Source organism: [Actinomadura] parvosata subsp. kistnae (assembly GCF_900323885.1).
GTDB lineage: Bacteria > Actinomycetota > Actinomycetes > Streptosporangiales > Streptosporangiaceae > Nonomuraea > Nonomuraea composti.
The window spans coordinates 1-48450 of record NZ_OOHJ01000034.1 but is presented as its reverse complement, the minus strand read 5'-3'; the positions used below and the strand labels follow the sequence as shown (position 1 = coordinate 48450).

Sequence of the window (48450 nt, the reverse complement as noted above, 5' to 3'; positions counted from 1 at the left end):
TGTCGAGGGCGCGGATGTGCGCTTCGACGACGAAGTCCGGTGTCCAGCAGGAGTCGCTGCCGTACAGCAGCCGTCCGGAGCCGAACGCGGCGGCCAGGGCGGGAGCCTGGAGGGGGAAGGGGGTGCCCGCCAGGTCGTACCAGAGGCCGCTCAGTTGCTCCCGGACGCCGTCCGACCAGCCGCCGGGAGGTTCGGGGAGCAGGAAACGGAACAGGTCCAGCCGGTCGGTGAGCGGGGGCAGGACGCCTCCGCAGTGGGTGAAGATCCAGGAGATGCGCCGGTGGCGGGTGAGCGCTCCGGACAGCACCAGGTCGGAGGCGGCCCGCGCGGAGTCGAAGAGGAATTCGAGCATGGGGCGCGGCCTGCCGAGCGCCACCGCGTCGGCGTGCGGCGGTGAGGTCGGGTGGACGAACACCAGGGCGCTTCGCCGGTCCAGCTCCTCCCACAGCGGCTCGAAGCGCGGGTCTCCCGGATAGACGCCGCGGTGGTTGGACTGGATCGCGACCCCGTTGGCCTGGAGGACGTCCAGGGCGTGGGCGGCCTCGGCAAGGGCCCCCTCGATGTCGGGAAGGGGCAGCGCGGCCAGGTGGCCGTACCGTCCCCGGTGCCGGGCGCGCGTCTCGGCGGCGAACTCGTTGACCCGCCGGCTCAGCGAGCGGGCGGCCGAGTCGTCCCCGAAGTGCGTGCCCGGGGACGAAATCGACAGCAGCGCCGTGCCGATCCCGTTCCGGTCCATGAGGGCCACCTGCCGGTCGGCGTCCCATTCGGGCCATGCGGGCATGCCGTCAGGGCGTTCGTGGCCGGCGGCGCACGCTTCGTTCACGTAGAAGTCCGTGACGAAGTGCGCATGGACGTCGATCAGCGGGACAGGGTCGCCGGTACGGCCGGAATGCATCTTGTCCTCTCGAGCGGTACGGGTTGGTCATCACAGGACGATGAGGAGGCCGTCGGAGCCCACGGTGAGTTCGCCCTTGTAGTGGTCGGCCATGCCCTCGGTGAACAGGCGGCGCGCTATGAAGCCGTCCGCGTAGGGCGTGAGGTGGGTCAGGACGAGGTGCTTGACGCCCGCCTGCTGCGCCTGTTTGGCCAGGGCGATGGTGTCGGCGTGGTACGGGATGGTGCGTTCGGCCACCTGGGCGTCGTGGGTGCGGCCGAGCTTGCGCATGATCGGGATGGCCCGGCGGATGAGGTGGGTGGCGTAGGCCTCGTGGACGACGAGGTCGGCGTTCTGCATGGCGGGCAGGTTGACGGGGCTGACCTCGGTGTCGCCGCTGACGAAGACCTTCTTGCCGCGGTAGGTGATCACGTAGCCGAGGGCGGGGGCGACGGGTTCGTGGGCGACGAGACGGGCGTCGATGGTGACGCCGCCCTCGTCGTACACGCGGACGGAGCGGGCGCCGGCGGGAAAGTCGATCTCGTGGGGGACGGCGTCGGCCGCCGGGCCGGTGGCGTTCAGGTGGGGCATGTTGTCCTTGCGGTATCCGTGGTCGAGCGCGTACGCCGCGTTCAGGCCGCCGACCACCTTGTCGAGGCCGACCGGGCCCCAGACGTCGAGCGGCTCCGTACGCCCCCAGATCCAGATCGCGTTGACGAGGGAGGCGAGTCCGTTGAAGTGATCGGAGTGGAAGTGGGTGAGGAAGATCCGATCCAGTGCGCCGATGGGGACGTCGGACTCGGCGAGCGACTTGGTGGTGCCCTCGCCGGCGTCGAACAGGAACATCTTGCCGCCCGCGGCGACGAGGGTGCAGGCCTGGGCGCGGGCGGCGCTGATCTCCGGCGAGCCGGTGCCGCACAGCAGGACGCGGATGTGCTCGGTGTCCTTGACGTAGGCGTAGTCGGTGTCGTCCTCCAGGCGGTCGTTGATGACGGCCTCGACGATGCGGTCGCCGCCGAAGTAGACCGCGGCCGCCCCGGCGATCGGCACGATGAGCAGCATCGCCAGGACGATTCGCACTTTTGTCAGCTTCACGGGTTTCTCCTCTTGGGGGGTGCGTTGGCTGCCGTCACTGGGACGAGGAAGCGAGGAGGGTCAGCCAGCCGGGCGGCGCGGGCCCGGCGGATGGGAGGACGGTGAGGACGGTCCGGTCGGGCCGGACGACGACCGCGGAGCCGCCCGTCCGCTTCAGCCAGCCGCCGAGCACGTCCTCCCGTCCGGTCCGCGGCGCGCCGTCCGGGGGCACGATCTCGGTGCCGCCGGAACCGACGCGGACGATCGTCGCGCGCAGGGCGGCGGCCAGGCGCGCGGTCTCCGGGCTTTCCGGGCGGGCGGTGACGACGGCGAAGCCTGGGCCGATGAGGTCGTCGAGCCGGTGCCGGGCTCCGTCCACGGTGACGAAGGGCTGGGGCACGAGCGTGCCCGCCGACCGGGACCCCGCTATGAGCGGGCCCGGTCGGAGCCGGGGGGAGACACCGCGCAACACCAACGGCGTCAGGGCGGGCAGCCGGAGCATCGCGGCCAGGGCGGCGCGGCGCAGGGGCGCCGTACGGCCCTGGCCGCCGGTCATCGCCCACCCTGTCGACACCGCCATCCGGATGATCCGGGTGACGTGCGGTTTCCTTTCACTCTCATAGGTGTCCAGGAGCTCGTCGCCGCGGAGCGGGTCGGCGCCCGCCGCGGCGAGCTTCCAGCTGAGGTTGGCGGCGTCGCGCAGCCCGGCGCACATGCCCTGCCCGATGAACGGCGGGGTGAGGTGGGCGGCGTCTCCGAGCAGGAAGAGCCGCCCGCGTCTCCACCGGTCGGCGACGCGGGCCCTGAACGTGTAGGGCGCGGCCCGGATCAGCGCGATCTCCGAGACGGGGACGTCCACGGTCCAGGGAGCGAGGAGCCGGGCGAGCGTCTGGGGCGCGGTGAGTCCCTCGGCGGTCTCGCCGGGGTGCATCCGGAACTCCCAGCGGTAGCGGTCCGGACCGATCCGCATGAAGGTGGCGGCCCGGCGGGGGTCGCAGATCTGGTCGACGCCGTCCCACGCGTCGAGTGGCCGCGCGCAGCGCCCGTCCACCACGAGCCAGTGCTCGGTGAACCGCAGGTCGCGCATCCGCGTGCCGATGGCCTCCCGGACCAGGCTGTTGGCCCCGTCGCAGCCGAGCACGGTCCGCGCCGCGACGGTCTCGACGGTCCCGGTGGCCAGGTCGCGCAGCACCACCCTGGCCGGCCGGGCGGCGTCCCCGGGGTCGATGCGCTCGGCCTCGACGCCGGTGCGCAGCCGGATCCCGGGGTGCTCGCCGAGTTCGGCGCGCAGCAACCGTTCCAGGTCGGGCTGGTCGAACAGGTTGGCCTGCGGCCAGCCGTACGCGCCGGCGAGCTTGTCGCGCCGGAACTCCGCGATGATCCGATGGCGTCCGTCGAGCAGGCGCATGCCGAGCGCCGGCCTGCTGACCGCGGTGAACTTCTCGGCCACGCCGGCCTTCTGCAGGATCCGCAGCGCCTCGTCGTCCAGGTGGACGGCCCGGGGCAGCGGGTAGACGTCGGGGTGGCGCTCGACGACGAGGCTGCGTACGCCGTGCCGGGCCAGCAGGATCGCGGCCGTCAGCCCGGTCGGTCCGGCCCCGAGGATCAGCACGGGTTGCGGGGCCTCGGCGGTCACGCGGTGACCTCGTACGTGAAGGCGTACCTGTCGAGGTCGGCGGCCAGCGCGCCCAGGTCTCCTGCGCCGCTCAGCCGGACCGAGGCATGCGGCCGCCCGTCGCGCGTACCGACCTCGACGTGCCCGGCGAGGCCCGCCGCGTCGAGCGCGGCGCTGACCAGGCGGCGTACGGTGTCCTCGACGAGCGCGGGCTTGAAGACCTTGCCGATGAGCGTCGTCGGCAGGCTCTCCACGAGGTGCACCGCCTTCGGGGCCGCGGCGGGCTCGGGGGCGTGGTCGCGGGCCCAGGTCAGCAGCTCCGCCTCGTCCGTACGGGCTTCCGAGGTGAGGACGAGGTAGGCGACGGGCACCTCTCCCGCGTGCGGATCGGGCGCGCCGACGACGGCTGCGGCGGCGACGTCGGGATGGCCGAGCAGGGCCTCCTCGATGGGCCGCGGATCGAGGTTGTGGCCGCCGCGGATGATCAGGTCCTTGGCGCGGCCGGTGAGGTAGACGTAGCCGTCGGCGTCGACCTTCCCGAGGTCGCCGGTCATGAGCCACCCGTCGAAGATCTTCCCGGCCGGGTCGGGCGCGGGCCCGCCGGGCCCTGGCCGCAGGTAGCCGGGGAAGACGCTGGGCCCCTTGATCGCCAGGACGCCGGCCTGTCCTGGCGGGCAGTCCGCCAGAGGGCGGTCGGAGGCGTCGACGGTGACGGCCTTGACCTGCTGGTAGGGCAGCCGGAGCCCCACCGAGCCCGTACGCGGCGCGAACGCGGGCGTGGCGGCGCTCGCGCAGGTGGCCTCCGTCAGTCCGTAGCCCTCCAGCATCGGCACCTTGGTGGCCTCTTCGAACGCGCGCCGCACCTTCCGGGGCAGCGGGGCCGCGCCGACGGCTCCGGCGCGCAGGCTGGACAGATCGGCGTCGCCGGGCACCTCGGGAAGCCCGGCGTACAGGGTCGGCACGCCGGAGAAGCTCGTCACCTTGTAGTGCTCGATGATGCGCCAGAAGTCGGCCATGAGCGTCTTGTCCCGGTAGCCGAGCGGTCCGAGGCTGACGACCGGCGTCCCGTGCAGGAACGGACCGAGCCCGGTGACGTGGACGGCGTTGACATGGAACAGGGGCAGGCCGGACAGCACGACGGAACCGTCGAGATAGGCGCCGGAACAGCCCAGCGCCCAGGCCATGTACACCTCCATGGCGTGGGTGTGCGGGGCCACCTTGGGCAGCCCGGTGGTCCCGCCGGTGTGGAAGTAGGCGGCCAGGTCCCCCGGCCGGGGCCGGCGACCGGTGCGCAGCCCGCCGGACGGCTGCCGCGCGGCCACCGCGTCGAAGTCCACCGCGTCGAAGGCCGTCCCCTCGCCGTCCGGAGGAGAACCGACGGCCGCCAGGACGATCGGCCCGGGCAGCCGGGCGGCCACGCGCCGCGCCTTGGCCCACGACTCCGGCGCCACGCCAGGGCCGGGGGCCAGCAGTAGGCGCGCGCCGGTGAGGCCCAGGATCTCGGCCAGGTGGTCATCGGCGAGCATCGGGTTGACGGGATTGGCGATCCCCACGGCCTGGGCGCCGAGCAGGGCCGCGTAGGCGGCGCCGGAGTTGGGCACCATCGACGCGACGACGCCGCCTTCGGGAACGCCGAGCTCGAGGAACGCGTTCGCGGTCCGGTGCACGTGTTCCAGCAGCGTGCCGTACGTCCAGCAGGCCGCCTGCCGCCAGGGCAGGCCGCCCTCTCCGAGCAGGTACAGGGCGGGGCGGCCGGGATGCGCGTCCGCGGTGCGGCGCAGGAGCTCGTACGTGCTGGCGGGCAAATCCCGTTCGTCCAGAGGGACGGCCTCGACGGCGGGCAGGTCCTCAGGGCCCAGGACGAGCGGACGGTCGCCCTGGGTGTGCGGGGCAGCGGTCATCGCAATCTCCTCAGAGACGGGGACGGGACGAACGGGGTCAGGGGCGCATCGCCCTGGCGAGGCCGAGCAGCCGCGTCAGGTCGATCTCGTTGTCCGCGCGCAGGGCCGCGATCGCGTCGCGCAACAGGGCCGGGGACGGGCTGCTGCCGAGGAAGTCGGCGGTGGCGGGCGGCCCCCACTGGGCGAGCCCGGAGGCCGACATCTCGGCCCAGCCCGGCTCGACGGAGGCGTCGAAGCGGTCCCCGTCGGTGAAGTGCTCCAGCAGCAGCCGGTCGGGGTCACGCCAGTAGTCGAAGATCTGGCTTCCCTGGATGTGCCGGCCGATCCCCCACGAGCGCCGGTAGCCGCGCTCCTTCAGGTATTCGCCTCCGGCGGCCAGGGCGTCGAGGTCGGCGACCTGGTAGGCGGAGTGCACGTAGCCGGTGCTCGGGCCGAGGTGCATCGCGAGGGTGTGGTGGTCGGCCGGTTCGCTGCCCCGGTCGCAGCGGATGAACGCCATGGTCGGGCCCCGGTCGCGCTGGCCGTCCAGGTAGAGGAAGTCGCTGACGATCAGACCGAGGTGCTTGAGGAACCAGTCGAGGTCGCGCAGGAAGACCGTGGTGGACAGCACCACGTGGCCCAGCCGCTCGACCCGCGCGGGCTCCCGCGGGGGACGCTGGGTGGCGTTGACGCGGCCGGCGCGCGCGCCGCTGTTCCACGTCAGCGGCGGCTGCAGGGCGAGGCCGGCGTGCTCGGGTGCGCCGTACACGACCCGGACCTCGAGGCCCGAGGGCGTGCGCGCGCTGACGTACCGGCCGCCGCCGTCCAGCTCGGCGACCTCGCCACCGGTCGCCTCGGCCAGCCGCCGCAGGTCCCCGGCGGCGGCGGCCTGGAAGACCGGCCCGGTGAACCGGGACGCGGTGTCCCTGCGGACGACGAGACAGTCGGTGCCGGGCAGCGCCCCGCGCAGCCGCAGCAGGTCGGGCGTCCGCTCGACGGTGGTGAACCCGAAGTCCCGGGCGAAGGTCTCCGTCCGGTCCAGGTCCGGCTTGCCGAACTCCAGCCAGGCGAGGTCGACGACCTTGATGACGGGATCGGCGGCCCGTCCCGGATGCTCGCCCTTCAGCGCGCCCCGCTCGCTGTGCAGGCCCTGGTGCGGATCGGTGTGCATGGTCACTCTCCCTTCAGACGGACCCGACGGGGGTACGCTGCTCGCCGAGGTCGAGCGCGCCGTCGTCGGTCCGGATGCGCAGGGTCATGACGTCGCCGTCCTGGAGGTAGGCGGGATTGGCGCCCTGCCGCCGGAAGAACAGCTTCCACTTGACGTGCGCGGGCAGCAGGGAGCCGATCTTCTCCGCCAGCGGGCCGGGCGAGCGCAGCGCGGTGCCGCCCGGGGTGCCGGTGAGCAGCACGTCACCGGGCTCCAGCGGCTGGAAGCGCGACAGCAGCGTCAGCGCTCTCGCCGGCGTGACGATCATGTCGGCCGCCGTACTGTCCTGCCGGACCCGGCCGTTGACCGCGCAGGTCAGCCGGAGGTCGGCCAGCCGGGCGAGGTCCGCGGCGCCGGTGAGGAGCAGCCGGGGCCCGAGCGGGGTGAAGGTCGGGTACGACTTGCTCTCGTAGAACTGGGTCTTGGGCAGTTGCAGATCCCGCGCGCTGACGTCGTTGGCGATGACGAGGCCGGCGACGAACTCGGCGAGGTTGTGCTCGCTCACCTTGGTCCCGACCGGAATCGGGGCGCCGATCACGAGCCCGAGCTCGACCTCGTGGTCCAGCAGCCGTACGCCGTCCGGGCGCAGGACGGTCGCGTACGGACCGGTGATCGAGCCGGAGGCCTTGCGGAAGAACGCGGGCGGCACCCGGCCGGGGTCGAAGCCCGAGTCGGCGGCGTGCGACCGGTAGTTGACCATCTGCGCCACCACCCGGCAGGGGGCCGTCACCGGGGACAGCAGCTCGGCCTCCCCCACCGGCTCGGCGGGGCCGCCGCCGCGCGCCGCGGACGCGATCGCGGCGCGGTCGGCGAGCAGCTCGGCGGTGGTCGTGGCGGTGGTCCGGATGGGGACCAGTCCGGCGGGCGTCTCGATCCGCCAACCGGCTCTGGTTCTCACGATGGGCACGGTCATGGGCGTTCCTTGCGAAAACGGGCCGGTTCGTACGGCCGGTGCTTGGGACGGAAGCATCCGGCCTGACCTCATATGACGTCAACACTCATCAGGACTGATGAAATCATCACAAGTGATACGATGAGGCAGTGAGCAGTTCAGAAGAGGCCGCGCGGCCGATCAACCGCCTGGACCGGCGCAAAGCCCGCACCCGGGCCGCGTTGATCGCCGCCGCCCAGCGACTGCTGGCCGAGCAGCGCGGCACCGAGGCGAGCATCCAGCAGATCACCGACTCCGCGGACGTCGGTTTCGGCTCGTTCTACAACCACTTCACGAGCAAGGCCGAGTTGTTCGACGCCGCCATCTCCCAGGCCCTTTCCGACCACGCCGACGTGCTGCGGCAGGCCACCGCCCACCTGGACGACCCCGCCGAGATCTTCGCCGCCTCCGTCCGGCTGACTGCCCGCCTCGGCGACACCCATCCCCAGCTCGCCAGGATCCTCCTGCACACCGGCCTGCCCTACCTCACCGCCGGCCAGGGCATGCCCTGCACGCGCTGCGCGACCTGCAGGCCGCCCACGCCGCGGGCCGGCTGGACATCGGTGACCCCGAGCTCGCCGTGGCCTGCGTCGGCGGCGCCCTCCTGGGCGCCCTCCAGCTCCTTCACGCCCGCCCCGGCCTCGACACCGGCGCAGCGATCGAACAGGTCACGGTCAACCTGCTCCGCATGTTCGGCCTGGACGCCTCCGAAGCCCACCGCCTCGCCACCCGCCCCTCCCCGACCTCCCCTGACGCCCGCCAGGCGGCCTACGATCCGTCCTGTGTCCCCTTCACCGATCTCAGCACCGCAGTCCCTGCACGGGTTCACCGACCGGGTGTGGACCCCTGAGGAGTGGGTGCGGATCCGACAAGGACATGTCTCTCGTGACATGGATGACAAGTGGGACCTGTTCGTTGAGGGCGGCACACTGTTCGCGCATCGCACTTGGACCGGCTTCGGGGTGTACTCGGCGACGTTCGTCGAGGTCGAGGGCGGTCTGCGCGTATCAGAGGTCTGGGTGGAATCCGACCCGGAGCGTTACCGACGCCCGTCGGATGCCCATGACCTCGCCCTACTCGAAATCCTGATCCGGGGAACGCTGCTGGGCGAGGAACCAGATCCTGAACTGATGGAACGGTGGCGTGTCGCACTGCCCAAGACCCCGCAGCACGCCGGCGGCGCGGTGCGTGGCCTCCTGGGTAGAGCGGCCAGCGCTCCGGCTGACTGATGATCTTGGTGGTGCCGCGTGCCCGATGGTGTCGCGCCACGGGCAGGAAGAGGTCGTCGACGATCGACCGGATGCGTTCGGCCCGCAGAGGCTCGGGGTTCATGAGCAGGTCATGGCGTAGCAGGTCGAACGGCATGTCGAGCACCGCGGTGGGGATGTGCTCAAGGTCGATCTCGCCGCGGTCGTGAGCACGCTGATAGATGATTTGGACACGCGGTAGCCGCTGCTCCTCCATGAGCTTCTCGTGAGCCTGCATGGCCGTAAGACCGGTATCGGCGAGAAGTCCCGAGAAGGCGGCGGCCGCGGCGACGGCGATGAAGCCGGCCATGGCCTCACTCAGGGCGGTCAGCTGAGCGAGCAGGTCGCCGCGCAGGGCTCCGGTGTCGGGGACCGCGACCGGGTTGGCGTTCCGGTGGATGGGCACTTTGGTTGTGGTGGTCGTTGACAGGCATCAGCTGGATCGCGCGCCCGCATTAGCCGTCCGATTTTGGCCGCTTCGACGCCGCTGAGGTCCCTTCACGGGCGCAGGAGTTTGCGGGCGGCCTCGCGCAGGCTTGGTCGTCCGCGGGCGTCGTCGAGGAGGCGGGCGGCGGCCGTGAGGAGGTGTTCGGCGCGGGTTGAGACCGCCTCGCCCTGGCGGGGGAGCACGTCTCGGAGGAGGACCGTGTGCGCCTCGTCCCAGTCGCGGGCGTGTGCCAGTGCCCACAGCAGGCTTGCCTGGGAGACGGACGCTCCCCGGCCCAGCCCGGCGGCGGCGTCGGCGGCGGCTGCGACGGCGAAGTGTTCGGCGGCTGGTCCCCACCGGCCGGTGTCGGCGTAGATCATGGCGTGGTGCCAGGAGATCTCGCCCTCGGTCAGCCACCACGCCCACGCTGGGTCGGCAGCGCTGGGGCCGTCCAGGAAGCGGCTGCGGGTCTGGCCGATCAGGTCCGCCGCGCGGAGGTGTTCGCCCATCTGCGCGGCGGCCCGCGCGGACCGCAGGGTGAACAGGGTGCGCACGCTGCCTTGTGCGCCGCCCTCGTTCAGGGCGGTGTCGCAGATCTGCGCGGCCTCGGCCGGCTGGTGGAGATGGATGTCTTGCATGGCGAGCTGGCCGAGCACGAAGAACTCCATGGAGCGGTCGCCCGCCATGCGGGCGGTCAGGAGCGCTTCCAGGCTCATCCGGCGCGACAGATCCTGGCGTTCGGCGTCGAAGGCCACCCAGCCGGCGATCTGCTGGGCTTCGGCCGCCGCCGCGAGCACGTCCCGTTCGGCGGGGAAGCGGGTGAAGGCGGTGCGGTGGGCGTGCGCGGCGGCCCGGACGACGGTGTCGACCATGTCACGGGCGCCGAAGCGGATATCGAGCGCGACGATGTGAGCGCTGGCGGCGCGCACCTGCGCGGCCACATGGCAGGCCGCCCCGGAGGCGGGCAGGTGCTCTGCCGGCGGCGGGTCGGCCGCGTCGATGTTCACGCCGAGGATGCGGGCCAGCAGGAGGCGGTAGCGCTCACGCGGCCGGTAGATGCCATGCTCCCAGTCGCGGATCATCCGCACCAGGCTCTCGGTGCTGGCTGAGGCGTCCTGCCCGCAGGCGTGGCGCAGTTCCCGGGCCAGCCGGGGCCGGTCCCAGTCGCATTCGCGGCGCGCATCGCGCAGGCGCCGGGCCCAGTCGGGCAGGGACGCCGGTTCGGGGGCCATGCCTGGGATTGTCACCGCCTTGCCCAGGCGCCAACCAGGTTCGTCTCCGGTGGTCTCCGGGTTCCTCCGTGTTCCTCATCCTGACGCTGCGCTACGGAGCGCTCACTGTGAAGAGTGCGGGCCGCCACCGGTTGAGCGGCCCGGGAAACCTCGCCTCACCCCTGCTTCGGGGGTGTGGAAGGGAGCGCGACATGTCCACCGCAACCGGCGCCCTGGCCGATCAGGTCGCCTGTGCCGACACTCTGGATCCGGCCCTGCTGGAACGGGTCCGTCACGAGGTGCTGACCATCCCCGGCGACTGGGTACGCGGCTACAGCCGCTTCCAGTCCGGTGGGTGGGGCACGCTGTCCCTGCTCAACGACACCGGCGACGCCCGCGACGTCACCATCGGCGACGCCGAACCCGTGGCCACGGACCTGCTGGCCCGGATGCCGACCACCCAAGCGCTGCTGGCCGGACTGGGGCTGCGCTACATGTGGGCGCGGCTGGCCCTGCTGGAGGCCGGCTCCTACCTGTGGGAGCACCGCGACTACCAGGAGGCCGAGCTCGCCGAGACCGAGCGGCACCGCGTGCACATCCCGATCGTCACCGCCGGTTCGGCGGTCCTGATCCTGGACGGCAACGCCGTCCACCTGCAAGCAGGCCGGATCTGGCGGCTGACGCCGACGTTCGTGCACGGCGCGTGCAACGCCTACGGGCCCGCGCGCATCCACCTCATCCTGGACTGCTACGCCGATCCCGCGCTGCAGGCGCTGCGCGGCGGCGAGCACCTGCCCGAGGCGTGCGTGCGCGAGCTGCCCGCGGCCGGTGAGGAGCTGCTGGCCGAGCACGCGGCCACCGCCCGCCGCCTGGCCCGGCTCGGCTACACCGAGGCAGCCGAGGAGCACCTGCTGCGCCTATTCTTCCGACACCGGCTACCCGAAGGAACCGCCTACGACATGGTGATCGCCCTGCACCAAGAGCGCCGCGACGCCGCCGCGGTGGAGTCCTGGCGCGAGCACAAGACGATCGTGCTCGGGCCGCACAGCCTGGCCGACGAAGCGCGGCCGGAGGTGACCCGGTGAACGCCACCGACACCGCGCTGGAAGCGCTGGCCGCCGCCAACCGGCCCGAACAGTTCACCATCATGGAGCAGACCATGCGGCTGCTCACCGCCAGCCCGGCCGTCACGCACCTGGCGGTGCGCGGCTCCTTCGCCGCCGGCACCTCCGACCGGCTCAGCGACGTGGACCTGGTCGTCGGCGTGCGCGAACCGGAATACGCGATGTTCACCGCAGCCCACGACGCCCTCATCGCCGCGCGGCTCGGCCAGCTGCTGCCCGCCTGGCCCGACACCATCGTCCCGGACCTGGGCGGGCTCGGGTTCGTCCACCTGCTCGTGCACCGTCACATGCTCTACCAGCTCGACCTGTATCTCGCCCCGGCGGGCCGGGTCGAGCGCATCGTGGCCGCCACCCGGGGACGGCTCATGTACACCGCCCCTGACCACACCGGAGCACCCGAAGGCCATCCGCAGGTGGAGACGTTCATCGCCGCCGCCCGCCAGAGTCCGCCCACCTGCACCGAGCTGCTGGTCGAGGTGCTGGTGCTGACCTGGCTGATCCGTAAGCGCATCGTGCGCGGCCAGCAGTTCATGGCCTACAAGGAGGCCCACCAGCTCACCACCGCGACCCGCGCGCTGGCCCGCACCGCGCTGTCCCCGCACACCGCCTACCTGGGCTGGTACCACCTGGAAACCGACCTGGGCGCCACCCCCATCGGCCGTGCCTGCCTGGCCGATCTGGCCGAGCTGGCCGCCGAGCCCGCGCTGCCGACTCTGCAGTCCCTGGAGCGCATGCTCGCCACCGTGCTCACCCTGGCGCGACGGGCCGCTCCTGAGGCGGTCGAACAGCTCGCGACGGCGATCGACGCCTATCGCCACTACCTCGACCTGCGATAGGAGACACACGGAGGAACCAGGAGAGTCAGTGCCCGGCGGCGCGCGGCCGGCGCCGGGCACGCTACTGTGGTTGCTGTGACCCAGGGCCTACGGCGAGCTATCAGCGCCGGGCGGGAGTAACAAGCAGGACCAGCGTGTCCTCTCCCGCGCCGGCGCGTCGTGCTGTCCCTACGCTCCTGCTCGCCGTTTTCGAGGTCACCCGCTCATGTCACCGTCATCCGATTCGCCGTCCCCGCCGCCGCTCGGCCGCACCGCGATCCGTCCCGCCTGGGACACCCTGCCCGGACCCGTCCGTCAGGCGATCGCCGAGCAGTTGCCCGCGCCGGTCACCGCCGTCGTCAACCAGGGCGGCGGGTTCACCCCCGGCATCGCCGCCCAGCTCCGCCTGGCCGACGGCACCGCCGTGTTCGTCAAGGCCGTTCCCACCACGCACCCGCTGGTCGGTACCTACCGGCACGAAGGACACATCGCCGCCCGCCTGCCGCTGGCCACCCCGGCACCGCGCCTGCGCTGGACCGGTACGACCGGCGGATGGGTGGTACTGGTCTTCGACAACGTCGAGGGCCGCCACCCCGACCTGGCGCCCGGCTCCGCCGACATCAGCGGGGTCGTGAACGCTGTCGCCGCGATGAGCCAGACCCTGACCCCGTGCCCGATCCTGGACGTGGAGCCCTCCTCCACCGCCCGGGGCGACTGGCTGCACGGCTGGGACCTCCTGGTCCACGACATGCCCCATGATCTCGGCGGATGGGAGCGCCGGCATCTGAACGAGCTGGTCAAGGCGGAGACCGTCTGGAAGGCGCACGCCGACGGCCCGGCGCTGGTGCACGGCGACATCCGGCCCGACAACCTGCTCGTCACCACCGGCACCAGGACCGGCACCGACGCCGGGGCCCCCGTTGACGGCATCGCCGTGGTGGACTGGGCTCGTGCCTCTCGGGGAGCGTTCTGGCAGGACGTGGCCGATCTCGTCCCGCACCTGATCATGGCCGGGCACACCCCAGCCGCCGCAGAAGCCTGCCTGGCGGCGGTGCCCGCGTGGCAGCAGACCGACGCGGGCGTGCTCACCAGCTACGCGATCGCCTACGCCGGCTACTGGGCCTGGGCGAGCCGCCAACCGGCCCCGCCGGGCGTGCCGCACCTGCGCACCTACCAGCGTCACGCCGCCACGGCCGCGATCGCCTGGATCCGCCATCGCGCCGACGGGATCTCACCCATCCCTTAGCACTCTCCCGTTCGAAGTTCATTTCTTCTGAAGGTGCTTCAGTTTGAACTGTCGTGTCCGTTGCAGATGAAGCTGTCGGTGTCCGCGTGTTGTTGTCGGTGCTCGTATCGGTGCTCGTGTCGGTGTTCAGCTTGAGTTGTCGAATTCCGCCTTCGGCTACCGGTTCCCGCCGCCCTTATGGCGGCTTCACGATGGGTGGTCGATCATGGGGCGATGGCGGGAAGTAGGTTGCTCAGGCTCACCCCAGTCTTCGGAGCCGCTGTCGTCGGCATCTACCTAATCGGCTACGGGCAGATGCGGTTCGTCACTGTTCCGACCGTGTTCCTCCCGGGCGAGGACGACACCGAGTTCCTGAACATCGTCACGGAGGTCGTGGCAGGACCTATCGCGTTCGCCTGCGTGTTCTTCACGCTATCGGCGCTCGCCTTCTGGCGCCTGGCCGCGGCTCGGCCCACTGCCCGCGTGCTGCTCGTGGCGGGCCTGCTGACGCCGCCCTACCTGCTCGGCCTGTATCTCGTGGGCGACGCCAATCCGGCGCACCGCCTGATGTGGCTCGAACCCGATGCCTACACAGGCCGTGAGGTCGGCCCCGAGGAGTTCGTCCTCGGCTGGAGCCCTCCCACACTCACCGCGGTCCTGGCAGCGGCGGCGATCGCACAGATCTGGGGCGTGCTGCGGCTGGCCCGCGGTCTGGGGGTCACTCCCTCGCCGCACGTGGCCCGCCTGCTGTTCCTGCAGCCGGTCTGGTATGCCGCCTACCTCGCGGTGTGCTCGTTCGATATCTGGTTCACCTCGGTCACGGCACGTCCCGCGAGTCCGGACGAAGTGGCCTGGGGCGGCATGCCGGAGGGCCTGGTACGTGACGCGTGGAGCATGCTCCCTGCTGTCGCGATCACCATGGCGGTCATGAGCGCCGCGATTGTTGCCATGGGCGTGGCGGCGCGCCGCGGCAGCGCGCGATTGCGGGTGCTTACGGCTATGGTGACCCCGTTCAACATGCTGGGGCTGACGGTTCTCGCAGCTGCAGGCCCCCTGGGTCCAATCGGGCCGTACCCGGGGGTGGCGGCCGAGATCCGGCCCTTCTGGCACGTCCCCTTGCTCACCGCGCTCGCCGGCGGCGCCATGGTCTCCTACCTGTACGTGATGAGGCGTTCCGCGGCGAGCACGCAGAGCCTCTCGGCCCCGGCAGGCGGATCCAACTAATCCGGGCGTTCGAGTCCATCATTGGCAAAAGCCCTGAACAACGTCACTCGAAACCGTCCAGGCCAGGATGTCGTGCCACAGGTCAGCACGTGTCCCTTCCGCCAACTTCACCTGGAAGGGACATGTCGGGTATTCGTTGGTTCCTGATGTGGTTTCTCCTAGAGTTCAGATCAATCAATTGATCTTGTTGTCGTTCTCATCGTGATCTTCGCTGATGAGTTGGCGTGCCTGTTCGGCGTACCGGATGGCAGTGCTCTCCTCGATGCCGAAGACCACGGCAAGATGAAGCGCGTCCGGGCCTCGGCTGAGGGCCTCCTCCAGGACGCGGTCGGCGCGCAGATCGTCGAGACGGACGTGGTGCCGGACAAGCGGGTGTTGCTTGAGGTAGTAGGTGCTGACGGGCTCGACTCCACCGGCGGTGAGCCGGGAGAGCAGGACGTGCGGGTTGGCGGTGTGCGGCCAGCGCTGGCGTCGCTCGGCGAGGCAGTCGCGCAGGGCGTCGTGAGTCAACTCGTAGAGGGGACGGGCGAGGCCGTCGAGGATGATCCGCCGGTTGGGCAGGTCGACGTCGTCGAGGGCAAGCTGGCGGATCGCCTGAGGGCGTGCGGCGTGAATGGCGGCCAGGGTGACGATCAAGCGCAACACCGCCGTGACGGCGGCACTGGCGGCGGTCTTGAGCGTCACCTCATCCAGCGGCAGCCGCTCGAGGTAAGGGTGCGCTCCTGGGTGAAGCTGGGTGGTGGGGTTGGTGAAGATCCGCCGATGCTTGGTGACGAAGCGGAACAACGACTTCAGCGCGGTGACGGCGTTGCTGAGGCGGCGCCCGCGCAGCACCTCGACGGCGGCGTGGATGTCCTTGCGCGTGATCTCACGGGTTCTCGATGTTCATGAGCTCCTCCGCTGGGAGGACGCCGACGCCTCACAACACCTGAACAGCTTATGACGAAAACAACTTCAGATAATCCTCCACCCGGCATTCCGCCCGGCACCCGCTCATGCCAGCGATCTCAGGAAGGCTCGTTTTCGCCGGGAGACTCCGCCGACGCCGGCCCGGCTGAGGGGGTCCCTTGCACCACCTGGATCGCCTCCTCCGCCGACGCCTCCACCTGGAACGCGGTGCGCAGGCCAGTGATGGTCAAGATGCGCTCCAGATGACGCGGGAGGGCCGACAGGACCAGGTTGCTGCGCTGCTCCCGGCTCTGGCGCAGCAGCAGCACCAGCACGCCGACGCCCATCGAATCACAGAACGTTAGCCCGCTCAGATCCACCACCAGCCCGGCCGACTGCGTCGTCGCCCAGGCGTCTTTGATCTGCTGGTGCAGCAACCCGGCGGAGGCGTAATCGAGTTCCCCGGCCGCGCGCGCGACGATGAAGTCCTCATGCAGCCCGATCGACACGGTGAACCGCTCGGCAGCGCCGTCGTCATCGTCACTCATGGACCACATCCTTGAGGCTCACCCCGCAGCAAGCAACCCGAAACTGCCCTGGAGGCAGACCGGAACGCCATGATCAAGACAACTCAACGGGATATGACACAGGCACTTAGCTTGTTCTTTATCCTCCGGATCGTTGTGTTGAGCGGGGTTTGATCGTTTCGCGGACAGCAAGCCGGCCTTGAGTGATCATGTGCGGTGTCGAGTCGCTGCTGATCACTACAAGGCCGTGAGGGTGAGTCTGCTGAACGATGCCGCCGGTGTCGAGTCCTTGAAGGTGTTGTCCCTGTTCCGCAACGACGTCTACGCCTGCCTCAGGGCGCGGGCCGATGCGTTGTTCGAGCTGGCTGATGCGCTGTTGTGCGAGCCGGGGCCGGTGCGCTCGCCGGTGGATCTGAGCTTGTCGCCGGAGTACCGGCGCGGGCATGGCGCCTTGTACGGCGCGCTCAACCACGGCCGGATCGGCATCGAGCAGCTGCGGCAGGTGCTGGCCGGGCTGCCGTTACCGCGCTGGCCGGACGGGCGGATCGTGCTGGCGGTGGACGTATCACCGTGGCTGCGCGCGGATGCGCCCTGCTCGGCCGAGCGGCTGTTCTGCCACGTCTATGGCCGGGCCAAGAGCGCCTCGCAGTTCATCCCGGGCTGGCCGTACTCGTTCGTGGCGGCTCTGGAGATGGGCCGTACCTCCTGGACGGCGCCGCTGGACGTGGTCCGGCTGGGGCCGACCGATGACACCACCGCCGTCACCGCCACCCAGCTCCGGGAAGTCATCGAGCGGCTGATCGCGGCCGGTCAATGGTGCGACGGGGACCCGGACCTGCTCATCGTGACCGACGCCGGCTACGACATCACCCGTCTGGCCTACGTGCTGCGCGACCTGCCCGTCGAACTGCTGGGCCGCATCCGCTCCGATCGGGTGCTGCGCCATCCGGCACCCACGCGGGAGGAATTCCTGCGCGCCCATCCCGGGGGCGGACGCCCGCCCAAACACGGCGGCGAGTTCGCCCTGGCCGCCCCGGCCACCTGGCCCGAACCCGCGGTGAGCACGCTCACCGACACCACTCATTACGGCAAGGCCGAGGCGTCGGCCTGGGACCGGCTGCATCCTCGGCTCACCCACCCCGCCGCCTGGCTCGACCACGAGGGTGCGCTGCCCATCATCGAGGGCACCCTGATCCGGCTGAAGGTCGAGCATCTGCCCGGCGACCGTGACGCCCCAGCGGTCTGGCTCTGGTCCTCCAAGACCGGCGCCACCGGCGCGGACGTGGACCGCTGCTGGCAGGCGTTCCTGCGCAGATTCGACCTGGAGCACACCTACCGCTTCTGGAAGCAGACCCTCGGCTGGACCCGCCCCAAGCTGCGCGCCACCCAGGCGGCCGACCGCTGGACCTGGCTGCTCATCATCGCCTGCACCCAGCTGCGCCTTGGCCGCCGCCTGGTCGAGGACCAACGCCATCCCTGGGAGAAACCCCTCCCACACGGCCAGCTCATACCCGCCCGGGTCCGGCGCGGGTTTCGGAACCTGCGCACCGCCCTCGCCCAACCGGCCAGCGCGCCCAAACCCTCCAGACCTGGCCCGGGACGCCCACCCGGCATCCCCAACCGACGGCCCGCGCCACGCTACGACGTCGGCAAGACCGTCAAACGCAGCCGCACCCTCGCAGCACTACAACAATCCGGAGGATAAAGAACAAGCTTAGATGGCGGGCAAACGTGAGGCCCCCGCCCATGGCGGGGGCCTGCGTGGCTGGCCTGACGTCGTCGGTGCGTGCTCAGATGTCGAATTCGCCCTTGCTGGCACCCGCGAGAAAGGCTTTCCATTCTCCGGGGGTGAAGACCAGCGCGGGGCCCTGGGGTTCTTGCTGTCGCGGACGGCGACGATGCCGGGCAGGTTGGTGGCGACTTCCACGCACTGCCCGTTGTCGCCGCTGTCAGTGGCCTTGCGCCAGTCTGCTCCGTCGAGGTTCACCTGGTCCATTTCCTGATCGCATCCTCTATCGCTTGTTGCGTGACCCTTTTCGGCTGCGCGTCCGCTCTGATGGTGTCATATCTCCGCTTTAGGGCTGCCACTGCTTCGTGGTCGCCGGTGACCTGACCGGACAGTACGGAATCGGCGGAGACGACTTCGGAGCCGTCGCGCAGTCGCGCCAACGCGAACGCACTCATCATGCCAGCGGCCGACCCGGCGGCGATAGGCACGAGCTGGATAGTGATCTGTGGGTGCTGGGCCATTTCGAGCAGTACGTGGCCGGCGAGGCCGTGAGAGGGGCGCCACCTGCCTCTAGGTCGCCGGCTGGGCTGGAGGCCGCTCCGTCTACATCAAGGCGGTGCGGAGCAGGAACATGATGAGGGTGGATGCGGCTACGCGCATCAGTCGCCTGCTCAGGAGCGTGGGGGTCAGGCGGTCGTCGGGGGGCCGGATCGGGCACCACCACACCAGAGCCAGCAGCGCGAAGGCGGCGCGGACGATGCGGTCGCTGCCAGGACGGATCATGGCGTCACCGTGCCCGGTGCCGCGGCGGGGTCGGGCCTGCCGTGTTTGCGTCGCAGCCGCCGGACGGCTGGCCGGCCGCACGCCCCTATCACGATCGCCAGGCCGGCGCCGGTCGCGGCCAGCAGGGACTGCGGGTGTTCGCGCGCGAGCGCGTCCCACAGCGTGTGCGCGGCGATCAGGGGCAGCAGCCGTTCATAGCGGCGCCAGAGGAGCACCATGCCCACGGCCAGGATGCCGAGCCCTACGGCGGCCAGCGAGAACTGGGCGTGATAGGTGACGCGCACCGCGGCGGCGACCGCGCACACCGCGGGGAGCCGGACGCCGCGGCGGGTCAGGCCGGTCACCAGCAGGGCCACTCCGGTCTCCTCGCCGACGCCGGTCCACGCGGAGCGGATCAGCCATTCGGCGCCGGTGTCGATGTGTGCCACGGTGCCCAGCAGGCCGGTGGCCGAGGCGTGCGCGCTCGGCTCGCCGGTCAGGGGGATACCCAGCACGGTCGCGAGCGCCGACACCGCCAGGACGCTGAGCAGGATGAGCGGGAAAGGCACCAGCGTCAGCGGCACGTCCCGGGCGCGGGGCGGCCACAGCGGCGCCCGGCCGAGCTGCTGCACGGCCAGGACCAGGCACATCACCGTGCTGGCCGTGTAGAACAGGCCGTAGGTGAGCAGGCGGGGCGCGGTGGTCGCCGCGATGGTGACGGCCACGCTGGCCGCCGTGATGGCGGCCTTGACCAGGAACGCCGTACGCGGCAGGCACCAGCCCACGAGATATTGGGCCAGGATGCTGACCTGCATGACGTAATACAGCGTCAGGACGGCGCTGACGGCTGGCACCGTGAAACCGGTGGCGTTCCACCAGGTGATCAGCGGCGCGGGGTAGGCGAGCGCGACGAAGATGACCACTGCTGCCGTCAACGCGCCCGGCCGGTCAGCGCTGGCCGCTGGGCGTGGATCACGCATGGAACCTCTTTTCAACGTGTGGTCCGGTCTTGCTGAGGGTGGGTGAGCGGCCCCCGTCCCCCGGCACCGGAAGCACGGGGGCGGGGGCCGCTATCCCTGGGGCGACTGGAGCCGGTCACCGCAGGGCGGTGACCGCTCCCCCAGGGGAATCGACCGGCCGCAGGGCTCTTTGGGGTGGGGGCGCGACCCCTGCGGTCGATCGCTGAAGCACCTACTGCTCGGCCAGCCGCGCGGTCATCAGGGTCTGCCCGCACGACAGCGGGCTGACTTTGCGGACGTGCAGTCCGGCCTGCCGGATGAGGCGGCAGTAGTCATCGGACTGGCGCACCCCGTCTCCGGGGAACAGCGCGAGCATGCGGATGTCGGTGCTGTGCCAGCGGCTGGCGGCGCCGGGCAGCCGGGGCAGCATGCCCTCGGCGATCCACACCTCGGCCGTCGTGGGGTTGTGGCCGGCCTCGATGGTCTCGCGGATCGCGATCAGCAGCTCAACGACCTGTGCGTCGCTGTAGTTGTGCCCGACCGACGACAGCAGATAGATGTCCGCGCCGCCCGGGACGCGGTCGAAGAAGTCTCCCGGGGTGAGCTGGACCCGGTCGGCGAGCCCCTCGTCGGCCAGCCGGTCACGGGCACGGTCGAGGACGTCCTGGCGGTCGGCCAGGATGCCGCGCACCTGTGGATGTGCGGTCAGGATTTCACTCAGCACGCCGCCGAGGCCGCCGCCCAGGTCGGCGACGGTGCGGACGTGCTCGAAGTCGCTGGATGCGGCCAGGTCCCGGCCGAGGGCGGCGCAGCGCGCGGTCATGAACAGGTCGAAGTCTCTGCTGAGATCGGGGTGCCGGGCGAGGTGGTCGTAGGGGGACAGTCCGCTGGGCGGTGCGGGGTGGCCGCGGCAGATGGTCCCGGTCAGGTCGCGGATCGCGTCCATCCAGTACGACGATCCGGTGACGAGGACGGCGTGCCGCTGGGAGCGTTCGGCGCCCGCGGTGAGGACCTGCCCGAGCTCGGTCAGTTGGTAGCGCCGGCCGCCGTAGGTGCCGACGAAGTCGCGGCCGTGCAGCCAGCGCATCAGCCGGCGCATCGTCGCGGGGTCGGCCTCGCAGGCGTCGGCGAGTTCGTCGCTGGTCAGTTCCTCATGGGCGAGCAGCTCGAAGATGCCGAGTTCGACGGCGGCGTACAGGGCGCAGAAGTCCGCCACGCCGTCCATCATGAACTGGACCAGGTCGTAGGGTGCGATGCGTTCGCGGGCGAGTGACCAGGCGGGCAGCGTGGCAGGGCGGCTCCGCTGGGGCAGTCTCGCGCTCAACGTCGCGTCCGAGACCGTGCTGTCCTGCTGAGCCGGCTGCTCGTCGGGTGTGGCGGTCATGAGGCGGAATCCTGCGATCTCGGGGAGGCGGACGGCGATGGAGGAGAGGGCGGGGAGAGGAGTGAAGCGGCCGGCGGGGTGGGGAGGGCCGGCGGCTGGATCAGCAGGTGAGCGACGTCCACGGGGTTGTCGATGTAGTGGTAGTCGAGCATCAGGTCGGCGACCCGTTGAATCCGCGTCGGCGCCAGATCGAGCGGGAAGACGCCGATCGAGATGCTGGCGGCCGCCGCCGGGTCGATCTTGGTGTAGGTCGGCAGGAGTGAGATGACCAGCGCCCGGTCGGCGGCGGCGTCGGCCTGTGCCCGCTGCATCGCTCGCTGGAAGGCCGCCACCTTCGCCGGGTGGTTCTTGGCGAACGCGCCGGAGGTGGCCCATCCGGCGATGGGCAGGTCCAAGGTCTGGCCCGTCATTATGTCCGCGAGCTTGCGGCCGCCGTGCTGGGCGCCGTAGGCGCTGATGAACGGCTCGGTCATCCACGCCGCGTCGATGCGCCGGCTCTCCAGGGCGTTGATCATGTCGGTCACCGGCAGCTCGGTGACCTGCACGTCCTGCTGGGTGAGGCCGGCGACCTTGAGCGCGGACTCCAGGGTGAGGGTGCCGACGCTGTTGAGGGTGAGCACGGCGATGTGCTTGCCGCGCAGGTCGCTCACGGAGGTGATCGGGCTGTTGCCGGCAACCATGAGCACGAAGGTGTTCGGGGCCGCTTGGTAGGCGTCGTTGACGAGTTTGATCATGCCGGGCTCCGCGGCTTCCTTCTCGATGGCCGCGACGTAGTTCATGATCGCGAAGTCGAGCGCTCCTGACTCCAGCTTGGGCAGCGCGATACCGCCGCCCTGGACGACCTCGCGTTGGACGTTGAGGCCTTCGGCGGCGAAGTAGCCGTTCTTCTCGGCCACGAGGAGGGTGACGCAGTCCGGGATGGGCATGTAGCCGACCTTGATGGTCGTCACCGTGACGGCGTTCCGTGCGGGGGGTGTGGCAGAGCTTCCACACCCCCAAACAGGCACTATGAGTACAAGCAACATAACTGTGCGTAATGGTCGCATGGATGGTTGGTTTCTATGTGTGTGAAGGGGAGGGATCGAATGTCAGGCGCCCGCGACGCCGCAGGGCGCGTGGCGCGTTTAAGAACGCTTCTGGCTGGCAGGCGGTGGAGACTGCGGGCCCGTGGGCAGGGGCGCCAGGGGCCCGCAGCGTGGGGCGGAGGGGGCGGGCGTCGGCCGGCAGATGGAGCGGGCCGGGAGGGTCAGTCCAGGCGGTGCCGGTACCGCAGCCACGCCAGTCCGGCCTCCAGCGGCGTGAACAGGCATCCCGGGCTGGCCGGCGCGGTGACGGTCAGGGCCCGCATCGCGATCAGCCCGTCAACGGTGGCTAGGGGTGCCGCCTTCCAGGCCGGCAGCCGGTCGAGCAGGAGCATCTCCACATAGTCCGGCGCGTGCCCCCTCTCGCCGAGGTGCAGGCCGAATCCGGTGATGTCCACGCACGGGTCCCCGTACATGCCGCCTGACCAGTCCACGAGCGTCACCGGGTTGCCGGCTTCGGCGTCTTGCGCGATGAGGATGTGGCGGGAGGTGAGGTCGCCGTGCACGATCACCTCGCCCTCGACGGTGTTCACGTCGAAGTCCAGCAGAGCACGGCGCAGCAGGTCCCGCTCGCCGGCGTCGAGATCACCTGCGGCGTCCACGAGGGTCAGGCAGTCGTCCCGGACCGGGGACAGCGCCACCTCGGCCCGCCGGACCGCTTCCCGGCATACGGCCACGCGCAGGTCGAAGATCTGCGAGTTGAGGACTCGCATCACGTCCTCGCCCCCGGGCGCCAGCATGGCGAGGCGGCCCGGGACGTGGGTGAACAGCGAGACCCTCCAGTTCGCGACCTGGCTGCGCCAGCGCAGCGCTGGGGCGGGCAGAGCGTGCTCGTGCGCCACGTGGATGGTCTGCTCGCGGGCGATCGCTGCCCCGCCGTCCTCCTCGCACGGGGCGGCCTTGAGGATCACGGGCCCGCTTGCCGCGCCGTCCAGGTGCAGCACGACGACGGAGCGGGTACCGGTGGCCGGGACGGGGTCGCGCGAGGTGAGCGGCCCGGTGTATCGCTGCACGGCTTCCTGGACGGGGCCGGGCAGCTGCTCCCAGGTGCGTTGCTGCCAGGCTGTCATGTGAAGCCTCCGAATCCGTTGCTGCGTGTCATGTCCGGGTCCCTCCTTCGAAGGTTTGAGCAGGCGGCGAATGAAACGGGCGGTGGACGCCCAGCACGGCCTCAGCGTGCGGTTGCGCGATACCGAGGTGGTCCAGGGCCAGCCATCTATGGACTCCAACCGTGCGGTCCTTCCTGGGGATGGCTCGGCGGCGCGGGGTTGCCGCGGGCGCCGGGAGCCTCGACGGCCGGAGCCGGACGGCTCCGGCTGTTGCGGATGCGGCGCGCCTGATCGGCCAGCGCGGCGGCAATGGCGGGCACATCCGCCCGGCAGACGACGTCCTGGACGCCGGCCGCGATCATCTGCGGCGTCCGTTCCTTGATCAGGGCGGCTGTGAGGCCCTGGCCGGTCGAGGTGATGTCCCAGCCCGGATAGGTGCTGATCAGCACGTCCAGGCCGGTGGTGATGCTCTGCGGATGGGTGTCCATGAGCGGTACGTCAGTTCTTCCTGGCGGTGGTGGAACCCGCGCCCTGGACCTGCTCGGTCCGGGGCCAGGGCGCGGGCGTTGAGCCGAGGCGCAGAAGGGACCGTGCTGAAGGGATCTTCTGCGCCCCTGATGAGCCGCGCAGCCCCCGCCCCGGGAGCCGGGAAAGGACACCGGGCTGCGCGGTGTACGGGGCGGTGCCTGGGCGAGGCCCGCGCTTCCTGGTCGCGGTCTGTGGCCCAGGCACCGCAGGGTGCGCGGCGGCGGCGATAGTTCGAGCGAGCCGCCTCGCACCGGTGGGCAGGGCCGGGGCGCGTACGCGGACGCGCCCGATGGCGGGTGGCCGTGCCCACGTCATGACCGCTCGGCCACCCACATGAGGAAGTGCGGGCCGGGCACCGGCGCAGGACCGGCATCGGGCGGTTCGTACTCGATCGTCTGCACGACACCGGGCGGCCGGAGATCGAACCGGGCGGCTAAGCCGGTGATCTCCTGGCGGGTACGCGGGTAGATGTCGATGCCGTGCAGAGTCCGGTACGCCTTCGCACCGGCCTGCACCGTGTCCGGGTCCGCGCCCTCACCGGTCAGGTGCGTGACGACCACGACGCTGCCGGACGCGAGCTCCGCCCACAGGGCGTCCAGCAGGAGTTGCGCCTCGGGCATGGTCAGGAAGTGCAGCACGGCGCCAAGGATGACCACGACCGGTCTGCTCATGTCGAGGTGGCCGTGCAAGGCGGCCATCACGCCGGGCAGGTGGCGCAGGTCCTGCTGAACCACCGCCACGCCCTCCCCGCCGAGCAGGGCCCGGCCGGCGGTGACCGCGCTGACGTCGGAGTCCAGCAGTAGCCACTGGCGAGCTGGCTGCTCGGCTTCGGCGACCGTGGCCAGGTCCGGCAGGTTGTCGTCGTTCAGTCTGTTCATCGGCCGGCCACCGCCGAGATCGGCGAACTGCGTGTGCCCCTGCCCGGCGAGCAGGTGCACGGCGCGGATGAGCGCGGCCGCGTTCTCGCGCGTCACCTCCTTCACGGGTACCCCATGCAGCGTGCGGCACATTTCCGCGGCCGCCTCACGATCCGCGGCGAATGTGTCCTTGGCACCGAGGAGCGCGCCATAGGTGCGCCATGGGACGGCCTGGGCCGGGTTGAAGACACTTCCCGGGCCACTGGAGAGGCCAGCGGCTGCGGGATCGGGGGTGTTTGTCGGCATCGTGGGCCTCGTGCTTACTCGGGGGGCAGCAAGTCGGCAGGAGACCCGCTGGGGCCGCGGAGCACGAACATAACCCCCTCAACCGCCTTGGACAGTTCCGAGACGGGTGAGAGGATCGCCCCCCATTCCCACACGTAGTTGCCGTCACGCACCATCACCGTGACGTCCAAACCGGGAGGCTCGGGGTTGGCCACCTTGAGCGACGTCCCGCGTGCCGTGCTCCGGATGTCGGCCCTCAGCCCTTCGGCTACCAGGGCGGACCGCAAGCTTTCGAGCTGCTGCGCGTCCACGGCTGTGTCGGTCTCCATAGCCAGGGGACGGTACGCCGACTACACCGTGTCAATTTCACAGGTGTGAAAAGTTGTCGAACTCCTAGTGTGGAATCCCGAGCCGCGCCGCCATGCCGCGGAGTTCGCGCCCGACTGCAGCGGTCTTGACCTGCTCCAGCATTACGGCCACCGACTCTCGGACCTTCATGTCGTTACGCACGCGCTGGGGAGCGAGAGCTTCGGCTTGACGAAGCCACGTTAGCGCACTTTGTCGGGTTTTGGATTCTCTGGCGAGACCTCGGCCCATTTCGGCGAAGAAGGCTGACTTGCGCGCCCGGTACGTGTCCAGCTTGGCTACCTGAACCGTTCTGCCGAGTTCCAGCACCCGGTTGCCGCCCTCCCCCAGCTCTACGTTGACGCCGACACGCCAGATGGCGACGTTAGTAGCAGAGAAAGCTCCCCAGTTCCCGACCGGATCGTCCGGCGCTTGCGTGGCCAACTCGGCCGCGTGCCCCAACCACTCCTGGGCGCCCTGGCCGTCGTTCAGGGCGGCCGCGCAGAGGGCAGCGTTCAACGCCAGCATCCCCAGCACCTCGATCCCGTCAGGCCGGCTGATGTACGGAGACATCTCATCAATGGCTCGTCTCACCGACGTGTAGGCCCGATCCCACGCCGAAAGGCCGCTCACCGTGCCGGTCTTCGGACCGTTCTGTACCGCGGTGAAGGCGGCCTTGCCGCGTGCGACTGGGTCATCGAGGATCTCGGCCGCTTGCTCGGCCTTGCTCGCCGCAAGAAGGGCGAGGTCGTGATAGTTCAGCGCGCGGGCGATGGCCGCAGTCCGGTGGTACGCCTCGACGAGGGTGCTGAGAGCCAGGCGATGCGTTGCCTCGTCAGCCGGCGCTGCTGCATGAACTGTGAGCTCCTCAATCAGGTCAGGAAGAATCCGGCCTTCCGCGCTGTATTTGCACGCCTTGTGGAGGGGCTCAATGGTGTTGGTCATCTCGCTGGCCAGCACCGAGACGGGGCGTGCCTGCTCGATGTTCGGTCGGGTGATCGGAGTGAGGACGGCGATTCTGAGCCCTGGGATCACGCTGTGCGGATCCGACTGTTCCGTATCCGCAGTCAAGTGCGGGCCACCAACAAGGTCAGTCTCAGAGACGCGGAGAGCGGCGGCGAGGGCGGCGATGTGGGAGCGGCGGTCCAAGGCACGTAGGCCGCGCTCTGCCATGGACAGGAAGCTGACGCTCAGATCAGCTTGGCCCCCGAGCTGCTCAAGCGTCATGCCGCGCCACTTTCTCAGGATCCGCAGCCGAGCTCCGATGGTAGTCTCGTCGTACACAGCCCTGCACCTCCCTGTAGCTTCGCAACTTCAGGCTACGGTGCGGGGTTTTTGCTTTGCGAGGCTTTGTAGCGGCCGACTCTCATCGCAGAAGGTGGACAGAAGCTCAAGCCTCTGGGCACCATGCCGTTCATGGCACGGACGAGAGCCCGCATCAACCTAAGCCTGGCGAAGCGGCTCGCAGCCGGCGTCATCCGGGACAAGGTCGGGCGGATCACTGAAGCGGTCGCAGAGGAGGCGAAGGACCGCACGCCGGACGCGAAGCGGTGGCAGGCCACCAACGGTGCCGATGCTCATCCTTCCCATAGACACGCTGACGGGCAGACGCTCCCCGCGACCATCCCGTACCAGCTCCCCAAGATGGAATACCTCCGCAAGGGCGACAACGACGGGCACCGATCCATGGGTGCAGGTAAGTGGGTGACGCTCGTCTCCATGGACCTGGCTGACCGGCCTCGTGACCCGTCTCTGCCCATCCATCAGCTGAAGCAGGAGGAGAATGGGTTGGCATGGTTCGCGGCGGATGGAAGCGCTCAAGCCGCGCAGGCCAGCCAACGCCCCCTCATGATCGCTTCCAGCGCCCGCATCGTCACGCACGCCCTCATGATCGGTGGACATCACCGGACCGCAACCGACACCGCGCGTGCCGCGGCCCTCCGCCTCAATGCTGCATTCGCCAACCCGTCGCCCGACGAGCTGTCCATCTACGGGGCCCTGCTGCTGCGCGGAGCCATTGCCGCGTCACAGGGCGGCGTACGGCACAACGCCGCAGAGCTACTCGACGAAGCCGCAGAGGCCAGCACCCGACTTGGACACGACGGCAATCACATGTGGACCGCGTTCGGCCCGAACAACGTGCTGTGCCACCGCGTGCACATAGCGCTTCGTCTCGGCGACGCCGGCACGGCCATCGACTACGCCCGCCAGGTCGATCTCGACTTGCTACCGATCAACGAGCGCAAGGACCCTACTGTTCGACACCGCTCGCACGTTTCTCCTGTGGGGTAGGCATGACAAGGCCCTCCACGTTTCGCCGCCCGCCGGCGATCTGGCGCCGGAGGAGATCGTGGGCCGAGCCGCACCGTTGCGCTTGATCCGTGACATCGCGGCCACCACCCCTCCCAGCCTGCGTCGAGAGGCCCGCGAGTACGCCGCGTCGGTGGGAGTCACCGCATGACAACCCAGTCCGGCAAAATGCTCTACATCGTCGTGTGCGCTGCGGGACCGGCCGGCGACGTTGGCCGCCTGGTCGAGCTGGCCCAGTCCGAAGGATGGACGGTCCAGCTCATCTCTACTCCGACGGCGTTGAATTTCATCGACGTCGCGCAGTTGGAGCAGCAGACCGGCCGTCCTGTCCGCAGCCAGTACCGCAACCCGGGCGAGCCGAGATCCTCACCAGCCGACGCCATCATCGTCGCGCCCGCCACCTACAACACCATCAACAAGTTCGCCCTCGGCATCGCTGACACCTACGCGCTAGGAGTTCTCTCTGAGGCTCCGGGAATGGGAATCCCGGTCGTCGTTCTGCCCTTCGTCAACAGCGTCCTCGCCTCTCGCGCGCCGTTCCGTCGCAGCGTAGAGACTCTCCGCGCAGAGGGTGTGCGCGTTCTTTTCGGCCCCGGCGAGTTCGAGCCGCACCCGCCACATACTGGCAGTGCCCGGTTCGACACCTACCCCTGGCAACTCGCACTGAGCGAAGTCTCTGTCCCCAGCAAGCTCCTGTAGCTCGGCAGCGCGCACTGCCAACCCGCCAGTGTTAGAGCAGGGAGAGAAGACGGACAGAAGCGCAAGGCTTCGGGCACCATGCAGTTCATGGCACGTAGCGCGTGACCGCCTTGCCCTACACCGGCTTCTCCTGCGGGTTCAGGCCGGTCCGGTAGGTGATCGTGTAGAGCCCGGTGAGCTCGCCATCCAGTCCCGTCTCCGCCACGACGGACGGCACCTCGATCACGCGATCAAACGCCAGCCGCCACTCACCGCGGCCGTCCCCGCGCGCCGCGCTGCACCAGCGTCACCGGCAGCGTCAGCCCGGCCCGCACCGCGACCTTCTCCGGCAAGACGACGAGCAGTTCGTTGCGGCCTGACTGTTTGGTGTTGTGAGCAGGTTGGGTGCAGTTTCTACCGGACCACGGCCCGCCCTTACGTGCGCTGGCAGGTGATAAGCACTCGTCCTCGGACAGACAGTCAACACAACGGAACCCCGTCGCCCTCCAGCAGGAGGCGACGGGAGTCCGTGTATGTCCGGCCCCGTCCTGGCTGGCGAGAGAGGGGCCGAGCCCGGCGGCCGTCACGGGGAGAAGGGCCGCCGGGCGCCCAGTCAGTCCTTCGCCCGCTGATAGGCCAGCCAGCTACGGCCAGCCTCGGCGGCGCGGGCACGGGCCTCTCGCACTCCTTCCGGGCCGTATGTCGCCTTGTACTCGCGGAACAGCGTCCATGCCGCCGCGATCCCCGCCACCGCCGGACGGGGCGCGTCGCGCCATGGTGGGAGCGTGGACAGCAGCCTGTCCACCTCGACCGGGTTGTGCCCGGCCTCGACGAGGCGGGGCGCGAACAGAGCGGCGTCCAGCCAGGCCGCGCCGCGCGCCGCGAACGACCAGTCCACGACCCTGACGTGCTGGCCGGAGACGAGCAGGTTGGACGAGCTGAGGTCGTAGTGCAAGAGCGTGTTGCCGCGCAGGTGCGCCGGGTCGAGGCACTCGAACGCCGCCTCGTACAGCTTCCTGTCGGGCAGGTCCGGCTTGTCGAGCATGGCCCGGCCCTTGGCGACCAGTGCCTTGACGTTGTCCGAGACGGGCATCGCCCCGTTCGGGCATGGCGTCAGCATGGCGGCGAGCAGCGCCATCGTGTCGAGCACCGCCGGCAGGTCGTTCGAGCCGGGCGACAGGTCGGCGTGGTGGGCGTTGTCGTTGACGTACTCGAACGCCATGGCGTGCCATCCGCCGAGGGTGTCGCTCCACAGCATGCGCGGAGCGGGGGTGTCCTCGGGCAAGTTCTCGCCCGCCCACCGCTCGCGGAGGTGGAGCCGCGCGGCCTCGTGGGTCCGATCGATGGCCTTGAGGAACACGTGCTCGTGCTCGCCGCCTTCGAGGTCGAGGCGTGCGACGACGCCCGGCATGATGCCGCCGGTCATCGTCTCGGCCTTGAGGACCGTGCCGAACTTTGCCTCGACGGCGTTGATGACGGCGTCGGGCAGGTCCTCCCACGCGGGGCGGGTTGTGCGGGCGCTCATGTGGTGATCCCTTCCGGGCTCGGGTCGTCGGCGCAGCCGGCGTAGCACTGGCTGCATTCTCCTTCGGTCAGCCACAGCGCCGGGTCCACGTTCAAACCAAGGTCGCGCATGGCCTTGATGCTGTCTCCCAGCCGCGCCACGAACGCGGCCTTGTCACCGCCGGGCTCCTCGGGGTTGTGGTGGAGGAACCGGCCCGCGACGCGCTGGCACCACTCGGCGTAGGTGTGCGTGTCGAGGATGAAGGCGTGCCACCCGAGATCCACCTCGGGCGACGGGGTGAGGCCGGCGCCCGGGTTGCGGGCGCACGCGTACAGGAACAGGAGCGTCTGTTCGATGATGCGGCCGGCGTACTCGGTGGGCTGGTTGTGCTCCTGGGCGACGCGTGCGGCGAGCTGGTCGAACAGGCCGTCGTCGATCAGGTCGCTGGCGATGATGTCGGCGGGGGGCGGCTGTTCCGTCGCCGTGATGTTCATGTGCTTGGTTCTCCCATCGGGATGTGGTTCTGACCTGCGGTGCGGTGTGGGTCCGGCCTCACCTCCGTCTCGCTTGGGCGGGGACATGAAGCTTGTGCGCGGCGCAGGATGGGCCCGCGCACTGTGGAAGGTCGGGTAAGCCTGCGAGGCGGCGCAGGGCAGGCAGGAACGGCGCGGTCCACCAAACGGTCGCCGCAGCGAAGATCATCAGGGGCAGCCCTGCCGGGCCGTACCAGTAACGCCACGCTCGTTCCGTTTGCCAGTAGGCATCACGGCGCGCTTGGCACCCGTGGCACGCCCGCAGGTAGCCGATCTCGGCGATGCGTGCTCTCGTTCGCAGGGCGGGGGCGATGCCCCACAGGGTGAGCGGCCCCCAGACGAGGCCGATCCACTGGAGCGCGGTCACGAGGCCACCCGGTGCTTCTCGCGCTCGTGCTGGAGAGTGAGGTCCAGCCACGCCCCCCAATAGGCGTGCTCGTAGGTGCCTCTCGCTGTCTCCTCTGCCTTCCCGCCCTTGGTGTAGCGCAGCACGTAGAACTCCGCGCCTTCAAAGCACAAGAGGTATGCCTCGCAACAGCCCGCCTCGGCGACGCATCGGCGACGGCGTGGCTGGTGCGGTTCCCAGATGTACACGTGATCACTTCCAGTGGCGCGACGGCCGGACCTGGGGGTCTGGGCCGGGAAGGGCCGCCGCGCCTGCTAGGGGCCGGGGCGTGGACGTGGGTTACGTCGCTGCCCTGGGTGTCTCAACCTGTGGTTTGTTGCGCCGCCTCGACGTGTAACGGTCTGATCAGCAGAACCGCCCGACCTCCTGGTGAGCGAGCGGGCGGTTGCGCAAGTCGTAGGCGGCCTGCGACCGCCATTGCGCCTGGACGGCATCGGACATGCGGCGCAGCAGTTCGTCCGGATGCTCCGCCGCGACCCAGATGCCGCCAGGGGCACAGTGGCCCGCGTAGAACGCGACGAGGGCACGATCGCGGAGGGAGTACATCACCCACCAGTCGGGCAAACGCCGTTGGAGGCGCTCGGCGTAGTTCTTTCCCATCGCGTCGGCGGCGGTGTCTTTCTCATTGATCAAGACCATTGGTGTCTCCACAAGAGCACAGCGGTTCAGGGGCGCAGGCCGGGCTGGGCAGCGGGGTGCCCGGCCTGCGCCAGATGTGCGGTACGGCGGGGAAATCGACACCGGGCCGTCCGCACATGACGTGGGCATTCGCAGCGCGGGTTGACGTGCTGCTCCGTGATGACGGTTGCCACGCCACGTTCAGAGATTCGGCTGGATGCGCGTGGTCAACGAGGCACCGTGTGCGGGTTGGGGCTTCCACGGGGGGCGCTCGGGGCTCGCGCTGTACCCGTAGCGGCTGGCGAAGGAGACGCTGCACGTGCAGCGCGACGAACAAGCAGCAGACGGGCACCGATGGCAGCTATCTGTTCTCGGCGCCGGGCAGCCACCTGCCTGCCGCCCAGGTGGGATACGGTCGGCAGGACCACCCCGTACGCGCTGGACAGAAGAAGCACGTCCAGCAGACCAGCGAATGCCGGTTCCGTCGTCGGCCTGATCCCGCGATCGGTAAAGACGCCGCAGAGCTGCAACTCGTGCTGATCGCAGTATTGGGTGAGCGTCACCATGAGGGCGGCTTGCCGTTCCGGTGTCGAGCGGTGCAGCCGCAGGTAGCCGTAGACGATCGGACCGTCCACATCGTGTTGTTCGGTGAGTGTCCACAAGGTAGCCGTCCTTACCCTGACCGGGGCTGATGGCCTGCTCTTCGAGCATGACCAGCGCTGACCTGGCTGGATACGAACCGCTGTCGCACTTCCGTTGCACTTCCGTAGGCCCTCGGTGCCTCTCCGTGCTTCCATGGCCGTGGAAGGGAGCAGCGTCGTGACGACCGTGCACGAGTGGACCGGCCTTGAAGCCCATGCGCTACGGCTCGCGCTGCGGATGAGCGTGCGCGTGTTCGCCCAGCACCTCGGCGTGGCTCCTCGCACCGTGGCGAAGTGGGACCACTACGGCGCCTCCACCAGGCCGCGGCCGGATACCCAGGCGATCCTGGATACTGCGCTCGCTCGTGCGGACTCGGCGAGCCACCTGCGGTTCGAGACCCTGCTCCTGGAACTCGGCCAGGACACAGAGCAGGGGCTACGGGTCACCCGAGTAGGGCCACGGGCTTGGGACTACGAGACGTGGACGGATGATCTCGACCGGGCCCTGGTCGCTCTCAGCCGTCAGAGCTTCAGCTACGCCGCTGACCTGCTGAACCGATGGCTCACCCTCTACGACCCGCACGCCCTGGACGACAAGGGCTTGTACCTGTTCGCACGGTCCACGACGTTGCTCGGCGACCTCCAGCGCGATCAGGGCGCGGTGGCCGGCCCGCTATCCGCCCGCCGCTCCTACCTCAACGCCCGCTCCATCTACACCCAGCTCGACATCCCACGCCGCGTCGCTCAGCTCGACCTCTCCCTAGCTGTCGTCTCCGAGATGGCGGGACAGTTGGACGAAGCCGCGCAGGAGTACGAGGCGCTGGCCGTCGACGACCGGCTCTCAGCGCGCGACCGGGCACGCGCCCGGTTGTGGGTCGGGACCGCCCTGAGCAAGAACGGCAAGAACGACTACGCGGCCCGCCTGATGACGACCGCCATCCGAGAGTTCGAGGGCATCGGCGAACCTGAGGACTGGTCCGTCGCGCACCAGAAACTTGCCCTCGCCCACCGGGGCGCGGGCAACCTTCCGGAGGCCCTGCGCCTCATCGATCTCGCTCGCTCCACTGCCGTCACCGATGCGCCCATGCAGCGGGTCCGGCTGGAGACGGCTTACGGGCACATCCTGCTTTCCGACCGGGCCACCGTGGATGATGGGCTGGTGATCCTCGACCGTGCCGCGCGAGAAGCTGCGCAGCACGGGCTCGCGCACCAACTGCGCAGCATCGAGGGCATCCAGCGGACCCATCAGGGGAACGTCCGTCTTCCCCTTCCACGGCGATCAGGGAGCAGCCGAGTGAGCGTCAAGCAACAGGTCATCACCGACGAGCAGTGGCGGCACGCCCGTACGATCTGGGACTACCACCAGATGCACCACGACCTTCGCCACTGCGATGTGGCCATCGGCCTGGGCAGCCACGATCTGGGCGTCGCGCGTGCGGCCGTCGAGCTGTACCGCGCCGGCTGGTTCCCGCTGCTCGTCTTCTCCGGCGCCACCAGCCCCACCACCGCAGCACGCTTCCCCCGCGGCGAGGCCGTCCACTACCGCGAGCACGCCGTGGAACTCGGCGTCCCGGCCGAGGCGATCCTGCTGGAGCCGAACGCGACCAACACCGGGCAGAACATCGGCCTGTCGCGGCAAGTCCTGGCGGACTCCGGAGTTCAGCCCGCTTCCGTGCTGCTGATCTCCAAGCCGTACATGGAGCGCCGGGCCTACGCCACCGCCCGCAAGGTGTGGCCGGAGGTCGAGGTGGTGTGCGCCTCCGAGCCGCTGGAGCTGGACGACTACGTCAGCTCGATCGGTGATCCGAAGCTGGTCGTCGACATGCTCGTCGGAGACCTCCAGCGCGTGATCGAGTACCCCAAGCTCGGCTACGCCATCGAGCAGTCCGTACCAGGAGAGGTCCATGACGCCTACCAGGCTCTTCTCCACGCCGGATTCGACAGCAGGCTCCTTTCGTCCTGAGCTGCCGTACGGAGAGGTGTGCGCAATCCACCAGCCCAACCTCTTCCCGCGCCTGTCGACCTTGGCCAAGCTGTACGCCGCCGACTACTGGATAGTGCTGGATGACGTCCAGTTCGCCCGGCGCGACTACCAACACCGCACCCGCCTGGCCTCGCTCGACGACTCCCGCCAGACGCAATGGTTGTCCGTCGCGACTCATCTGCCGCACGGACGATCGACCTCGATCCGTGGAGCCCGCCTGGCTGAACCCTGCCGTTGCCGACGTCGCGTCGGGCAACTCCTCGCCGACCACTACCGGCGCAGTGTCTACTGGCCGCCCTTCAAACGGCGGCTCGAACCCCTGCTCGCCCGCTTCCAGAGCACCGACCGGCTGGCGGACATCACCGAGTTGTCGACCCACTTGCTGCTGGAGGAGGTCGGATGGCCGGGCCGCGTCCTGCACAGCAGCGATCTTTTCGCACGGGGCGGACGGTCGCAGCGGCTTGCCGACCTCGCCTGGCTGACCGGCGCTACGACCTACCTGTGTGGCACCGGCGGCATGCGATACCTAGAGCCGGCAGCCTTCCAGGCCCACTCGATCAAGGTTCTGCCGTTCCGTACGCCCGCTTCGGGTATCTGGGGATCGGCTCGTGAGGTGAGCGCCGTACGCGCCCTGATGCTCGCCGGACCGACTGCAGTGCGGCTGGAGCTGGAGACACTGAAGGCGCATGTTCTAGCGGGTGACCCTGCGAGGTCTAGCGGAGCCGCTAGGAGCTGTTTGGAGTTCGGATCATGTGGTTGAGGTGAGGAGTCTTAACCACAAGGTCGAGCCCCGGAGGTAGAGCCCGGCCTCGTAGCTTTCCGGGGCTTTGTCGTAGCGGGTGGCCAGGCCACGCCAGGCCTTGATCTTCTGGAAGCAACGTTCGACGGTGTTGCGCTGCCGGTAACGCTGCGGATCGAAGGTGATGGGCCGCCCACCGGCCGAGCCCTTCTTCTTCCGGTTGGCCTGCTGGTCACTCTTCTCCGGAATGACCGCGCCGATCCGGCGGCGACGCAGATAGGCGCGGTTGGCCTTGGAGGAATAGGCCTTGTCCGCGGCCACCGCAGCCGGGCGGGTCCGTGGCCGGCCCACCGGCCCGGCCACCCGGATCTTGTCCAGCACGGCGGTGAACCGCGGGCAGTCGGCAGCTTGGCCGGGCGTGAGCACGAACACCAGCGGCAACCCGGCGGCATCGACCGCGGCATGAATCTTGCTGCTCAGCCCGCCCCGGGATCGGCCGAGCGCGGCCGCCTCCGCCCGCGCCTTACGGCGTCGCCGGACAGCGGCGCGCTCGCGCGACGGTGACGCGCCGGCCTCGGGTGCGGCCTGGGGCGCATCACCCGCAGCACCGGCGGCTGCTCCGCCAACGGAGCCCCCTTTTCCTCAGTCAGCGCCTGCTCCAGCGCATCCAAAGTCTCCCCGGCCACCGCCAGCCCGGCCGACTCCTGATGCGCCCGCACGATCGTGGAGTCCACACTGACCAACTCCAGCCCCACCTGCCCCCGCGATGCGGCCTCGGCAATCAACGCCTCCATCAACCCCTGGAACACCCCGGCCTTGGCCCAGCCGTTGAACCGGGAGTAGACAGTGGACCAAGGCCCATAGCGTTCCGGCACGTCACGCCAGCCCGACCCCGTCCGGAACCGCCACAAGATCCCATTGAACTGATCACGCACCCGCCGCGGCAGCGGCCCGGTAGCCGCCACCGGCAGATGCGGCTCGATCAACGCCCACTCGGCATCGGTCATATCGAAGCGCGCCACATCGGAGTTCTACCAGCCACAGCCAGCCCAGCGCCGACCTAGCCAAGATCCGAACCCAAACAACTCCTAGCGGACCAGACACGTCCTGACCTGGACCCAGAAGGCCGACACCGGCAATTCGAAGGGACCTCAGCCCTCAGCCGACGACAAGGCAGGAGTGAGCGCGAACGAGGGGAACCCCTAAGTCATGATGCGTGAACGCATGCGAGCCGCCGTCGAGCTCCTCCGGACCAACCGCGACTATCGCCGGTACGCGCTGGCGCGGCTGTCCTCCACGATCGGCACCACCGTCGCGCCGCTCGGCCTGGCGTTCGCCATGATCGAGGCCGGGGGTGGTGCCGCCGCGCTCGGGCTGGTCCTGATGGGTGGCCTGCTGGTGTTCATCGCGGTCACCCCGGCCGCGGGGGTGCTGGCCGATCGGCTGCCGCGCCTGTCCATCATCGTGGCCTGCCAGATCATCTGCGGGGTGTGCCAGCTCGTCGCCGGCGTGTTGGTGCTGAGGGGCGCGGCGGCGGTCTGGTCGCTGGTCGCACTGCAAATGGTCGCCGGCGCCGCCGGAGCGTTCTTCCAGCCGGCGGTCAAAGGGCTCGTCCCGCAGCTCGTCCCACCGGGGCCGATGCTGAGCCACGCCAACGCCCTGCTCCAGATCGCCAACAACGCCGTCGCCATCCTGGGACCGGGCCTGGCCGGGCTGGTGATCGCCCTCAGCAGCCCCGGCATCATCCTCGCCTGGGACGGCGCCACCTTCCTCGCCTCCGCCGCCCTGTTCCTCACCCTGCGCCTGCCGTCCTCCCCGCGACGGGAACGGCGGCGCTTCCTGGCCGACCTGGCCGAGGGCTGGTCGGCCTTCCGCAGCCGCCGCTGGCTGTGGGTGCTGACCGTGGTGAGCGCGTTGACGTCGGCGTGCTGGGCGGCCGGCGTGAGCGTGCTCGGCCCCGTCTACGCCACCCGCTACCTCGACGGCGCCGTGAGCTGGGGCCTGGTCACCTCCGCCATCGGGATCGGCCTGGCCTGCGGCTCGATCACCTCGCTGCTCTTCCCGCCCACCCACGTCGGCCGGCTGATGTGCCTCACCCCGATCCCCGTGGCGCTGCTCCTGATCGGCATGGCCACCGGCGCTCCCCTGCTCGCGCTCGCCAGCGCAGGCGCCCTGACCGGAGCGGGCGGAACACTCCAGTTGATCGCCTGGACCTCCTACCTCCAGGAAGCCATCCCCACCGAGCAGCTCAGCCGCATCGTGGCCACGAACGCCCTGATCGCCACCCTGCTGGTGCCCGTCGCGTACGCGGTCGCCGGCCCGGCCGCCGAACTGGTCGGCGTGCGGGCCGTCCTCGGGGGATGCGCCGTGATCGTGCTCGGCGGTGCCGTGATCGCCGCCTGCTCACGCGACGTTCGGCAACTGATCAAGGCGACCTCATGAATGCCGCTGTACCGGCCACTGTGGGGAGCCACTCTGACGGTGGTTTCGGGCCCCTCCCCCCGCAACGGCGGCCGTTCGGCGTACATGCTTGTTCTCGAAGTCGGTGACCAAGGGGTGTTCACGAATGGGCGTGGCCTGCACCGAGTCGGTCACGGTGGTGGTCGCTTCCTGCAACGTAACTGATCGTTTCCCCAGCTGTTCGGTGCCTTCAGATACTGACAGCGCTCTGCGTGCGGCACACATCGGCGTGGATTGGGAGGTCATGCATCACGTGAGGTTCAGGGGCCGTCAGACCAGATGTACCAGGGGCCCTTGAAGTGCTCATACCTTCCCTCTTCTGGATCTGGTGCCCGATCCGGGATGTAGGCGAAGCCGTAGCTCTTCCAATCCATCGTGAGCGAGGTGACCATGAACCTCGCTCCCCCGGGGATCTTCTCCACCTCGTCCACCCAATACAGGCCCCACCATCGATCGGCGGCATAGTCGCTGCGCACCGACCGGGCGTAGCGCTCCAGGCTCGGCCCTGACAAGGCGAAGCGCGCGTGAAGGGGCGCGTCGATCTTGACGAGCAGCACGGTGCCCAGCACCAGCACGAGCGGGACGAACATCCAGAGCGCCCACCCCCGCCGGCCCGGCGCTCGACCCAACATCCACGACCAGGCAATGGCGAGCGCCAGCCAGTACGGCACCAATGCCAATGCCCAGCCGGACAGGCCGGGAGTGCTCGCCTCAAAAAGCGTCAGGAGCGATGCGAGTCCGATCGCCCCGGTGAAGAGCAGAGCGCGGCAGTTGCGAATCAGACCCATAGGGCGATCTTGCCCGACACCAGGATCAATCGCAGCAGATCATCCCCCTGCACCCGCCCGATCTCGGCCACCTGGACAAGTTCGGGCGGGACTGCCCTACCTGACCCCACACCGCCGGAGCGCGTACTTGCGGTAATCCGCGCCGTTGCGGTGCCGCGGTCGAGGTTGTCACTTCAGGTGTGTAAAGATCGTTGCTGAGTGCTTGATGGCGGTTCTTTACCTGATGCGGCCTGGATAGGCGATGTCGAGTTCGATGAGTGCTTCGCGCCAGCCGATGGTGCGCTGTCCTTCGATCAGGCGGGCGGTGCTGGGCGAGTTCTTGATCTTTCCGGTTTTCTCCTTGGTCGCGGCGCGTTCGCGGGCGCGTTTGTCCTCGATGTTGATGATGGCCAGCCACAGCAGCTTGACCACGGCGTCGTCGCCGGGGAAGTGCCCGCGGGCCTTGGTGACCTTGCGCAGCTGGTAGTTCAGGGACTCGATGCTGTTGGTGGTGTAGAGCAGCTTGCGGACCGCCGGGGAGAAGGCGAAGAACGGGATGAAGCGGTCCCAGGCCGTCTCGAACACCCGGGCCGCCTGCGGATAGCGCTGGCCCCAGGCGGAAGCGGTGAGGTCGGCCAGGGCGTCGAAGGCCGCCTGCTCGGTGGGCGCAGTGTAGATCTTCTTGAGTTCGGCGGCCAGCGCGGCGCGGTCGCGGCGGGCGACCGGCCGCAGCGCGTTGCGGATCAGGTGTGGTTGTAAGGAAACAACACGGTGCTTCTCGGTTTCCGGTTCGATGACGTGGTATGCCCATCCCTGGCGAAGTCCGCGGTCAGCTTGCAGCGCGGTTCGCGGTGTTGCTGCCGCATCTGAACGAGCGTCAACGGCGTCTGGCGTTAGCGACCGAGGCCCGACTGCTGGGTCATGGGGGTGTTCGATTAGTCGCGCGGGTGGCTGGGGTCAGCGAGACCACGGTCCGCAAGGGCGTGCTCGAGCTCGAGTCCGGTGCTGAACCGCTGCCTGATGGGCGGGTCAGGCGCGCAGGGGGCGGCAGATGGCGGGCCGAGGCTGTTGATTCACTGCTGCTTCCAGCGTTGATGGGGCTGGTCGAGCCGGACGAGCGCGGAGATCCCGAATCACCGCTGCGGTGGACGACGAAGTCGCTGCGGCATCTGGCTGCGGAGTTGTCCCGGCAGGGGCATCGGGTGACCGCGCCGACGGTGGGCCGGCTGTTGAAGACGAACGGGTTCAGCCTGCAAGGCACCGCCAAGACGTTGGAAGGCGATCAGCATCCTGATCGGGACGCACAGTTCCGCTACATCAACGAGCAGGTCAAGGAGCATCAGGCGTCGGGCGAGCCGGTGATCAGCGTGGATGCGAAGAAGAAGGAGCAGTTGGGGCTGCTGCCGATGGGCGGGCGGAAATGGCGGCCGCGCGGCGAGCCGGTGCAGGTCGAGGACCACAGCTTCTGGGCCGGCCCGAACGTCGAGACGGTGGTGCCCTACGGGATCTACGACATGACCGCCAACACCGGCTGGGTGAACGTCGGAGTCGACCACGACACCGCGGCGTTCGCGGTCGCCTCGATCCGCCGCTGGTGGCAGGCGCGTGGCCATGCCGACTACCCGCGCGCCTCTCGGCTGCTGATCACCGCGGATGCGGGCGGTTCCAACAGCTACCGCTACCGGCTCTGGAAAGCCGAACTGGCCGCATTCGCCGCCGAGGCCGGACTGACGGTCACGGTCTGCCACTTCCCTCCGGGCACCTCGAAGTGGAACAAGATCGAGCACCGGTTGTTCTCACACATCACGATGAATTGGCGCGGACGGCCGTTGACCAGCCATCAAGTCGTTCTCAACACGATCGCGGCGACCACGACCTCGGCCGGGCTGAGGGTCGAGGCCGCCCTCGATCCCGACTCCTACCCGACCGGAGTCTCGGTCAGCCGCGACCAGCTCCACGCCCTGCCCATCACCGCCCACCCTGAACGCGGAGCCTGGAACTACAGCATCGCCCCGAAGGGCGGGCAAGCCGTCCCGCTGCGTGCCGATCAGCGAGCCACGGCCCGAGCCCAGACCCTGCAGCTGCTCGCCGGCCCCCGCCTGACCGGCATGAGCAGCGACGAACTCGACGCGCTGCGCGCCCGGCTCGCCCCGGCCCAGGAGGCCCGGGCCGAGCAACGCCGGTTCGTGCTGCGCGGCGGCCGGCGGGTGGCCACCACCGGCCGCAGCCGAGCACTGCTGTCCAGCTCGGACGAGGTCCTGATCACCGTCATCTACCTGCGGCAGGTCTGCCCCCAGAAAGTGCTGTGTGACCTGCTCGAGATCAACCCCGTCACAATCGGCCAGGCGATCAAAGCCACCCGGCAACTCCTGGACGAGCAGAAAATCAACATCACCCCGGCCGTCGTCCGCTACTTCACCCGAGCAGACGACCTACGCGCCTGGGCCACCGGCACCGACCCGGCCTCGCACGTTCCGGCAAGCCCGACCCATCACGCACTGACCGACCCGCGCCTGACCGGCATGAGCCGCAAGACGCTGGATGCCATGCTCGAGAAATTGATCGTGCCCTACGCCGCCGCGATCGAACAGCGCCGCCACCGCCAACGCGGAGGCAACCGCCGCCCCGGTTCCCGAGGCGGAGTGTTCCGACAAAAGATCACTGACGGGGACCGGATCCTCGCCACGATCCTCTACCAGCGCCGCGTCTGCACCCTCGACACCCTCGCCGAACTGTTCGGCATAAGCCGGAGCACCCTGTGGAACGCGGTCAACGACGTCCTGCCCATCCTCTGCACCCACGGCCCGCGATCACCCCCGCCGGCCACCGCTACGCCTCGGCCGCCGCCCTCCTCGCCTCGACCGACCCACCACACGAGCATGCCGACCCAGGAAAACCAGCATGTTGATTTTTGGCAGCCACAGTGAACGACGCAGGCCTGCACGGTGGTGTGCGGGAACGCCGCGTGGATGGCGTCTTCGAAGCCGGTCAGGCCGTCGGTGCAGGCGATGAGGATATCGCGCACGCCCCGGTTTTTCAGGTCGGTCATCACCGTGGTCCAGAACCGCGCCGATTCGCCGGCGGTGGCGGTATCGAGCGGGGTCTTGGCCAGCCAGATCCCGAGGACGTGCTTGTCGCCGTCGGCGTCGATGCCGACCGCCAGGTAGGCGGGCTTGGCCTGGACGCTGTGGTTGTCGCGGACCTTGACCACGATGGCGTCCAGGAACACCACCGGGTAGACCGCTTCCAGCGGCCGGGCCTGCCAGGCGCGGACCTCTTCCAGCACGGCGTCGGTGATGTTGGAGATGGCCTCGTGACTGAGTTCGACCTCGTAGATCTGGCGCAGGTGGTGCTGGATATCGCGCACACTCATGCCGTGCGCGTACAGGCTGATGATCATGTCGTCCAGGCCGCCGGAGACGCGGCCGGCCCGCTTGGGCACCAGCACCGGCTCGAAGGTACCGGCCCGGTCCCGGGGCACGGCCAGCCGGACCGGCCCGACCCCGGTCTGCACGGTCTTGCCGATCCTGCCGTTGCGGGAGTTGCCCGAGCCGTGGCCGGCCACCTCGTGCTTGCCATAGCCCAGATGCGACGACAGCTCGGCCTCCAGCGCGCGTTCCAGCACCGCCTTGACCAGCTCGCCGAGCATCGAGCCTTCACCGGTCAGCCGCAGCCCGCCGGCGCCGTCGCGTGAGCGTTCCAGCAGCAGGTCCAGCACGTGATCGCCGAGCAGGTCCCGCAACGGCACCTCACCGTCACGCTGGGGGGATTGTTCCCCGCCATGATGCGCAGCCGCCCCCAGCAGCGCCGATGCATCATCGCGCTGGTCTTGCCCCACCGCGGCCAGCGCGGTTCTTCCCCGTGTCGTGGACATGATCGTGTTCTCCCCCGAGATGGTGAATGATCGTCGCAGACTTTCGTCTACGTTTGATGATCATTTCCACACCTGGAGTGGCTCTGCCAAGATTCCCGTGGTAACGCTCAATTTCTAGCGATCGTGAGAAGTATCCGTTTTCGGAGCAGGGCCAGACCGGCTCGCCCGTACATCTGCCGTTTCAGCAGTTTAATCTTGTTGACCACGCCTTCTGTGGGGCCGTTGCTGTAGGGCAGGGTGAGACCGGCGACGACGGCGTCGTGGTCGATGAGCAGTCCTTCGGCGAAGGAGCGCAAGGGGTGCAGATCGCCGGCGCGAACGTCGGCGATCCAGTCGTCCAGCCGGTGTCCCTGGCGCTGGGTGAGCAGGTCGGCGAAGGTGCGTACATGCTCGGTGGCCTGCTTCAGCTCCAGGCAGCAGTCCAGTACTTCCTGCAGCCGGGTCGTGCGGCCGGGGCTGAGGTGGGCCGGGTCGGTCATGATCCAGCTGGCGACGCGGCGGGGTGAGGGCGGCGCCGGAGCGTCCTCGGCGCGTCCTTGGCCCAGGTAGCGATACAGCAGCGTGGAGCCGCCCTGGTACCCCATCGACTTGATCTCCCGCAGCAGGGCCCACACGGTCACGCCGGGTTCGGCGGCTCGGCGGCTGCGCAGGTAGTCACGAAACGGGTCGACCAGCGTGGCACCCCGTTTCGAGCCGCCGATCAGCTGCTCGACGTGTGGGGCGCGGGCGTACTTCTTGACGGTGTTCAAGGCGAGGTGGAGCCGGCGGGCGATCTCGTTGTTCGTCACGCCCTGGCCGAGCAGCGCGTGGATGGCCGCATACCGGCTGCGGGTGCGCCGTACGGTGGGGCCTTCGTCGCGGCCCTGGCCGGTGGCGATGTCGCGGAAGCAGCCCCGGTGGGCCAGGGCGAGTTTCTCGACGGCCTCGCTGAGGTTGTTGAGCAGGTGCCAGCGATCGGCACACTGCACCGCCTGCGGCGCGCCGTCGCGGGCGCCGGCCGCGTACGCGGCCGAGCGGTCCCGGCAGATGAGCTGGACTCCGGGATGCGCTTGCAGCCAGTGGGCGAAGGTGACGCCGAGCCGATCGGGCAGCACGTCCAGGCAGCGATGGGTGACGGCATCGATGATGATGGTGGCATACCGCTGACCCCGCTTGATCGCGAAGTCGTCCACGCCGATCACCGCCGGGACGGTCGACGGCGGCTCCGGCAGTGCCATCAAGGTGCTCAGCACGCTGGTGCGGCTGAGCAGGAGCCCGATCGTGGCCAGGAGAGATGCGCCGGCTCGCCCAGCCAGCGCCAGCGCGCATGCGATCACCAGCGCCGTCGCGCCCGCCGTGCGACGTCCGTAGCGGCCGGCCAGACCCGGCACCTGCTCGTGGAAGGTCTGCCGCGCGCAGTCCAGGTTGATGCACACCAGGCGTCGTAACCTCAGCTCGATCACCACGGGCAGCCCGTCCACCGGGCGATCGGCCAGGCGGCGCCGGTGATAGCCGTGCACCTTGCCCGTGGCCGTCCCGCACGAGGGGCAGCACACCGGATCGCCTCGCGTGCGGGCCACCACCCGGATCTGGCCGTCCTGACGATCCACCTGCTCGATCTCCACCGCGGCCAGGTGCGGGAAGAGCACGGTCACCATGTCACGGTTGCACACCGTTCACGGTCTCATCCAGAGCAGCGGAGTGTGGATGGAACAGCACCTTCTGTCACCACAGGAATCTTGGCAGAGCCCCTGGAGTGATACCCCCCCGCGGTCGTGGCGCGGTCGGCTGTGAGGGTTGTCAGAGCCAGCGCAGCTCGTCCTGGACGGCCGCGATGATGGCGGTGTCGTCGCGTCGGGGGCCGTCGGGTTGGTGGTTTTGGCTGCAGGGGCGCAGTCTGATCTCGATTCTTTCCAGGGCGTTGGGGAGCCATCGGTCGAGGTGTTCGGCGGCGTCGCCGGCGGTTGCTCCCTCCCATAGGTAGGCGGTCTTCCAGGTGCAGTACAGCATGGAGATTTCTTCGATGACGTCCCAGTGGCGGGGCCAGCAGGGTTGGATGGCGCGCTGGGCGGTGGGCCAGCCGAAGAGCACCTGGGTCAGCCAGTCGCCGAGTTCGCCGAGCCGGTCGGCTTTGCGGGCGTGGGGCATTTTGGGCCAGCACCAGGGGCGGGGTGGTGGCTGGAGTTGGGGAGCGGTGTTTTTGGCCGTCCCGGTGGTGGTCAGGCTGGTGACGATGTGGGACAGGTGCTCGAGGTCGGCGGCGAGAGCGGCGATGGTGTCGGTGGGGTCGTCGGCGTGGGCGGGGCCGGTGTTGGGGTCGGTCATGGTGTATCAGGTCAGGGGCGTTTGATGTGCCAGGGGCGGGAGGAGCGTGGCTGTCTGGTCGGTGGCGGGGTGGCGGAGTCGTCCGTTGATGGTTGGGTTGTGGCCGGGGTTGGTGCTGGTGGGGTGGGGGTGAGCGGGAGGAAGGGGATGGTGCCGTCTTTGGTTTTCCAGCGTTTGTAGTCGGCGCGTTTCCAGACCTGTTCGGTGCGGACGATGGTGGGGGTGGCGTTGCGGCGCACGACCAGGGCGCGCCAGGTGGGCAGGCGGCGGGCGTGGTCGGGTGGCAGGACCGGGACGGTTTCCCAGCGGCGGGTGTAGTAGGGCTTGCCGGAGCTGTCGACGGTTTTCTCGCGATACGGCAGGGTGATCTCGCCGGCCAGGTCGGACATGACTTTCAGGTCGTGCGGGTCGGAGGTGGCGCCGAACAGCATTTTGGCTTTGCAGTTGTTCCAGATGGTGGTCGCGCCGTGTTCGCTCCAGCGGTGCTGGAATTGCGACCAGGATTGGCCGGCGATGATGAAGACGAAGCCGGAGCCGGCTGCGGTGGCGATCCAGCCGGGCAGTTGCGGGATGGGACAGATTTCCGGGGCTTCGTCCAGGACGAAGGTGACGGGCGGGTCCATGCGCCGGTTGGGTCGTGGAGAGGCGAGCATGCGGGCCTGGTGGTGGATTTCGGAGATCAGGGTGGCGAACAGGAGAGGGGTGGCGGGGTGGGTGCTGTCTCCGGAGATGAGGTAGAGGGTGCCGCGCTGGCGCAGGAAGGCTTCCAGGTCCAGGCCTTCGCCGACCGGTGGGCAGAGCAGGTGGGCGATGGCGGGGTCGTCCATGCAGCGCAGGACCTGGCGCAGGGTGAGGTAGATGGAGTCGCGGGTGCGGACGTGCAGGTTGTGGTAGCGGCGGACCAGGGCGGCGGCGCGGCTGGTGTTGTGGCCGGGGCGGGGCCGGGTGAGGATCTTCAACGGGGTGGGGTCTTCGTTCAGGGTCCAGGCGTCCACGTGTTCCAGGCTGAGGTCTTCCAGGCCGGCGGCGTACAGGAGGGCGGCCAGGGTCATGGCGGCCTGGTTGGTCCAGAACGTCTGGTCGGACAGGCCGCCGGTTTCGGTGGCGGCGACCATGGTGGCGGCGCGGCGCAGGGCGGTGGCGGGGTCGTGGCAGCCGTGGACGGGTGACCAGCGGACGGTGGAGGCCCAAGTGCCGAAGCGTTCGGGTTGAACAGTTCGACGTTGCCGCGCAGGCCGGCGGTCAGGTCGACGACGTCGTCGCGGATGCTGGTAACGATGGCGGCGCCGGGGGCGTCGATGATCCAGCCTGCCAGGTGGGCGGTCTTGCCTTCCTTGTGCGGGGCCAGGCACAGGATGTGGTCTTCGAGGGTGGCGTAGGCGCGGAAGCGGATCAGCCAGCCTTGGGCCCAGCCGAGGAACAGCGCGATCTCGTTGCGCCGCACGACGTGCCTGATCCACCAGCCGCGCAGGCAGGGGCGGGCGCGGCGGGCGACCTTGCGGGCGGCGGGGAGGCCGTAGTGGAGGTGGAGCTCGAGTCGGCGGGCGAACCCGCGTCCCGGATACAGGCGCCAGCGCAGTCGCCACCACAGGGCCAATCCGCTGCGGCGGCGCGGGTTGCGAAGCCGGTCGGCGGCCAGGGCGACAAGCGCGAGGGTCAGCAGGGCCGCGGCGGTGGCGACGGCCCATGAGGTGAGGGTGAGCGTGGAGGGCAGTGGGCTCATCTGATGGTCCTGGTAGGGGCGGCGGGTGGTGGGTCAGTCGTCGGGCGGGTCGTCGTGGCAGTCGTCCCAGGTCAGGCAGGCGCGGGTGGGAGGTGCCGGCGAGGCGGGCGGGGTGGTTCTTCGGGTCCGTGGGCGGCGGTGTGCGGGTGGGGCGGGTCGTGATGGTCACGGTGGTGGTGACGGTGCGTGGCGGGCGTTCAGTCGCGGGAGGCGTTGTCCTCTGCCGCCGGGGTGCCGGGGTGCGGGTCGATGCGGGTCGTGGGTGCGTGAGGGGCGCGGGTGGTGCTGGCGCGAGGGGTGGAAGTGCGCGGCGCGGCGGGCCGATCGCTCACCCGCATCGGTGGGGAGGTGGCCGGGGACGGTGCCGGCGTGCTCGCTTGAGGTGGGCGCGAGGCGGGGAGGGCGAGCCAGATGCCGAGGGCGGCGCTGGCGACCAGCACGGCGATCGGGGTGATGACACGCCAGCGGGCGCGGGCCGGTTCCGGGCCGTACCAGTCGTCCTCGACGGTGGTGGCCTGCCGGACCGGGGCAGGGGGTTGTGCAGGGCGCGGCCGCTGACGGGCGAGGGCGGCGGAGGCGGGTCGTCGTCGTCTGCCGCAGGGTCCTGCCGGCCTGGCGTCGGGTCGGGTTCGAGGTCGGTTTCGACGGGGTAGCCGCCGTCGGTGGCGTCGGTGAAGGCCCGTGGCCGGTGCGGGCCGGGAAAGAGCCGGTCGTCGGGTCGCATCGGGAATGGGGGCTTCTCCACGGGCGGAAGGGGGCTGCCGGTTCGGGGCGTGGTCAGAGAAGGAGGAAGACTTCGCTCACTGCCTTGGCGAGTTCGGCGAGGTCGGCGGTGATGCCACGTTCGGTGGAGGCCGCATCGACGATGACGGCCAGGCGTCCGCGCAGACCCTGGCGGGTCAGGGTGGTCCACAGGGCGTTGGGGGTGAGGCCCGCGTCCAGCAGGCGGTAGGTCTGGTTGTCGTCGACGGCCTGGTGTCCCCACAGGGTGATGGTGGGCACGCCGAGGGCGATGGCGGTGCCGATGCGGGCGTCGATCTGCGTGGTGGCGGCGGCTTGGTCCCAGGCCGAGGTGTCGCCGGTGTGGGCGAGGCCGTATTCGCGGGCGCCGATCTGGGCCAGGGTGTCCCATTCCAGGGCTCTGATGCTCATCCACTGGGCGCGGGCGGCCAGGGCGGGGGTGATCGGGGTGGGCTTGCCGGTCTTCGGGTCGGGCACATGGTGCCGGCGGTAGGTGCGGCCGAACAGGCCGGTGGAGATCTCGACGCGGTCGGCGGCACGGGTCTTCAGGTAGCGGGTGACGTTCTCCTTGGTAGCCAGCGGGGCTTTGGCGCGCATGGCCTGAATGCACGCCTTGACCGATCCGCAGCCGAGCTCGGGCACCACCACGCCGATGCTCAATCGTTTACCGGGCAGCGCAGCGCGAAGGGCGCCACCGGCGCGGGTGAGGAAGCGAGTGACGTCGCCTGGGCTGGTGAAGCCGGTATAGCCGAGGTTGTCGGCGAATTTCACGCCGATCACGCCCGGCGTTTTGGCGGCTGCGATGACGGCGTCCAGGGCGGCCGTGAAGCGTGCGTCTCCGGCGGTGTAGTCGTCGGCCAAGTCGGTCTCCACCCAGACGCGTAGTCGTGGTCGCACAGCGGCTGTGGCCGCGATGGCCTGCACGGCGGGGGCATCGGCAGTGGTTGCAGTGGCGGTCGGCTCGGCCGTCGGCTCGACGGTGGGCGTAGTGGTGGGAGTGGTGGCGGGTGATTGGCTGGTCACCGTCGGAACCGGGCTGGTGGGCTTGGGGGCCTCGGTGAGGGTCGGGGTGGCGGGGTTGCCGTCGGGCGGGGGTTCGCTCTGGCCCGTCGGCCTGGCGCTGGCGGAGCTGTCGGCCGGTGTGGTGGGCGGCTGGCTGGGTGGGGCGGGGAGCACGGCGGTGGCGTCGATCGTCCGGACCGGGGTGCTCGACGACGCGGTCGAGGTCGCTGTGACGGTGGCTGCTGCGGTAGACGGTGGTGCGGTCGAGGGCGGCGTTGATCGCACGACCCATTTGCCGTTGACGTACCCCTCGTAGGTGATCTTGCCAGTGGCCTGGTCGGCGCACCGGTACCAGCCGGTGGGCTGCTGCTTGCAGAGGGTTTCGCCGCCCTTGCAGGTGCGGGAGGTCGACAGGTCGGTCGTGCGGTTGCAACGGACGTACTGGGCCGGCAGGGGCTGGGCGCGTTCGAGGTTGGCGCCGTCGTCGGCTGTCCAGAATGTGGCCACTTGCGCTGCGTCCTGGGGCGGGGTGAGCCATCGGCACACCACGTAGCTTGGGGGTGCCGGCGGGCAGCATGTCGCGGCAGGAGTCGCCGCGTTCGGCATCCACCGCTTGCTCTGTGCCGGGCTCGGTGCCGGAGATCAGGCCGGGCTCTGCGGTGGCCACAACGGGGATGAGAAGGGTCAGGGTGATGACGACGCCGGCGGCTGCGAAGCGTCTTTCTCGCCGGGTGATGCTGCCGAGGAATCGTTTCACGTCGTTCTCCAAGGAGGGGTCAGCCAGTGCGGCAGTGGGACCAGTAGCCCTGCCGGTCGCCGCCGTGCGTGAACCGATCCGGTGGGGATCCACTCGCCTTTGTCGGCCTCGACGGTCCAGGTGACGGTGAGCGTCAGCGTGCCGCCGCCGGTCGTGG

General features: G+C 69.7%; 42 protein-coding genes and 7 pseudogenes. 14 read left to right on the top strand and 35 right to left on the bottom strand.

What is annotated here, in order from left to right; genetic code table 11:
• From KIS93_RS62175 to KIS93_RS62150, 6 genes are all read right to left on the bottom strand, one after another.
• Positions 1-895 (bottom strand): amidohydrolase family protein (locus KIS93_RS62175; RefSeq protein WP_186405186.1); only part of this gene is annotated, 895 nt, incomplete at its 3' end.
• Between the two features lie 30 nt (positions 896-925).
• On the bottom strand, positions 926-1969 hold the full coding sequence (locus KIS93_RS62170) for an MBL fold metallo-hydrolase (RefSeq protein ID WP_155127498.1): 1044 nt from the start codon (positions 1967-1969) through the stop codon (positions 926-928).
• Between the two features lie 34 nt (positions 1970-2003).
• Positions 2004-3584 carry a bifunctional 3-(3-hydroxy-phenyl)propionate/3-hydroxycinnamic acid hydroxylase MhpA gene (gene mhpA, locus KIS93_RS62165; protein ID WP_080039191.1) on the bottom strand — a complete coding sequence of 527 codons (1581 nt, stop codon included), beginning with the start codon at positions 3582-3584 and terminating at the stop codon, positions 2004-2006.
• Positions 3581-5464 (bottom strand): acyl-CoA synthetase, encoded by a 1884-nt coding sequence (locus KIS93_RS62160; RefSeq protein ID WP_080039192.1) that lies wholly within the window; start codon positions 5462-5464, stop codon positions 3581-3583. Before KIS93_RS62160 ends, mhpA begins: the two co-directional genes overlap by 4 nt.
• Positions 5465-5501: 37 nt before the next feature.
• Positions 5502-6614, bottom strand: coding sequence for a VOC family protein (locus KIS93_RS62155; RefSeq protein WP_080046782.1), 1113 nt, complete (start codon positions 6612-6614; stop codon positions 5502-5504).
• A 13-nt stretch (positions 6615-6627) separates the two neighbouring features.
• On the bottom strand, positions 6628-7566 hold the full coding sequence (locus tag KIS93_RS62150) for a fumarylacetoacetate hydrolase family protein (protein ID WP_080039193.1): 939 nt from the start codon (positions 7564-7566) through the stop codon (positions 6628-6630).
• A 128-nt stretch (positions 7567-7694) separates the two neighbouring features.
• Between KIS93_RS62150 and KIS93_RS69500 the strand changes: the two are divergent.
• Together KIS93_RS69500 and KIS93_RS67140 are read left to right on the top strand one after the other, a co-directional pair.
• Positions 7695-8434: pseudogene (locus KIS93_RS69500) on the top strand (TetR/AcrR family transcriptional regulator).
• Positions 8435-8474: 40 nt separating this feature from the next.
• Positions 8475-8813 (top strand): hypothetical protein, encoded by a 339-nt coding sequence (locus KIS93_RS67140; protein WP_230466213.1) that lies wholly within the window; start codon positions 8475-8477, stop codon positions 8811-8813.
• Positions 8814-8925: 112 nt separating this feature from the next.
• On the opposite strand, the pseudogene KIS93_RS69495 reads toward KIS93_RS67140, so the two are convergent.
• Positions 8926-9153, bottom strand: a pseudogene (locus tag KIS93_RS69495) (TetR/AcrR family transcriptional regulator C-terminal ligand-binding domain-containing protein); the annotation flags it as partial.
• On the opposite strand from KIS93_RS69495, the gene KIS93_RS67135 reads away from it, so the two are divergent.
• Positions 9058-9258: a hypothetical protein gene (locus KIS93_RS67135; protein ID WP_230466214.1), complete on the top strand. Its 201-nt coding sequence runs from the start codon at positions 9058-9060 to the stop codon at positions 9256-9258. The pseudogene KIS93_RS69495 and the gene KIS93_RS67135 sit on opposite strands and share 96 nt — an antisense overlap.
• Before the next feature lie 71 nt (positions 9259-9329).
• Here the strand turns inward: KIS93_RS67135 and KIS93_RS62135 are convergent, their stop codons facing one another.
• Positions 9330-10490: a helix-turn-helix domain-containing protein gene (locus tag KIS93_RS62135; RefSeq protein WP_230466215.1), complete on the bottom strand. Its 1161-nt coding sequence runs from the start codon at positions 10488-10490 to the stop codon at positions 9330-9332.
• A gap of 191 nt (positions 10491-10681) precedes the next feature.
• On the opposite strand from KIS93_RS62135, the gene KIS93_RS62130 reads away from it, so the two are divergent.
• From KIS93_RS62130 to KIS93_RS62115, 4 genes are all read left to right on the top strand, one after another.
• Positions 10682-11554, top strand: a complete 873-nt coding sequence (locus tag KIS93_RS62130; RefSeq protein ID WP_080039196.1) for an aspartyl/asparaginyl beta-hydroxylase domain-containing protein — start codon at positions 10682-10684, stop codon at positions 11552-11554.
• Positions 11551-12429 carry a hypothetical protein gene (locus KIS93_RS62125; protein ID WP_080039197.1) on the top strand — a complete coding sequence of 293 codons (879 nt, stop codon included), beginning with the start codon at positions 11551-11553 and terminating at the stop codon, positions 12427-12429. Before KIS93_RS62130 ends, KIS93_RS62125 begins: the two co-directional genes overlap by 4 nt.
• Before the next feature lie 205 nt (positions 12430-12634).
• Positions 12635-13654 carry a phosphotransferase gene (locus tag KIS93_RS62120; protein ID WP_080039198.1) on the top strand — a complete coding sequence of 340 codons (1020 nt, stop codon included), beginning with the start codon at positions 12635-12637 and terminating at the stop codon, positions 13652-13654.
• Positions 13655-13867: 213 nt separating this feature from the next.
• Positions 13868-14857: a hypothetical protein gene (locus KIS93_RS62115; protein WP_080039199.1), complete on the top strand. Its 990-nt coding sequence runs from the start codon at positions 13868-13870 to the stop codon at positions 14855-14857.
• A 174-nt stretch (positions 14858-15031) separates the two neighbouring features.
• Here KIS93_RS62115 and KIS93_RS62110 read toward each other — a convergent pair whose 3' ends face one another.
• Positions 15032-15691, bottom strand: coding sequence for a site-specific integrase (locus KIS93_RS62110; RefSeq protein WP_080039200.1), 660 nt, complete (start codon positions 15689-15691; stop codon positions 15032-15034).
• Positions 15692-15864: 173 nt separating this feature from the next.
• Positions 15865-16293 (bottom strand): STAS domain-containing protein, encoded by a 429-nt coding sequence (locus KIS93_RS62105; protein WP_186405185.1) that lies wholly within the window; start codon positions 16291-16293, stop codon positions 15865-15867.
• A 232-nt stretch (positions 16294-16525) separates the two neighbouring features.
• Between KIS93_RS62105 and KIS93_RS62100 the strand changes: the two genes are divergently transcribed.
• Entirely contained in the window at positions 16526-17977 is a 1452-nt protein-coding gene (locus tag KIS93_RS62100; protein WP_080046784.1) for an NF041680 family putative transposase, read from the top strand.
• An 85-nt stretch (positions 17978-18062) separates the two neighbouring features.
• On the opposite strand, the pseudogene KIS93_RS62095 reads toward KIS93_RS62100, so the two are convergent.
• From KIS93_RS62095 to KIS93_RS62045, 11 genes and pseudogenes are all read right to left on the bottom strand, one after another.
• A pseudogene (locus KIS93_RS62095) lies at positions 18063-18268 on the bottom strand (DUF397 domain-containing protein).
• Entirely contained in the window at positions 18256-18522 is a 267-nt protein-coding gene (locus KIS93_RS62090; RefSeq protein WP_080039202.1) for a Scr1 family TA system antitoxin-like transcriptional regulator, read from the bottom strand. Before KIS93_RS62090 ends, KIS93_RS62095 begins: the two are co-directional and overlap by 13 nt.
• Positions 18523-18604: 82 nt before the next feature.
• Positions 18605-18784: a hypothetical protein gene (locus KIS93_RS62085; RefSeq protein WP_080039203.1), complete on the bottom strand. Its 180-nt coding sequence runs from the start codon at positions 18782-18784 to the stop codon at positions 18605-18607.
• Positions 18781-19743, bottom strand: a complete 963-nt coding sequence (locus KIS93_RS62080) for a CPBP family glutamic-type intramembrane protease (protein ID WP_155127501.1) — start codon at positions 19741-19743, stop codon at positions 18781-18783. The genes KIS93_RS62085 and KIS93_RS62080 overlap by 4 nt, the downstream gene beginning before the upstream one ends.
• A gap of 211 nt (positions 19744-19954) precedes the next feature.
• Positions 19955-21106: a methyltransferase gene (locus tag KIS93_RS62075; protein WP_155127504.1), complete on the bottom strand. Its 1152-nt coding sequence runs from the start codon at positions 21104-21106 to the stop codon at positions 19955-19957.
• Positions 21103-22056 (bottom strand): ABC transporter substrate-binding protein, encoded by a 954-nt coding sequence (locus KIS93_RS62070; RefSeq protein ID WP_186405184.1) that lies wholly within the window; start codon positions 22054-22056, stop codon positions 21103-21105. The genes KIS93_RS62075 and KIS93_RS62070 overlap by 4 nt, the downstream gene beginning before the upstream one ends.
• A 296-nt stretch (positions 22057-22352) precedes the next feature.
• Positions 22353-23258 carry a phosphotransferase gene (locus KIS93_RS62065; protein WP_080039207.1) on the bottom strand — a complete coding sequence of 302 codons (906 nt, stop codon included), beginning with the start codon at positions 23256-23258 and terminating at the stop codon, positions 22353-22355.
• A 146-nt stretch (positions 23259-23404) separates the two neighbouring features.
• Positions 23405-23725, bottom strand: coding sequence for a hypothetical protein (locus tag KIS93_RS62060; RefSeq protein WP_080039208.1), 321 nt, complete (start codon positions 23723-23725; stop codon positions 23405-23407).
• A gap of 351 nt (positions 23726-24076) precedes the next feature.
• Positions 24077-24928 (bottom strand): SAM-dependent methyltransferase, encoded by an 852-nt coding sequence (locus tag KIS93_RS62055; protein ID WP_080039209.1) that lies wholly within the window; start codon positions 24926-24928, stop codon positions 24077-24079.
• Positions 24929-24942: 14 nt separating this feature from the next.
• Positions 24943-25236, bottom strand: a complete 294-nt coding sequence (locus KIS93_RS62050; protein WP_080039210.1) for a hypothetical protein — start codon at positions 25234-25236, stop codon at positions 24943-24945.
• Between the two features lie 64 nt (positions 25237-25300).
• Positions 25301-26536 (bottom strand): helix-turn-helix domain-containing protein, encoded by a 1236-nt coding sequence (locus KIS93_RS62045; RefSeq protein ID WP_080039211.1) that lies wholly within the window; start codon positions 26534-26536, stop codon positions 25301-25303.
• A 132-nt stretch (positions 26537-26668) separates the two neighbouring features.
• Between KIS93_RS62045 and KIS93_RS62040 the strand changes: the two genes are divergently transcribed.
• Together KIS93_RS62040 and KIS93_RS62035 are read left to right on the top strand one after the other, a co-directional pair.
• Positions 26669-27544: a hypothetical protein gene (locus KIS93_RS62040; RefSeq protein ID WP_155127507.1), complete on the top strand. Its 876-nt coding sequence runs from the start codon at positions 26669-26671 to the stop codon at positions 27542-27544.
• Between the two features lie 165 nt (positions 27545-27709).
• Complete coding sequence (locus KIS93_RS62035; protein ID WP_080039213.1) at positions 27710-28261, top strand: flavoprotein; 552 nt, start codon at positions 27710-27712, stop codon at positions 28259-28261.
• Positions 28262-28853: 592 nt separating this feature from the next.
• Here the strand turns inward: KIS93_RS62035 and KIS93_RS62030 are convergent.
• From KIS93_RS62030 to KIS93_RS62015, 4 genes are all read right to left on the bottom strand, one after another.
• Entirely contained in the window at positions 28854-29765 is a 912-nt protein-coding gene (locus KIS93_RS62030) for an aminoglycoside phosphotransferase family protein (RefSeq protein ID WP_080039214.1), read from the bottom strand.
• Entirely contained in the window at positions 29762-30238 is a 477-nt protein-coding gene (locus KIS93_RS62025) for a glycine-rich domain-containing protein (protein ID WP_080039215.1), read from the bottom strand. Before KIS93_RS62025 ends, KIS93_RS62030 begins: the two co-directional genes overlap by 4 nt.
• A gap of 402 nt (positions 30239-30640) precedes the next feature.
• Positions 30641-30796: a hypothetical protein gene (locus KIS93_RS62020; protein WP_155127510.1), complete on the bottom strand. Its 156-nt coding sequence runs from the start codon at positions 30794-30796 to the stop codon at positions 30641-30643.
• 232 nt (positions 30797-31028) lie between these two features.
• On the bottom strand, positions 31029-31322 hold the full coding sequence (locus KIS93_RS62015) for a hypothetical protein (RefSeq protein WP_080039217.1): 294 nt from the start codon (positions 31320-31322) through the stop codon (positions 31029-31031).
• A 798-nt stretch (positions 31323-32120) separates the two neighbouring features.
• Here KIS93_RS62015 and KIS93_RS68685 point away from each other — a divergent pair.
• Positions 32121-33905 carry an ElyC/SanA/YdcF family protein gene (locus KIS93_RS68685; RefSeq protein WP_080039219.1) on the top strand — a complete coding sequence of 595 codons (1785 nt, stop codon included), beginning with the start codon at positions 32121-32123 and terminating at the stop codon, positions 33903-33905.
• On the top strand, positions 33847-34686 hold the full coding sequence (locus KIS93_RS62000; protein WP_080039220.1) for a WbqC family protein: 840 nt from the start codon (positions 33847-33849) through the stop codon (positions 34684-34686). The genes KIS93_RS68685 and KIS93_RS62000 overlap by 59 nt, the downstream gene beginning before the upstream one ends.
• On the opposite strand, the pseudogene KIS93_RS61995 reads toward KIS93_RS62000, so the two are convergent.
• Positions 34675-35687: pseudogene (locus tag KIS93_RS61995) on the bottom strand (IS5 family transposase). The gene KIS93_RS62000 and the pseudogene KIS93_RS61995 sit on opposite strands and share 12 nt — an antisense overlap.
• Before the next feature lie 202 nt (positions 35688-35889).
• Here KIS93_RS61995 and KIS93_RS61990 point away from each other — a divergent pair.
• Positions 35890-37107, top strand: coding sequence for an MFS transporter (locus tag KIS93_RS61990; protein WP_186405183.1), 1218 nt, complete (start codon positions 35890-35892; stop codon positions 37105-37107).
• 278 nt (positions 37108-37385) lie between these two features.
• On the opposite strand, the gene KIS93_RS61985 is transcribed toward KIS93_RS61990, so the two are convergent.
• On the bottom strand, positions 37386-37913 hold the full coding sequence (locus KIS93_RS61985; RefSeq protein WP_080039222.1) for a hypothetical protein: 528 nt from the start codon (positions 37911-37913) through the stop codon (positions 37386-37388).
• A gap of 216 nt (positions 37914-38129) precedes the next feature.
• Positions 38130-38642 (bottom strand): annotated as a pseudogene (locus KIS93_RS67130) (transposase); the annotation flags it as partial.
• A gap of 53 nt (positions 38643-38695) precedes the next feature.
• Between KIS93_RS67130 and KIS93_RS61975 the strand changes: the two are divergent.
• Positions 38696-40800 (top strand): annotated as a pseudogene (locus tag KIS93_RS61975) (ISAzo13 family transposase).
• 15 nt (positions 40801-40815) lie between these two features.
• Here the strand turns inward: KIS93_RS61975 and KIS93_RS61970 are convergent.
• The 7 genes and pseudogenes from KIS93_RS61970 to KIS93_RS61945 all read right to left on the bottom strand — a co-directional run.
• A pseudogene (locus KIS93_RS61970) lies at positions 40816-41640 on the bottom strand (IS256 family transposase); the annotation flags it as partial.
• A 233-nt stretch (positions 41641-41873) separates the two neighbouring features.
• Positions 41874-43403, bottom strand: coding sequence for an ISL3 family transposase (locus KIS93_RS61965; protein ID WP_155127513.1), 1530 nt, complete (start codon positions 43401-43403; stop codon positions 41874-41876).
• Between the two features lie 142 nt (positions 43404-43545).
• On the bottom strand, positions 43546-44070 hold the full coding sequence (locus tag KIS93_RS61960; protein WP_080039225.1) for a hypothetical protein: 525 nt from the start codon (positions 44068-44070) through the stop codon (positions 43546-43548).
• An 11-nt stretch (positions 44071-44081) separates the two neighbouring features.
• Positions 44082-45203: a type IV secretory system conjugative DNA transfer family protein gene (locus KIS93_RS61955; protein ID WP_246005576.1), complete on the bottom strand. Its 1122-nt coding sequence runs from the start codon at positions 45201-45203 to the stop codon at positions 44082-44084.
• Positions 45119-45793 carry a hypothetical protein gene (locus tag KIS93_RS67125; protein WP_246005575.1) on the bottom strand — a complete coding sequence of 225 codons (675 nt, stop codon included), beginning with the start codon at positions 45791-45793 and terminating at the stop codon, positions 45119-45121. The genes KIS93_RS61955 and KIS93_RS67125 overlap by 85 nt, the downstream gene beginning before the upstream one ends.
• Before the next feature lie 197 nt (positions 45794-45990).
• Positions 45991-46233 carry a hypothetical protein gene (locus tag KIS93_RS61950; RefSeq protein WP_186405181.1) on the bottom strand — a complete coding sequence of 81 codons (243 nt, stop codon included), beginning with the start codon at positions 46231-46233 and terminating at the stop codon, positions 45991-45993.
• Between the two features lie 337 nt (positions 46234-46570).
• A complete protein-coding gene (locus KIS93_RS61945; RefSeq protein ID WP_186405180.1) occupies positions 46571-48043 on the bottom strand; it encodes a hypothetical protein in 1473 nt (490 codons plus the stop codon).
• Between the last annotated feature and the right edge of the window lie 407 nt (positions 48044-48450).

Coding starts and splice junctions, on each gene's coding strand:
- KIS93_RS62160 (WP_080039192.1), bottom strand. CDS start 5,464: ATGACCGCTGCCCCGCACACCCAGGGCGACCGTCCGCTCGTCCTGGGC.
- KIS93_RS62155 (WP_080046782.1), bottom strand. CDS start 6,614: ATGCACACCGATCCGCACCAGGGCCTGCACAGCGAGCGGGGCGCGCTG.
- KIS93_RS62150 (WP_080039193.1), bottom strand. CDS start 7,566: ATGACCGTGCCCATCGTGAGAACCAGAGCCGGTTGGCGGATCGAGACG.
- KIS93_RS67140 (WP_230466213.1), top strand. CDS start 8,475: ATGGATGACAAGTGGGACCTGTTCGTTGAGGGCGGCACACTGTTCGCG.
- KIS93_RS62135 (WP_230466215.1), bottom strand. CDS start 10,490: ATGGCCCCCGAACCGGCGTCCCTGCCCGACTGGGCCCGGCGCCTGCGC.
- KIS93_RS62130 (WP_080039196.1), top strand. CDS start 10,682: ATGTCCACCGCAACCGGCGCCCTGGCCGATCAGGTCGCCTGTGCCGAC.
- KIS93_RS62120 (WP_080039198.1), top strand. CDS start 12,635: ATGTCACCGTCATCCGATTCGCCGTCCCCGCCGCCGCTCGGCCGCACC.
- KIS93_RS62115 (WP_080039199.1), top strand. CDS start 13,868: ATGGCGGGAAGTAGGTTGCTCAGGCTCACCCCAGTCTTCGGAGCCGCT.
- KIS93_RS62105 (WP_186405185.1), bottom strand. CDS start 16,293: ATGAGTGACGATGACGACGGCGCTGCCGAGCGGTTCACCGTGTCGATC.
- KIS93_RS62090 (WP_080039202.1), bottom strand. CDS start 18,522: ATGGCCCAGCACCCACAGATCACTATCCAGCTCGTGCCTATCGCCGCC.
- KIS93_RS62085 (WP_080039203.1), bottom strand. CDS start 18,784: ATGATCCGTCCTGGCAGCGACCGCATCGTCCGCGCCGCCTTCGCGCTG.
- KIS93_RS62080 (WP_155127501.1), bottom strand. CDS start 19,743: ATGCGTGATCCACGCCCAGCGGCCAGCGCTGACCGGCCGGGCGCGTTG.
- KIS93_RS62075 (WP_155127504.1), bottom strand. CDS start 21,106: ATGACCGCCACACCCGACGAGCAGCCGGCTCAGCAGGACAGCACGGTC.
- KIS93_RS62065 (WP_080039207.1), bottom strand. CDS start 23,258: ATGACAGCCTGGCAGCAACGCACCTGGGAGCAGCTGCCCGGCCCCGTC.
- KIS93_RS62060 (WP_080039208.1), bottom strand. CDS start 23,725: ATGGACACCCATCCGCAGAGCATCACCACCGGCCTGGACGTGCTGATC.
- KIS93_RS62055 (WP_080039209.1), bottom strand. CDS start 24,928: ATGCCGACAAACACCCCCGATCCCGCAGCCGCTGGCCTCTCCAGTGGC.
- KIS93_RS62050 (WP_080039210.1), bottom strand. CDS start 25,236: ATGGAGACCGACACAGCCGTGGACGCGCAGCAGCTCGAAAGCTTGCGG.
- KIS93_RS62040 (WP_155127507.1), top strand. CDS start 26,669: ATGGCACGGACGAGAGCCCGCATCAACCTAAGCCTGGCGAAGCGGCTC.
- KIS93_RS62035 (WP_080039213.1), top strand. CDS start 27,710: ATGACAACCCAGTCCGGCAAAATGCTCTACATCGTCGTGTGCGCTGCG.
- KIS93_RS62030 (WP_080039214.1), bottom strand. CDS start 29,765: ATGAGCGCCCGCACAACCCGCCCCGCGTGGGAGGACCTGCCCGACGCC.
- KIS93_RS62025 (WP_080039215.1), bottom strand. CDS start 30,238: ATGAACATCACGGCGACGGAACAGCCGCCCCCCGCCGACATCATCGCC.
- KIS93_RS62015 (WP_080039217.1), bottom strand. CDS start 31,322: ATGGTCTTGATCAATGAGAAAGACACCGCCGCCGACGCGATGGGAAAG.
- KIS93_RS62000 (WP_080039220.1), top strand. CDS start 33,847: ATGACGCCTACCAGGCTCTTCTCCACGCCGGATTCGACAGCAGGCTCC.
- KIS93_RS61990 (WP_186405183.1), top strand. CDS start 35,890: ATGCGAGCCGCCGTCGAGCTCCTCCGGACCAACCGCGACTATCGCCGG.
- KIS93_RS61985 (WP_080039222.1), bottom strand. CDS start 37,913: ATGGGTCTGATTCGCAACTGCCGCGCTCTGCTCTTCACCGGGGCGATC.
- KIS93_RS61965 (WP_155127513.1), bottom strand. CDS start 43,403: ATGGTGACCGTGCTCTTCCCGCACCTGGCCGCGGTGGAGATCGAGCAG.
- KIS93_RS61960 (WP_080039225.1), bottom strand. CDS start 44,070: ATGACCGACCCCAACACCGGCCCCGCCCACGCCGACGACCCCACCGAC.
- KIS93_RS67125 (WP_246005575.1), bottom strand. CDS start 45,793: ATGAGCCCACTGCCCTCCACGCTCACCCTCACCTCATGGGCCGTCGCC.